Below are 53,490 nucleotides of genomic sequence, written 5' to 3'. Positions count from 1 at the left end.
ATGTGGCCGTGCAAGAGCGCATGAACTGCCCGTTGGATGCCGCAGCCTGGGCAATAGAATCCCGTCAGCCAGTACACCAGACAGCGCGGAAAGGGGTAACGCGCCGGGTCGAGGCGAAAGTAAAGGGCCGCCAGTGCCAGCCCGGCCAATAAACCTGAAGCCAACAAACCGCTTCCTTGACGCCGCGAAAGCACTTAGAAGCCTAAAGCACGCAAGACAGCTCCGCCAGCACCCAGCAGTGCTACCAACCCCAAAGGAATAACCACTTGCAGTACGGCTCCAATCAGCCCGTATTTCACCCATTTGCCCGCATTGCGCGACGCTTCCTGCGCCCCCGCATAGTCCCCGACCGACAAACGGGAATTAACATTAGCGGCATTAACAATGGCGACAATACCGAACGGCAGGCAGCAGAAGATGGTAACAAGAATAGATTCCACCAACCAATTCTTGGGCGGGATGCCCCCCGCTGGCGGCATGCCTGCGGGCGAAGTGTACGATTGTTCCATGCGGCCGAGTAGAGACTAGGATGAACTAACCAGTGAAAAATAGCAATTTCCTGCTTCAATCCCAGGTGCCGGAACAACCACCGCTATTTTTTGAAGATGAAATACACCGCAGCCACCAATAACGCAAAGCCTATCAAGTGATTCCAGGTTGGCTTGTCGGTTTTGAACACGTACACGGCGCATAGCGTGAAGACGGTAAGGGAAACCACTTCTTGAATCACCTTGAGCTGAAACAGAGTGAAGGGCCCCCCATTCTCCTTGAACCCTAGCCGATTGGCAGGTACCTGAAACACGTATTCGAAGAACGCCAATCCCCAGCTAATCAAAATAATGCCTACTAACCCTAGCCCGTGCAGCCAACTTATCTTTTTGAACTGCAAGTGCCCGTACCAGGCAAACGTCATAAACAAGTTAGAGACAACAAGCAGCAGAACAGTATAGAGGCTCTTCATCATGCGGTGTAAGGTGCGCTAGCAAACTTTTATGCGAGCTTACGGCAGGGCAGTACTTGTTGGCTAATGCAGATGCTACAGTGCTTGCACTAGGGACTGGCTACCATGCCAAAGGGTCGGTTTCTACTTTTGGTGATAAACGCGCTGACGCTCATTAGCGTGTTGTTTGCGAGCGGCCAAATGCTGCTGTGGTCCGAGCAACTAAGGAATCGTCGGGTTTCTGCGCGCCCACGAAATGGACGATGGTATGGCCGTGTTTAACCTGAACCGGCTCTATATCGCCAAGCCGTTGGCTACTCCAACGGACTAGCGGTTTCACTCGGTCGCCCCGTGGCAGGTGCGCGTGTGACATAAGTTGCTGTTAAATGATTGGTAGCGCTAGCTAAGCAATAGGGGGCATGTTCTCCCAATCTTTGGATAGAGTGTCGAATACCAAGCAGCCCTATACTTGACGACAGGTTCCAGTTATAGAAAGTAATGCTAAGAGGATCAGATACAATTGTTAGATATTGTATTTTATTGTTAAAAGTTTTAAATCAAATCAGGTCTATAGAATAGGCTAGAAAGATGCTGCTGGAAATGCTTTATATTGTAGCGGCCTCTGAAAATGGGCTCGTTTGGTCGGGAATAGGAAGTGACACCAAACGCTTTTCTTGTGCGGAGCGGTGCGTCACTTCTTGGACTTTCCCAGTTTATTCATTTAATTATTTTATTCTGTGCGACACATTCTGTTTCGTTCTATACTCGGACTTGGCGTGCTTGGCGGGGCGCTGGCAGGCTCATCCTTCACTGCTCCTGGCCGCACTGGCCAACCAAACCATATCGCCAGGGAGAGTGCACCGTTGGCAGGTCGGATTTCAACTGCCGAGCCTGCACAGAGTGCCGGAACTGGACTCACAGCCTTATACTTCAGCAATGGCACCTTGGCCGGTGCCCCTGCTCTTAAGCGTCTCGATACAGCCATTGATTTTCAGTGGGGTGCGGGTTCGCCCGGACCGGGAGTGCCAACCGATAATTTCTCGGTGCGTTGGGAAGGCCTACTCGCAGCTCCTACCACCGGCCGCTACAAATTCACGGTGGTCACGGCCGAAGGCGTACGGCTGTGGGTGAACGGCAAGAAAGTGCTTGACACGTGGGACGGCAAGAAAGCTGATATGGCGGGCGCTTCAGCCAACTTGGCGGCCGGCGAGAAAACCAGTATCAAGCTAGAATACTACGACGAAGAAGGCGACGCCCGCATTCAGTTGCAGTGGGTACCGCCGGGACAAGCGGCTCAAACCATTCCTACCGCCAATCTATATCCGCTGGGCTCTTCTAACGGGCCCGACCAACTTGAGGCAGGTAGCCCGCCGGTAGCCGCGCAGGCGCTCAAGCCTGCTCCGGTAGCCAAGGCTCCTGCCAAGGAAAAGCAGCCAACCGCCGCCAAAGTCCCAGCCGCCAAAGAGCCTGCCGCCGCGAAAGTAGCGAAAGCCTCCAAAGAATCTAAAGTGGCAACTGCGTCCGCAGCCGAAGTAACTTCGGAAGCACAGCCCACCCCAGCTTCAAAACCTGCGGCTGCGGCGTTCGTAGCTGGTGTTTATACGCTAACAGCCCGCTCCGACGGTAAGGCGCTGGAAGTGCCGGATCAGGCGCAGCCCAACGTTGCCGTAAATCCTTCGGCGGCGCTGGCTACCAATGGGTTGCCGCAATGGAGCATAGAAAGCGCCGGCAACGGCTACTACCGCATTGCGGTGCAAGGTGGGCGTAAGGTGCTGGAAGTGCTGGGCAGTGCAACCTCCAACGGTACGCCGCTGAGCTTGTGGCCTTTCTATAGCGGCAACAACCAGCTCTGGTCGGTGGAGCCCGTAGAGGAAGGCTTCTATAAAATCAGTGCCAAGCACAGCGGTAAAGTTATTACCGCCAATACGCCCGAGGAAGGAGGACTACAACAGCGCCGCTACGGCAACCGGCCCACGCAGCAGTGGAAGCTGGAGGCTGTTGCGCCAGTAACGCCGACGCCCACTGCCGGAAAAAGTAACACGCCAGGAGTGGGAGCCAACCAGCTGAGCGTATACCCTAATCCCAGCAATGGGGTGATGCAGATGGCGTATCAGCTTAACATGGAGCAGCCTATTGGTTGGGTGCTCTATAACCAGCGGGGTGTAGCCGTGCGCGTTTCCGACTATCGCCGCCAAAATGCTGGCGCCCAGCACCAAACGCTCGACTTCCGCAGCTTGCCCCCCGGCGACTACTTTCTGAACTTAACGGTAGGCACTGTTAACACCAAACACCCCGTACAGATCCGGCGCCCCACCGCCGAGGCACCTGCTCCGGTCACTGCCCCTACAGAATAGCGTATGCTTCAAGCTTACTCAACAAGCGCGCGAGACTGATAGTGCTAAGTTTGCGTGCTAGCCAAGGCCCCATAGCCAGCCTGCACTTCAGCTACGGTGCTACGCACCAACGCAGAAAATTCGGTTTTAAAGCATTACTGCTTAGGCTGTTATTCTAACTTGTTTTTCGTCAACAAGGGCGCTGACTGCATCAGCGCCCTTGTTCTATTATAGGGTCTAGAGACTCGAAACTGCTTCCGTGCGTGCTAAGCCTAATATTCAGTGAATGTTTTAGTAAGTGCACATAGCCAACTGAAGAAGCTTTCTGCACTACCCGACAAACACACTCATCTGTGTCCACAACCGCTCGAACTCCTGAACGAAGGGTTGTACTGTAGCATGGTCGTCGGTGATGAGCAGATTTTCAAGATTGTGCTCGGCGGCCGAACGGGTCCAATTATAAGAACCGGTTAGTACAGTGCGCTTGTCTGCAACGGCGAATTTATGGTGCATGTGGTATTCAGTACGGTCGATGCGCACGGGAATACCAGCCGAGAAAAGTTGGCGTACATCAGAGCCACGGTCGAGCAGCTTGTCATTGTCGGTGAGCAAGCGCACGAGCACACCCCGGTGATGAGCACTGATTAAGGCGTCAGTTAACCGGTCGTCGGCTACGGTAAACACACAGATGTCTAGTTGATGCGCCGCCTGCCCGATAAAGCGCTGAATAGCCGCTACGCACTCAGTTCCAGGGCTGAAGTACACTTCGGCGTGTGTAGGGCGGGCTGGAGGGGTAGCCGGAGGTAGTAGCAACGCGCTGGCGGCTTCCAACCATTCCACTACCGCTTTGTCTTGTAAATTGTTGAACCGACTACGGGCCAACGCAAACAACTTGTGCCGCAGCTCGTGCAATTCGGTGCCATTCTGGCCGTGTTCGGCCAAGCGCTGCCGCAATTGCCGGGCTTCTTCCACCGATAAGGTAGAATCGGCAAAAGCGCGCTTGAAATGCTGCAACAAATCAGTTGTAGCAGCCGCTAAGCGGCTTGTCCCGTGCAAGTTCTGCGGCATAAGGAAGAGGCATTAAACCGAAATAGCACAGCTTTCTATTTTGCGGAAAATAGCGTATGCGCTTGCACAGTAGGCGTAGCTGGCACTGTACTCAGTATTCAGCCCCTGTGCTTGCTGTGGTTTTCGTCTTACGGCAGACTAAGCTCGGCGGCCGGGGTTGGTTTAGCGAAAGCACGAGTCACGCGGCTTTGTGCCTCTTGCAAGGCTTTAGCATAAGGCGCATGAAGCACCCGCACTGGGGGGCCATCCGGACGAAGCACAGCATCCCATAGGCCTGAACGATGCCACTCGCGGTCCAAGAAGTCCCAGTCGGGGCGGTCGAGAATAGGATAGAGGCACACGCCCCACAGCGGCACGCCTGAGCGTAGTGCAGCGGCGCATTCCCGCCCAATCATGCGCATCCACTTGGGTCGGTCCACGCCAGGATGGCTGGTTTCGGTTAATACCACGGGGCGGTTGTAGCGCTTATGAGCAGCAGCCAACAGATGACGCAAGGGGCGCCAGCGGCGGTCGGCAGGATACTCGCCCCACGGAATGCGGGAGTGTGGGTCAAGCTCCCATTGATTATCGTAGTAGAAGTTAAAGCCCAGAATGTCTACGTATTCCGGTCGGCCCCCAAGCTCGGGGCAAATGCGGCCCGCTAAGATATCCACCGACTGAAACTGATGGTCGTGGAAATGGGCCGCACGAACCCGTTCTTCCCGGTTGGCTCCTGCCCTTGGTATAATGTTGATGAGCGGCTCCGTGGTGAGGATACGAACTCCAGGATCAACTTCGCGCATGGCTGCTACACCCTCGATATAAGCCCGCATCAGCCCGTACTTCACTTCCCAACCCTGACCTACACAGTAAGGCGCGGTACCTCGGACATCACCACCCAGCCAGCTCATAAAGCTCACCTCGTTGATGGGCGTCACAATCAGCTCACCCTCGGGCTGCTCCGACCGATAGAACTGCACAAAAGCCCGACACAAAGCTGAAAAGCGTCGCGCAAAAAGTGGGTGTAGTGGCGTCAGATCATCGGGGTAGCCGAAGTGACAGATGTCCCAGAGTTGCTGAATACCGCGGCGGCGGCCTACTTCCAGCATAGTACGCACCGTGCTCCAATCGTACTGGTAGGGCGTTTTTTCGATTTGGCTCCACCGGATTCCTTCCCGCACCGTGCCTAGATTGTACTGTTGCAGGTCCCGATAATCCTGGTCGAGCAGTTCTAGATGGCCGGTCAGATGCAAAAAATCTACGCGGTAACCGAAGCAGTTGAGCTGGTCGGTGCATTCGTAGCCAGCCATCCAGAACGATTGGAAGGGGTTGTTGCTAGTAAGAGCAAGGGGCATAGGTGCAGGGTTGGAAGAGAACGTGCTTCAGCACTAGCTTTTACCGCAAAAGCCGAAGTTGAGTTGTTGAGGTGAAAGTAAGTACGGGGCACTTATAGCTACAGCTAGCACAATTGGTTTTCAAGCAGGAACGTCAATCAATTCATTGGGCCCAGCCGTTGGTTGTGCTTGCCGTGGTTACGGGTGTCTTCTCACCGGCTCGCGATACTATATCTGCGGCGACACGGCCGCTGACGAGTCGGAGGGTAGTGGAGCACGTTGTTTACCGGCAATGGACTTGGCTTCGATAAAAATGCGCTTGAAATCCGGATACCTCGCCCGTATGGTGTCTTGTAGCCGCCGAACGGCCTGCTCCACTTCATTGGCCGAAATATGATCCTGAAAATCCACATCGAGCGCCAACACAACATCGTGCGGTCCCATATACATGGTAAGGGGCCGGCGGATAGCTTCGACGGCGTGATCTTGTCGAGCCAGGGCTTCAAGGCCGTCCAGTGTCTCATCATCCACGCCTTCGCCTATCAGCAAGCCTTTGGTCTTGTAAATCAAGAAAATAGCAACGGACACCAGCAAAATACCGATGCAGATAGAAGCGCCCCCATCGAAGGCACGGTTATTAAGCAGATGCCCGAGGTAAACGCCTGCTAGCGCAATGAGCAAACCAAGTAAAGCGGCCAAGTCTTCCATCAGGATGGCAAACACCGAGGGGTCTTTGCTGCGGCCCAAAGTTTCCCAGAAGCCGGCGTCGCCCCGTCCTTTGTTGAACTCACGGAAAGCGAGGAAGCAGGAAATACTCTCAAATACCAATGATAGGCCTAGTACCACGTAGTTCCAGGTCGGGTCGGACATCGGCCCAGAGCTATTCAAATACTCGTCGCTTAAGTGCTCGACGCCTTCGTAGAACGACATGCCACCACCCACTGAAAATACCAGGATGGCCACAATCAATGACCAGAAATACAACTCCTTGCTACGTCCAAAGGGGTGGCGGGTATCGGCTGGCTTTTCAGCCTGTTTCACGCCATACAGGATCAAAATTCCGTTGCCGCTGTCCACCAGGGAGTGAATGCCCTCCGAGAGCATAGCCGAACTGCCCGTGAAGAAAGCGGCCACAAACTTGGAAATAGCAATGGCGACATTGGCCCCAATGGCTCCGTAGATGGCAATTTTAGATGATCCAGCAGACATGAACGACGTAGTTTAGCAGCCCTAAGTAAAGCAAATAGGCTGCCTGTGGTACGAAGCTACGCAAAGCGAGGTTGACGGAGAGCCCACTTCATGAAGGCTAAGCTGAACAGTATTCGAATAGGTAGGTCAGGGACGCGTAAGCTCTTATAGAAGCGAGCAGTGAAACTTCTGCGTTGAACAATTCAATTTAATCCGACTTTTACGCCTCTATGGCTGAACCCGCTACTACCAACTCAACTGTTTCTGCTGCTCCTCTGCGTCGGCGCTTAGGGCTGATGCAGGCCACGGCGCTCAACATGATTGACATGGTGGGCATTGGTCCCTTCGTTACGCTGCCATTGGTGATGGGGTTTATGGGCCCGAATTTCCTGCTAGGATGGCTAGCCGGTGCGGTGCTGGCTTTAGTAGATGGCCTGATATGGAGTGAGTTAGGGGCCGCTTACCCCGAAGCAGGAGGTTCTTATCGGTTTCTGAAACTAGCCTACGGCGAACAGAAATGGGGCCGATTGATGTCTTTTCTTTACGTGTGGCAAACGTTGGTGCAGGCCCCACTGGTGGTAGCGTCGGGGGCCATTGGTTTCGCGCAGTACTTCAGCTATTTGGTTCCGCTCAACGACACTTGGCAGCCCAAACTGGTATCGGGAGGCGTGGTCCTGCTGCTGATTGCGCTGCTCTACCGCCGCATCGACGACATCGGGCGGCTCGGGGTCATGCTGTGGGTGGGCGTACTCGGTTTGATGGGCTGGTTGATTTTCGGCGGGCTTACCCATTCAGTGCACCCGGTAGCTTGGCTTCCTGCTGGTGGGGCCAGCGCGCTGCTGTCTTGGCAAGACGGGCAACTAACGGGGATACTGCTTTCGGCTGCGCTCGGACAGGCTGCCGTCAAAACCATCTACTCTTATTTAGGCTATTACAATGTGTGCCACTTAGGCGGCGAAATAAAAAACCCGCAGCAAGTAATTCCACGCAGCATTTTCCTGAGCATTCTGGGCATCATGGCATTGTACCTGCTGCTCAACTGGAGCGTCGGAACCGTTATTCCGTGGCAGGAAGCAAGCAAATCCCAGTTTATCGTGAGTTCCTTCGTGGAGAAGATCTACGGGGCCACTGCTGCTAAAGCTGCGACGGCACTCGTGCTGTGGGTGGCGTTTGCCTCTCTATTTGCAGTGCTGTTGGGCTACTCGCGCATTCCGTACGCCGCCGCCGCCGACGGCGAGTTTCTGCCGATTTTCGCTAAGACGCACCCTACTAAGCAGTTTCCGCACGTGTCTCTGTTGATTTTAGGGGGCGTGGGGTTTGTATTCAGTTTGCTGTTTCGATTAGGAGAAGTGATTAGTGCCATTTTGGCCATGCGGATTCTGGTGCAGTTCGTGGGACAAGCAATCGGGCTGGTGTTGTTGCGACGCCGCCGCGGCACGCAGGGCCTCCCTTTCAAAATGCCTTTGTATCCGCTGCCAGTGGTGGTAGCTGTGGTCGTGTGGCTATGGGTATTCGGGAGCATTAAGGATGGCGCTTTACTGTACGAAGACGCTAGTACGCGCATCTTTCTGCCGTTTCAGATGGCCGCATTGCTGATGATGGCGCTGGGCACTGTTGTGTTCTTGTTCTGGAGCCGCCGGCTCGGAAGGTGGCCGTTTCGGGAAGTTGCTTAGGGAAAACAGTAAGCATATAGGTGCCTGCCAAGTGGGCTACGGGGGCCACCACTTCCTCCAGCAGTTCCTCTCAGCAATTTGACCACATACTCAATGAAGTCTGCTAGCAGGTTGTTGCCTTCAACTGAGCGTTAGACAGTCGCTGGCTCACTAGGCGAAGGAGTGCGCAAAGATTGAGGGAGAAGCAAAAGTAACACCCTTCTACAAAGCTCGCACTAATGCCACGCCGGCGAATGTAGCCAGCAAGCCTAGCAGCACACTGCCAGCTACATAAAAGGCCACCAGAATATACTTCTCGGCCTCAAGTAAGGTGAGCGTCTCGTAAGAGAAGGTGGAAAATGTAGTGAAGCCGCCGCAGAAGCCAGTGGTAAGCAGCAGTCGCAGCGTCGACGAGGTCAATGTGCCTTTCTCGGCTAGCGCGTAAAACAAGCCAATCAACAGGCAGCCTAACACATTGACCAGCAGCGTGCCTAGTGGAAACGGGTGGGCGAAATACCGGGCTACGGCTATTTGCGCCAGATAGCGGCTTACACTGCCAATGGCTCCGCCCACGGCAATAACAGCGAGAAGTCGAAGCATGAGTAGTAATAAGTTACAACGAGATTTTCGGTTGATGACCGGCACAACTATGGCAAGCTCAGCCGCTAATTCCTGATGCCAACTGTCTGAAAAGTACTCACAGAATCAGCACCAGCGTACCACCAATGATAAGCGCTGCCCCCATAGCCGCTTTCAAAGTAAGCGTCTCACCCAGAAACAGCACCGACAACATAATGGCAATAGCAACGCTCAACTTGTCGACGGGTGCCACTTGCGATACTTTACCTAGCTGTAACGCCTTAAAGTAAAATATCCATGACAAACCCGTTGCCATGCCCGATAGCACAAGAAACAGCCAGTTGCGCGGCGTGAGTGCGTGGAAGTCGGCGGTATTGTCGCGGGCGAAGACAATGCCCCAAGCTACTACCAAAATCACAACGGTGCGAATGGCCGTAGCCAAGTCAGAGTTGACCCCTTTGATGCCTATTTTAGCCAGAATAGCAGTGAGAGCGGCGAAAACTGCCGACAGTAAGGCATAAGTCCACCACATGATGCGCGGGTTTAGGCGTTTGTGCTTTAAGCTAGGCAAAACACCACAGCTTAGGCTAGCTTAGCCGCTTCTCGTAGCAGAAGAAACGTAGTCCGGGCCGAAAAGCCAGTGTGATTTCGCCTGCAAACCGGTAGCCTAACTTCGGAAAAAGCCGCTGGGTAGCCACATTCTCAGAATTGGTATCGACGCGCAATACCCTTAGACCTTGCTCGGTAGCAAGTAGTTCGGCTTGCCGCAACAGTGCTGCTGCTACTCCGCGGCCTTGCGCTGAAGGATCTACGGCCAGGCGGTGTGTCACGAGGGCTGGCTCAGCAACGTCCCAATCGGCTTGGCTGTATTCCTCGTCTTGGTCATGCGTAAGTGCCCCCACGCCAGCCACTTGTTTTTCCCATTCCGCTACCCAGAGCTGTTGTTTGAGCACGTCGTTTTGAAAAACGTTTTCGTTTGGGTAATCAGTCGACCACTGAAAATTTCCGGCCTCATTCATCAGTGGCACTACGCGTCGCACTAGTGCTAGAATAGCAGGCAAGTCAGTAGTAGTGGCACGACGCACTAGCATAAGCGAGAAATAAGAAAGTGTATAACTAAACAGAAGCAGTAGTGCGGTGCAGCCAGAGCAGGGCATAATCTCCGTCCGTTACTGGTACTACTTCGTAATGCAAAAGCATAGGTTGCAGCAACTTGCCTATGTTCAGGTAGGAGTCTACACGCGTGTGGGAAAGGCCAAACAGGTTTTATTGTTTGTGTTTGCGTTGCTGCCACCTAAACAACTAATCTTGCTTGCTACAACCTACCAGCCAAGATGGATACTTGACATTATAAATCGAGTAACTAAGCGGGAATAGGTGAGAAACAAAGTTGGGCAAATCCAGCGGGGTTGACCACTGGATTTGCCCAACAAACTTGTGTTGAAACGCCGTTGGTTACCCCCGGCGCAAGACGGTAGCGGCTTCCTTGGCGAAGTAAGTAAGAACAGCATCGGCTCCGGCCCGCTTGATGCTGGTCAGAACTTCCATCATCGTTTTCTCACCGTCCAGCCAGCCGTTCTGCGCGGCCGCTTTCACCATGGCATACTCACCCGACACATTGTAGGCTGTTACGGGCAGATTGGTGTGATTCTTTACATCCATAATCACGTCAAGATAGCTTAGCGCGGGCTTTACCATCACCATGTCGGCACCCTCCTGCTCGTCCAAGACCAACTCGCGCAGTGCCTCGCGACGGTTAGCAGGATTCATTTGGTACGTTTTCTTGTCGCCCTTCTTAGGGGCCGAGTCGAGGGCATCACGGAAGGGACCGTAAAAAGCGGAGGCGTATTTGGCCGTGTAACTCATAATGCTAACGTGGTTGAAAGCATTGCTGTCGAGCACGTCCCGAATCCAAGCTACGCGGCCATCCATCATGTCAGAAGGACCGATAATATCTGCCCCGGCCCGAGCCTGAGCTAAGGCCATTTGTCCGAGTACTTCCAAAGAAGCATCGTTCAAAATTTCGCCAGATTCAGCGTCTACTACACCGTCATGGCCATCGGAACTATAAGGGTCCATGGCTACGTCGGTCATAATTACTACATCCGGAAACTGACGCTTGATGTCAGCTACGGTTTTCAGATAAAGACCCTCCGGATTGGCGCTTTCCCTGGCCAGCCGATCTTTTAGTGCATCGTTGATACTCGGAAATGGGGCAAAGCTGTTGATTCCTAGATCTACGCAGCGCCCGATTTCATCAATCAGCCGGTCAGCCGTGAAACGGTGAATACCGGGCATCGAGCCAACTTCAAGCGTTTGGTTATTTCCTTCAATAAGAAAGACCGGATAGATGAAGTCGTGCGTGGTGAGTCGAGTTTCCTGCACCATGTCGCGGATAACAGCTGATTTGCGGTTGCGGCGTGGACGGTGCGTGGGGAGCTGAGGCATACATTTGTTCAGTTGATAAGACAAAATAAAACAACTGAGATAAAGGTAAGGTTGCGTCAGCTAGTAGCGTTTGTTAGCCTTCCTAAAGCTTTGCTCGATAAACAGTGGCTACTACCAGAACTCAAGATAACAGTCAGTAACCTTAGTGGACCCACACTGTGTGTAAGGTGCGGACCACTAAGGTTACTGGCTGACAGGCATAGCAGAAGCGGTTACTTCACTAAGAGTATTTACCCGCCTATAGCCAGCCGCTACTTCTAGAATGCGCAGATAGCGGGCCGCTACCACTTCAGGCTGATGCGCGGACAAGTGGGCAGGTGCTGCCCGCCGAAGCTCCAGTTCCAGACTCGGATCTTGCAGAATACCCAAAATAGTGCTTGCCAGCGACTCTACACTACCGCGCTGAAAAACTAGCCCAGCCTTGCCAGCAGCGTCAGGTAGGCCATCGCTGTTTGAAACAATAGGTAAGCACCCACAAGCCATTCCCTCTAGCACCACGTTGCCGAAAGCTTCCCCGTACAAGGAGGGTACTAGTTGGTACCGATAACGATTTAGTTCTCTAGCCAAGGCTTTTCCTTCCAGAAAGCCAATAAAATTTACGTATGCTTTTATGTCAAGAGACGCTACTAATGCCTCTAGATTCTCTCGCTCCGGACCGTCGCCAATAATGGTTAAAGAAGGTTTTTCAGTGTAATCCTTATTTTCGCTTAGTATAGATAATACCCGATGAAAGGCTTGGATGGCCATTGCAACCCCTTTCTGGGAGACTAGCCGCCCTAGAAACACAAAGTTGTTTGTCCGGTTCACATCAGGAATCATCATAAAGTCCTTCGCCCGATACGGATTGCCAATAACTGAAGAGGCTGGCCAGTTTTGCTTGCGTACTGCCTCGCTTACCGAGATTACAGCATCAGCTCTCCTCAGCCACTTTCGCTTCAGCCAGCTTGCACTGCTTTCCCACTCAATCGCTGTGTTCAACGCAATGACAGAAGGTCGGCCAAATAAAACAGCTGGCCATGCCAGTCGAACACATGGGTTGTTTTCGAAAACAATATCTGCCCACTCGTGCTGCTGAAAAAGAGTTGAGGTACTTGGGTTGCGAATTATTTTGAACGGGAATTTGCTGTCTTCAGCAGTGACCGTACTAGACCAAGTTAGAATACGGACTTCATGTCCTGCGCCCGCAAAAGCACTAGCATAAATTTCTGAATTAACCTCTATACCCCCAATATCTGGGTGGAATTTGTGAGAGAGCAATAATATTCTGAGCGACATAAAGCGAATCTAAAGAGATTTGATAAAATGGTTGCAATTTTTGATCGATGTGCCATAATATAAGTACAGCAGATGCCGGATTACAGGATAGTATTTACGCCTTAAAGATAGAGTGCAAAGTTATTATAAAAGTGCAAAAATTAGATATGCCGGCTGTAAAAAACCTTCAATCAGAATGTTGCTAACTAGCACATGCTGATCAATAAACAATGACGCGAAGCGGTAGTCGTGCTCGGTAGTACAACCACCAGCAAGATTTCTGATTTACGGTTATGGTAGCTGTTCGGACTTGACAGCTTGACGCGCTATGCGTAAGCGACAACCTACCTATACAAGGAGAAGGCATGTATCGCCGACTTTGACCATTATCAGCCAAAAACCGTCCTTCTCCATCATTTCAATGAGCGGTAAGTACATTATACATTAGTTCAGGTAGATAGTGCGTTGGATATGACGATAGTAACTTTCGTAATTAAAAAGCGAGCCTGTATAATGAGCCTACAGCTGCCAATATTGTGCCGAAGAACAAGAAGGCTGGTTACTGCGTCATGATAGCGGTTGCCTAGTAGCAAGAGTATGGCAGCAACCAAACTTACATGGCAAAAGCCGTTGGCTACTACATTTCGCCATGCTCCTAGCGTCTTACTTTTCTTTTAATGGCAGTTGGCGGCGTAATATAGAAGCAAAGAAAACCTGCGATATTTTAAACAAAACAGGCTTGTGCCAATTAAAACTTGGAGAATTACCGTACTAGAATGGCGTTTCTTATCTTTCGGGCGGCAGTTAGAAGTAAATGGTGCAACTTACACTGCATTGTAGCTTTACCTTCTCCTAGTAATCCAGGAGATTTATAGCCCTCTAAATCAGATTAAGGACATTGTTTCACTGTAACCACATTCCTTTTTCGATAAGGCATCAGATATCGCTCATCACCTTGTGCTATATTGAGAGCCAAGTATCAACGAACGTTTCTAAACCCACTTTTTTTGAAAATCAAAAGTGAGTTTATAATCAATACGCTAATGAAGGTTTCAGTCTGCATTCCCACTTACAATCAGTCGCAGTATTTAGCGCTTGCAGTACGTAGTGCGTTCAACCAAACAGTTGTGCCAAGCGAAATCGTTATTCTAGATGATTGCAGTACCGACAACACAGCAGAAGTTTTGCAGGAATTAGCGAAAGAAATTCCTGTACTCAAAATTATTCGCCAACCAAAAAACGTAGGTATTTCTAAGAATACAGATCAATGCTTACGGACAGCAACCGGTGAATTTATAGTTCGGCTTGACTCTGACGATATATTGGCACCCTCTTATATCGAGAAGCTTTCTGGCTTGTTGGTGAATTATCCGGACGGGGCTTATGCCCATGCCGCAGTTCAAGAAATTGACCAACACGGCAATTTCCTCCGACAACGGTTGCTTATCCGCCAGTCTGGATTCCAAAAAAGTGAAGACGCTTTGCTGGCCTCTAAAAAGGGGTACAGAGTGGCCGCGAACATCATTATGTTCAGAAGAACTGCTCTGGAAGCAGTCAACTACAATACAGGGCGTCCAAACTCCGCTGAAGACTTTCATCTTTCTGCGGCACTAGCTGCTGCTGGGTTCGGCAATATCTACCTTGACGAGATTCTTGCTTGCTACCGGGTGTGGTCTGATGCTGGCAAAGTGCGCCAACGGCGTAAAATGCTGGAGATAGACGGTGTACGTAAAGTATTTGAGGAGGTCCTAGAGCCCGCGTATAAAAAACGTGGCTGGAACATATCCCAACTATACAAGGAAAGGGCAAACTTTGCGGGAGTATTATCAGATTGCTTAGGCTCCGACGTTTATACAGCACAAGAAAAATCAGAGTTAGCTGAGGCTCTAAATCAATTATCTTCTTCTAAAAGAGCCCAAATGTTTGCTTGGGCTCATATGAATGGATTTGGATCTATTTTGAGCAGTTATAGTGATTTTATGACAGGGCTGAAAACAACATTTAAAAAGTACCGGCGGGGTTTGAGGCAAAGTGATATTCCTAATCCAATTTAGAAATTCAATATCCTCGCGCTTCACGAGTAGTTAGAGCAGCAATGCAGCATAGGCTGTATCTGTTTGCTTGTAACTGCCGCTATGATTAATGACAAATAATGCTCGAATAATTCGAATCGGGGTACTTTATCAGGGCGCCTATCTAAGAACATGGGAGAGGCAAGCGCTTCGTGCTATCTCGCTGCTTGCTAATACTTCATTGGAAGTATTGATTGAAATCGATTCAATAAATGAACAGGTGGTGCGACCCGCACAAGCCGGTAGCTTGCTGTGGCGCCGTTACATAAAGTGGTTCTACCGGCCTTTGGCGCTCAAGCAAACCACTGCCGCTAGTGAATTTCTTCTTAACGTGCCAACAATTGCTTGCACTCCTCAGCAACAAGCTGTTGGAAGGCAGTTGGATAAAGCAACTATTGCTGCTATAAGTAAGTATCAACTCGACTTTATTTTAAGCTTCACCGACAAACCTATTAATAGTTTGGTTGCCAAACTGGCTCGTTGGGGTGTCTGGTACTTTCAGCTTGGAGCACAAGACAACAGGCCGGATTTGCCGATTACTTTTTGGGAGACATCCACTCATAAGATCGTAACTCCTGCGGCTCTGTGTCAACTTGCAGGTTCAGGAGAAACTACGATATTGAAGCAGGGATTCTTTCGTACGCTGTTGCATAGCCTGTCGCAGAGCGCTACTACCATTTACACGGAATGTGCCAACTGGCCTGCCGACATCTGCCGCCAGTTGCTTACCGGCAGCAAGTCAACGAACACAGCACCCCAGCCGCTGATTGGTGCCACCGACTTTCAACTACCTACTAACACAGCTGCGCTGCGCTTTCTAGCTCACTTAGCAAAGCAGAAGATTCAACATCTATACAACGTATATCTGCAGGCCGATCAATGGAATATGGGAGTTGTAGACCGGCCCATACAAGACTTCCTGCACCCCGAAACCCTGAGTGGAGCCAAGATAGATGCTCCTGTGCTTCCGAGCCGAAACGTGTTCTATGCCGACTGTTTCGCTCGGCAAGAACAGTCAGGCACTGTAATATACTTTGAAGCATACGATTATCGGGTGCGACGCGGCAACATCTCACGACTCAACTATCCGTGGCAGCAGGGCAGCGTTCCTGAGTTGGTTTTAGACTTTCCCTTTCACTTATCATATCCATTTCTTTTTGGTCCCTACTGTATTCCAGAAGCTTGGGTTACCAATTGCATCCGCATGTATGATTTGCGAGAGCCTGTTACAAACCATACTACGGGTCAGCTCCTGCTTGAAGCGCCAGCCGTTGACTCCACCTTGCTGGAGTACGATGGTCGTTACTGGCTCTTCTACACCCGCATGGATCGGGACCCCATGCTGAACCTGTACATTTCCTACGCCGAGAGCCTAGACGGTCCCTGGCACGAGCACCCTCAAAACCCAGTCAAGACCGATATTCGTAGTGCACGTCCAGCCGGTCCATTTTTCAAGGAGGGCAGTAAGCTTTACCGTCCTGCTCAGGACTGCGCCAAAGACTATGGGTACGGCATCACCATCAATGAGGTACTTACACTTACCACAACCGAGTATGCCGAACGGGAAGCGTCCGTTTTAACTTCGCCGCATCTCGCTTATCCTGATGGCCTACATACTATAACCGCGGTTGATGCGGCGCATACTATAATTGATTTTAAGCGTCGGCGCTTTATTCCTTTCGCTACTTTACTGGCTCTGTGGATCTGGTTATCAGGTTTTATTCAGTTCAAAAAGAAACCACAAATCACTAAGTCTGATCAGCCAGCACCAGAAGTGGAAATTGCCAGCTCAGCCCATTAATATAGTAACCGCAACAGTGAGGCGCCTAGGTTAGCTTATTCTTCGACCCGTAATAATGTAATGCTTGCAGAAGAAATGCTTGAAAGGATACATCTGTTGCTTTAACTCCTTCGGTAGGCTTGTTTTTAAGCGTGCCAGATAAAGCAATTGTATTGGATACACCAACAAGGCAACTGGCAAATACACTAGGTCTTTTGTATAAGAAGAAGTGTATTCTATTTTCTCAATTGCTACGCCATTTTTACGCAGAAGTCGGCAAAGCTCTTGAACAGGTACATTCTCAGTTAATTCCTCTGTGTCATCATAGATTGGTCTAAACATTCGATACCTGCCAAAAAACAAATAAGCTATCCGATCAATAATAGTAGCTGAATTATCATTTGTGACAATAAAAGTTCCACCTGGTTTCAGGCGAGATGCGCAATTACTGATAAAGGATAAAGTATTACTGAACATCATTACGCCGCTAATGGAAGTAATGAGGTCGAATTGCAACTGATTGGGTAAAGTGAAATTCTTTGTCAAGTCCATTTCAACAAAAGAGATGTCTTGGCTCTTTTTTGATGGAGGAAAGAGGTCAGCTCCCCACAAATCTGCTGCTGGAAATAATTTCCGCAAGTAAGTTAAAAACTCCAGGTTGCCACATGGAAGATCGAGCGCCTGAATAGCACCATCTTTAGGAAACCTATTTGCAAGATCGGCTAAAATAGTATAATTAACATCCTTCTGCGTTTGGCCCCGTGCTACAACAAAGTCAGCAGGGAGAGTAGCTTTTGGATTCATGATTACAAGTAAAAATTAGGTTGCTAGATACTAATAATAATACTAGCGCGAAAATATTAAACTTTACAAGGGCGAACTCCTCGCCCTTGTAAAGTTTAATATTTAAGCTAAGATAAGCATAGTACAGAGTTACGCTATTAAGAGTTTATCACAATGCTCTCAAAGTTTCGCATAACCTTTTCTATCGAGAGATAATTTTCGGCATAAGTACGGGCGTTTTTAGTGAGCCGTTGATTATCCTCATCAATGGCTTTGTACAGCCCTTCATTTAAGGCTTGCTGGTTTTCAGCTTCTACTAGTAAGCCCATCTGATATTTGTTTAGGAGTGAATATAAGCCCGATCCTTCGTTTGCAGTTACCACAGCCAAACCACCTACAGCTAATATGGTAGTCAGTTTAGATGGCATTACTAAGTCCCCAGCTGTTCCTTTCTGAATGACTAGATGGATGTCAGCCATATTCAAAAATCGGTTGAACTTTTCGAATGGTTGCAAAGGCAGGAATACAACATTCTGCAACTGTAAATTGTCCGCCATATATTGCAGCTTCTCTTTGTAGGGTCCTGAGCCACAGATTACGAATTTTACAGATTGTCTGCCTTCAAAACTCTTAGCAGCATGTAGAATATATTCTAAACCTTGCTTCTCACCAATTGCACCCGAATACAGAACGATTGTATCGTTTGCATTAAAGCCAAACTGTTCCTTTAAGCCGATCTTATTATCAATAGGAAAAAAAAGAGCATTATCAGTCCAATTCGGGAATAATAAGACCTCCTTTTGCGCTTTGGATTGTATCTTCTTTATCATATCCTCCGAAATACTGCTAATATGATCGGCTTGATTGAAGATAAATTTCTCTACTTTAAATAAAATATTGATTACACCTTTAGATCGAATCATATTTAAATCTCTTGCAGCTTCAATCTGCAAGTCTTGGATATGATAAGTGAATTTAGCTTTCGAAATCTTTTTACATGCTACTCCTAATAATCCAAATTGGAAGGAAGGAGCAACAGTAATAACTGTATCAAATTTATTGGTGATAAGTAGTTGAATAAGCTTTAGCGAAGCAGTCAAAGAAAAAGACATATCCAGTAGCATCCGCTTCAAGCCGGAAGGAACGGAAGGCACATACATCGGACACCTGTGAACTTGTAATGTTCCTCCGGAAGAAAGAGTCATAGTTTCCGTCTTGAAGCTATATCTACTATTATAATAAGAAGCATCTACCTTCCATTGAGGATAGTAAGGGTAGGCAGTAATTACATCACATTGGTAGTTGTTTTTAGCCAACCAAGCCATCATTTCTCCACTGTATTTACCGATACCTGTGGGCTCAGGAGAAAAGTTATATCCAATAAGCAATATCCTTTTCTTCATGCTGCGAGGCAAATGGTCCGAGCTAAACGTATACTTCTCAAGTGCGCTCATTTAAGTATTTCGCGCTTACGAATATAAACTGCTGGATTTCCAGCATAGATTCCCCATGCATCCAAGTTCTTAGTAGCCACAGAATGCACTGTAAGAATAGAGTGAGATTCGCAACGTACGCCAGGGCACACCACTGATTGAGCACCTATCCACACTCCATCCCCCAAGCTGATTTTGCCTAATTTATATGGAAAGCTGCTGACTTTGTAGTCATGGTTGCCAGTGAGAAGCATCGCTCCTTGTGAAAGAGTGACATTATTGCCTATCGTAACATTTTCTAAGTTATCTATCCAAACAGATTCTCCTATCCAGCAATTTTTACCAATCGTGAGGCGCCAAGGGTTCTTAATTCGCACTTTATTCTTGATTATCAACCCTTCGCCTACCTGCGCTCCAAACAATATCAGCAACGACCGTTTGAGCTTATAAGGCCACGGAAAGAAGCTATCCATGACCAAGTAGTTGAAAAAAAACCAAATCAGTACTTTAAGCTTGGGTCCGGCTACGTACCCCTTCGTATCAAATTTAGATAAATCGGTCTGCAACATACAACAACTTTATCTTGGTTGATTTTTGAGGGCAATCCATAGAATTTTGTACACATAAATTCCTATAATAACGCCGGTTACATTCAATAATATATCATCAATATCAGGGACGCCAATTTTAAGAATAAATTGAATAAATTCAATAAAAAAACTTATTAAAAAGCCAACAGCAATTATTTTCTTCTTGGTATATATACCAAAGATGTTAACTAAGAAAAAAGCTAAGGGAACAAAAATGATAATGTTGCCGAGTAAATTAGCAACATTGTTCTCTAAGCCTATTAAATCTGACCGTCTAAAAGATTGGATAGTATGTTTAATAGGAACCAGATTTACAAGCTTGTTACTCCAAACAAGAGATTGTCTTCTGCGAGAGAAAAAAACTATATAAGTTAATAATCCTGTGTAGGAAAAAAATAATATAGTTCTTATATGTTTCATTAAAGGATAAAATTTCGCAGTTTTTAATGGGAAATGGCGTAAAGACATTAAGGATACTTATTGTGATATTAAAGTTTTATAGTAGTCTGTATACTGCTTGGTAAGAAGATTTTTGTTGAAATCATGAGAGATAATAGCTGGTGCGTTTTCATGAATAAATTTGCGTTTATCCGACTCTCTATACGCCAATTCCAAATCTGCCGCTACTTGGTTAATGTCTTGTATGTTGGTTATCCAGCCTAGCTGTTTACCAGCCACATAACTAGATAAGCCTACATTCTTACCCAAGAATACAGGGGTTCCGACCGATAAAGATTCAATTACTACGACAGCGAAATTCTCGTTGTGTGATGTAAGGGCAAATAGGTCTATTTCAGAATAAAACTCCATTTTCTGAACGTTATCCTTCCAACCTACCCACTCTATCTTGTTGGCATTGCCGCATTCTAAGGCCAAGTTTTTCAAGCTGTTGACATAGTCCTCCTCGCCAGTGCCAGCTACCTGAAGCTTATAACTGAAAGATACCTTTGACAAAGCTTTAATTAATATATCTAAACCTTTTTTAGGATCTATTCTGGATATAAAGCCCACAGTGAAAACGCTGTTTGCCTCTTTTTTTTCTGGAGACTTTATATTATCAAGTTCCACCAGATTGGGTATAATGGCTCCTGCCCATTCATCTTTTAAGATAAGCTGGCTCTCATCCCACTCCATAGGTGTTGACACGTGCAGGAAAGTGTTTTTAAGCAACGACTTGCCTACTACTGTTTGTAGAATTTGCTTCTTAATTTTGTTGTTTGTGGTTAATATGTAATCGCAAAACATTCCGTGAGGTGAAAGAATAGGCTTTATACCTCGCATACGGCAAACAGCCGCCGCGGCCACGATAGCAGGGCTCCACCACGAATGAAGATGAACTACATCAAAATCTTTGACGGTTTGAAATATCTTATTCCAGAATCCTGGCGATAAATGAGAATTGCCTTTCGTGTATCTTTTAAAATAATATACTTTAACGCCATCAACTATCACCTCTTCGCCAGTCTTAACATCTAAATCTTCTTTACCATTGGCAGTGGTTGTGTACACCGTTACGTCGTGGCCGTTTCGAACTAGTGATTCAGCTAATAAATATACAACGGCCATTAGGCCTCCATATATATAGGCGGGTTTGTAAACAGGAATTATGAAAAGTATTTTCATGTTTAATGTGCTGGATCACTTATATCCGCTATTTCTTTTGTGCATGTTATATAAATTTTCTCTATTTGATCTAAGAGATTTTTAGAGTCAAATCTCTTAGCGTTGAGAATGCCTGCTTCCACCGCACGACTTCGATCTGAGGGCGAAAGGGTGAGTACTTGCTGGAGCAATTGAGCAACCTCATCGGCCCAAGGAGCAATCTTTGCCGCAGTAGTAGGTCGGCGAGGAGCCAGAAAGCCGGCGTCCCCTACCACCTCAGTCATAGGAGCTTCATTGGTTGTGATGACTAAACATCCTGAAGCCATAGCCTCGGCAATAGGCCAACCAAAGCCTTCGGCAAGTGAGGGAAAAACAAATACAGAAGCCCCTGCATACGCTAACTGCACAAATTCGTCGGGGATATTCGTGAGAAAGTGAATGTCCTTTCGGTAGGCCGACTGCTCATGCATCTGCTCTAAGGCCAATGTTGGGGACTCGCCTATCAACAGGAGTGGAAGCGTGCCGCTGCTGTTCTTGCGCCACGCATTGTAAATCTCAATAACCCCAGTTCGGTTCTTATACCACTGATTGCCGCCGATATGCAGGAGGTAGCCAGCAGTTAAGTCTATGCCTGTTTGCTTGGTTAATGATGTACGGGCTTCCACTAAATCTACGGGACTGAACTTTTGATTCAGGGCATTGTAAACCGTCTCAGATGAGATAGGAGCTGAAGGCAAGAAGTGAGCAAGGTCTTGCTGCGTCTTGCGGGAAACAGAAATGAAGTGCTTGGCTTTTGAATAGCCCTGCCGAATAAACTTCTGATATTGCCGCCCAGACCAGCCCGTTGGGTTTTCGGGAATTGCTCCCAGCGCAGACCACTGCGCTAGAAAATCATGGCAGTGGACTACATGGGGTCGATTGGCTACCAGGGGTACCCATGGCCCCAAGGCATGATCTGTGAACACGAAGAGAGTGTCAGACGCATAGGTAGGTAAGCGTTTGCGTACGGCACTAGGAAACGTGATGAATTGATCGGCGTAATGCAGCCACTTTCGAAAAGCTTTCGGAGCAGGCAAGCGCGAAACTTTTGCTTGGGGCGAGATTACTTCTACACTGTGCCCTCGATCCTTCATTCCTTCGGCCAGCATTCTTGCAAAACGAGGCATGCTTTGATGACCGAGGAAATCGGGATGTGCAAAGAAAACTATATTCACGACGCTGATTTTTGTGTAATACTAGTGCCACAATGTGGCCAGACAAGTCTAAATCAGCTTGTGCGAACCACACGCTTTTGCGGAGCGCTTCGTAAAGAGGCAATTAGCAACCCTGCTATTAAGGTGCTGAAACCTAATGCAGTTGGCTGCGCCCATTGGCCCTGCGGAATCATTAGCAGGCCATAGCTTAATAGAATCCAGGGCAGAAAGTCGCCTACACTGAGCTTTTCGTAGCAAGCAAAGGCAACTTTTACACAGAAGCCTACTCGAAGGAAAATTACAATTATACCAAACAAAGGACCCATCTCGCCAATCAAACGTGCCCACTCTTCTTCTGCTATTAGAAACTGGGTACCGCCGCTTAGTAGCATACTTCCTACATTCGTGCCCATTCCAATGCCATACCCAAAGAAGGGGGTGTTAGAGGAGCCAGTAAGAGCTGCAAACATGCCACCCAGATACCGGTTACCAATGGTGCCTTCTAGACCACCTTCGGTTTCGCTGGCGCTGGTGAAGCGTGAGAGAAAAGCTTCAGTAGCATTCTGAAAAAAGGTAGCTTGACTCAGAACAGCCAACGCTATTACCATAGCGAAACCAATCGGAATGATCTTAGATAGGTACTGAGGTTTCCTGGCAACCGCTGCTAGCGTAAATATCATGGTTACGCCTACGCCAAACAGCAATGAGCGACTTATGGACATAGGTATAGCAGCAAGCAATCCTGCTGTAGCAGCAATTAATACCAAGCGGTTCATGTTTTGTGAGTTCAACCAAAAGTAGAACACAAAGCACCCGACAAACATAAAAAACTGCGTGTTGCCAGAAGTAAATGAGAAGGTGCCAGGAGGACGGAAATAATTTAAGGCGCCGCTGTAGCCGGCGCCAGCCATATCCCCCCCTACTCCACGGTTCACCCAAGCAGATTGCGGGCTGTAAAACTGTAGGGCAATGAGCACCGTCATCGGAATAGCTATCCAAAGCGTCACCTTGCCTAGCTTCACTACATCCTCGCGGTTGAAGATGCGGCCAATCACGAATACCATGGGGAAGTGCAGCAAGAGAATACGAGCCCCATATATAGCTACTGCAACGTTGCCATGACCAACCAAGACAGCCGTGAAGGTTGATAGGATGCCAATCAGCATCATCCCGATCATGTAGGGATTAGCAGGAAGTAGGCCACGTTGCCAGGTAAGGATCAGCATCCATACAACCAACGGGTCACGAATAATAAGGAGTGGAGTTGCTAAACCTGGTAAAAACCATTTGCGCAATGCTCCCTCAAAAATTAAGAGTAGAAAGTAAGCCCAAACCCCTTGCTTGAGCAAGCGGTTTGGGTCTTTTGCTTCATTTTTTCGCCGCTCCAACACGGCCCTTGGCTCCGGGCGAACTGCTATAATGTTGGTAGTGGACACTGTGAAAATTGCTTAAATAAAACAATAACTATTGCGCCTCTAGGCTTTTCTTCTTTGAGTTTGTGCTCACCTCTTCGCCATAGCCATAGCCATATCCGTAACCGTAATTGCCGCTGTGCTCCTTCTTAGCATCATTTAGCACGATCATCGGGTGATTCAAGCGCTTGTTCTGATAGATAGAGTCTATTATCTCGATCTGCTTCTTATAGGTGAAGCCATAGCGAAGCAAGTAGATCGTCGAGTCTACTAATGGGCTCAAGCTGAACGCATCGGAAACCTGGCCTATTGGAGCGGTATCGATGATAATATGATCGAAAATGTCCTTGAGCTCATTGATAAGATGAGCGAGTTTAGCAGACATCATCAACTCAGCAGGATTGGGAGGCAGTGGTCCCGAGCTTATTACAAATAGATCCGGCGCTTTCTCCGAAGTCCGGATAATTTCGTTGATTGTAATAGTATCTGACGTTAGATAGTTGGTGATGCCCACGTTATCGTTTAAGCCTAGTCTAGAAGACAGCGTAGGCTTACGAAGATCTAGTTCAAGCAAAACCACTTTCTTCCCTGTCAGGGCTAAGCTCGCGCCGAGGTTGATGCTAAAGAAGGTCTTGCCCTCGCCACCCATACTCGAGGTAATGAGCATCACTTTATTCTCTTTGCCGATAGCTGCAAAGTGCAGGTTAGCACGCACAAGCCGGAACATCTCCACAATCGGCCTACGGCTGTCTTTGTTTACTACCACCGCATTACGAGCGCTGCGCGAGTTGTGGCAGATTTCGCCAAGGATAGGAGTAGCAGTTGCTTTCTCGACATCGAGGCGGCTCTGAACCTTGTCGTTCAGCATATTTCTGAGGAAGATACCAGCAAAGGGTATTCCTAGGCCAGCGAGTAGAGCAATCAGATAGATGTTCTGCGGATTAGGGCTGATGGGGTAGGGGGTACTTACCGCGCGGTCAATTACGCGAGTATTAGAAACTGTAGCAGCCAAAGCTAGAGCAACTTCTTCGCGCTTCTGCAAGAGGAAGAGATAAAGGTTCTGCTTTACTGCCTGCTGTCTGTTTATTTCCAGCAGTTCTCTCTCCATCAAAGGCACCCGCTTGATCTTAGACTGGAAATTCCCGGAGTTCTGCTTTAAGTTATTACTAGTAATAACTAAGCCCCGCTTGATGTTGCGCAGGTTTTCTAGAATATTCCGCCGCAAATTGGCCAATTGTTCGTTGATACCTATTACAACAGGGTTCTCGGCTGTGTTTGTACGCAACTGCTTCTCACGCTCTAGTTGCAAATCGTTGAAAGAGGTTATCAATCCCTGCAAAGTAGGATCTTGAATGCCAAGATTACTAGGTACCGTTTTGTATTCGGATGCACTAGAAGACATGTACTGCTCGATGGACTCCAACACCTCGATTTGAGTAGCCCACTCCGAAAGCTGCCTGTTATAATCGCTAGCTTGGGATAAGTAATTTGAAGCTTGCGTAGTAACATCTGCTACACCGTTCTGACTCTTGTATTGCTGCACATTCTTTTCAGCGCCAGAGAGTTCTGCCGTGATATACTTCAAGCGTTCATCCAAGAAAGCAACTGTATTGGTCGCTTTTGCATTTTTGTCTTCGACAGATTCCTTCTCGTAGACTTCAATAATCTTATTGATAATATTCTCGCCTCTCTCAGGAATGGGATCAACTATACCCATTGTGATTACGCTAGCATTTTTAGCACTAGGTTTGATCTCAACGCGCGAGAAAAATACATCAGCCATATCTTTTAGCTGATGAAATTGAACGTTGATTTTTTTATTTGGCCCTTTCGTATTTGTGTAAAATGCAGGGCCAGGTGCTACTGTAAAAGAACCATATGGCCGAGTAATTTCCTGACCTAGCTGATAAACGTTAGTTTTTCCATCTGTATCAATCAGCTTGTACGAGTTATTACCTGTCAACAAGATTGAGAAAGCTGGATTAGGATATTTGGGGTTCATTTTTTTGGTAATGATCTGGACAGGCAAACCTTTACCATAAATTTCAACGTCGCGGATTCTTCCTTCAACTACATAGCTAATTGATAAGTGGAGTTCTCTTATTACCCGCTGCATCAAGGTCTTCGACTTCAGAACTTCCACTTCATCGTCCACGTTCTTAGACGATTTAAACAAATCGGGGTCATTAATCGCCATTGCGGAAGACGTCCCAGACTCTGACCTCTCATCTTTTATCAGAATTAGGCTGCTTGTATAGTATTCAGGAACAGCGTAATACCGCAGATAGGTGTAGGCAATGCCTATAGCAATGACAGCTCCTAGTAGAAACCAATACCAGTAGCGCAGGTATTTTGAGAACATGGATTTTAAATCCATTGCCTCAGTTCTTTCCGAAGAAAGAGGGAACAACTCTTGATTATTCATATTCTTAAAGCTCAGTTTGAAGGTTATCGAGTAGCGGCTTATCTAAATACTATAAATGACAATACACTAATTAGAGAGGCTATAGTGGCAATCACTGGTAAGTAGTAATTGCTGGCGCTAGCCTGCAATCCTCTTGCTTTTTCAGCCTCAACATAAACGATATCATTCTGCTGTAAGTAGTAGTAAGGTGAGTTCAAGCTTTCTTTATTGCTTAGGTCGATTCGTGCGGTATTTCTAACACCATTCTTTTCCCGAATGATCAGTACGTTGGTTCTCTTACCATAAATCGTCATGTCACCGGCTAAGCCAAGCGCTTCAACTATATTGATTCGCTCGGTGCGAACATCAATAGTCGCGGGGTGGTTCACCTCACCAACAACAGTCACTTTGAAATTCAGAAACCTAATGTTGATAATCGGGTTCTTGACATACTGGCTGATTTTCGTCGTCAGGAGCTGAATGGCTTCTGTTTTGGTTAAACCAGCTAGTTTCAAAGTGCCTAAAACAGGGTAATTTATTGAACCTGTTCTATCTACTAGATATCCATCGTTTAATTTCTCCCCAGAGCCTGCGCTACCGCCAGGAGATTGCAACATGCCATTATTAAACAAAACATTTGATTCTGGATTCAGACTGCTTAATGTGATGTTTAATAAATCGTCTGGTTGAATTACTGGCTCTGCTTTGTTTGTAATAGTTGTTGTGTAAGTTTCTGACTCTTTTAAATTGCCAAAATACGTCAAGCTTCTACCAGCACCACAGGAACTAAAAAAGAGTAATACAATAAAATATTGAAAATTCCTTCGCATTTTTAAATCTTTGAAAAGTGTGGTCGATTTAGGTGAATATGAGTAAATCATTAGTGATTGTAAAAATCAATGATCTATATGCTTGAATTAGGTGCTAATGTACTTGATTTTGCTAAACTTATCATAGCTCAACTCATTTAAAGCCGAGCTTGGTAAGCGTCAACTAAGTTGTAAATCAATCAGTTACTGCTAATTTAGGCTCCAGAGTAGGTTGCGTTTCTGAATGCCTTTCGGCGACTTCCCAGCCCCTTGTATGTTTTAGGCAAAGCTAGATAGCATTTACGTGACTAAGTAGACTGATTATACCTACTGTCGAAGGTCATCAAATAAGATGCCTAACTCAAATGCAGAGGATGATGCCAATAGGAAGAGCGGATATACTTGGCATAGTAGCAACCGCTTAGCACTTACTTGCTGCAATCGTACAGCCTAGAAAACATGATTGTTGCTTCGAAACACTTGCAGCACAGTCATCAACACAATCTTTAAGTCGAGCCAGAACGACCAGTTTTCAAGGTAGTAGATGTCAGCATTGACGCGGTTTTCCATTGCTGCAATTTCCTTGGTTTCGCCCCGGTGCCCTGATACCTGCGCCAAGCCAGTAATACCGGGCAAGATCAAATGCCGGTCCATGAAGTTATCAATAACCTTGGAGTAGTCTTCGGTGTGCCGGAGCATATGCGGACGTGGTCCAACCACTGACATCTCGCCTTTTAATACATTAATGAACTGCGGTAGCTCATCAAGACTAGTCTTGCGCAAGAAGGCACCTAGCTTGGTGATGCGACTATCTCCTCTGAAGGCTTGCTTCAAATCGGCGTCAGCATTGGTACGCATACTTCTAAACTTCAAGCAATAGAAGGCTTTACCATTTTTCCCAGTACGAAGTTGCTTGAAAAATACTGGACCCTGCGATTCTAGCTTGATGAGCAGTGCAATTATAGGAATCAACCAGCTTAGCACTAGGATTGCTACGATTGCAGCAAACAAGTAGTCAAAGGCTCGCTTCGTAGACGAAACTTGTACAGCTAATTTGCGGGATGATTTATAAGGGGTGTGGGTTGTGGACTTCCGCGGGCCTAAGGTTGGCGCTTGGCTCCACTTAAGTTGTAAGGTCGATTGCTGTTGCATGAATCCAATATAATATGTATTAGTCACAAAATTATCATGGAAATCTCTGTTTGCAAACATTAAATCCAAATTATTTAAGGAATACTGATAAAATATAATTTTTATAGAATTTTCATGTCATCTTTAAATGAGACTATTTTATGTCATTTAAGTTAACATTGAGACCCAACCAGTTGGTCTTTGATTTAGGTAGTAAGCATTAGATCAAGTAGTAGCGTAAAAACAGGTGCTTTATGCAATCGGTTGAATAGATAATCATGGATTCAGCTAATTCCACTTACTCGTGATACTGCCTATTATCAAACTGTGTTTGCGTCTTAATACGAATCCGTAAATGTTCATAAATCAATTTTTGCTAACGAGAGCGTTAGTGGTCTCACTCATCAAAATTGCTTAATGAATAGGACCAGTTTAGCAGTAAAAAGAAGCGGACTCTCTAGTCAAGAGAGTCCGCTTCTTTCTGCTGCTAAACTGGTTGCTAGAACTCGAGAATGGCGCCCTCAATTACATCACAAGCTTCATGTAGCTGTTCTTCGTTGATAACCAAGGGTGGCGCAAACCGAATGATGTCGCCGTGGGTAGGCTTGGCGAGTACGCCACGCTCCATCAGGGTCACACAAAGGTCCCAAGCGGTACGACCATCAGCAGTAGGTTTTATCACTATGGCATTAAGTAAGCCTTTCCCACGTACCAATTCCACTACCTCAGGACGTTTGGCCTGCACCCGGCGCATACGCTCCCGGAATACTTCGCCTAGCACGCGAGCGTTCTGGATCAGCTTTTCGTCGAGAAGCACATCCAGCGCTGCCCGTAACACCACACTTGCCAGTGGGTTGCCACCGAATGTGGAGCCGTGCTGCCCAGGCTGGATGGTGAGCATAATTTCGTTGCGGGCCAGCACTGCTGACACTGGCAGCACGCCCCCGCTCAACGCTTTGCCCAGAATCAGAATATCGGCGTGTACGCCCTCGTAGCAGACGGCCAGCAACTCACCCGTACGACCTAGGCCAGTTTGTATCTCGTCGGCGATGAAAAGCACCTTATGGGCTTTGCAAATGGCAGCTGCCTTGGCTAGGTAGCCTTCCGATGGCACTACCACACCAGCCTCGCCTTGGATGGGTTCTACCAGAAAAGCACACACGTGTGGGTCTTGCACAGCTTCTTCCAGGGTCGCTAGGTCGTCGTAGGGTACTACTTGGTAGCCAGGTGTATAGGGGCCGAACCCGCCCGTAGAATCGGGGTCGGTGCTGAAGGAAATAATGCCGGTGGTACGGCCGTGGAAGTTATGTTCAGCCACTACAATGCGGGCTTGGTTGGGGGCAATACCTTTCTCTTGATACCCCCACTTACGGGCGAGCTTAAGCGCCGTTTCTACGGCTTCAGCTCCCGAGTTCATCAGCAAGGCCTTGTCGTAATTAAACAACTCGCAAAGCTGCTTCTCGGCTGCACCTAGTTGATCGTTGAAAAAGGCGCGCGACGTAAGCGTGAGCCGCTGAGCTTGCTCGGTAAGAGCCCCAATGATGCGTGGGTGGCAATGGCCCTGGTTGACAGCTGAATATGCGGACAGGAAATCGTAGTAGTGCTTGCCGTCTACGTCCCAAAGGTGGACCCCTTCGCCCCGGTTTAGCACTACGGGTAATGGGTGATAGTTGTGGGCTCCGTATTGGTCTTCCAGCGCCATAAGCTGCTGGCTGCGGCTGTGCGTATCGATGGTGGGGTGAAGAGACATAGCAAAAAGAATGGGGGATGGGGAAGGTTAAAGCACTGTAAGTCAACCCTACGTAAAAAGACCTGTCTTGATTGTAGGCCGGTGCTACAAGCTCGACTATAACAAGTTAGCTGCTGGTGCTCGTATGAACTTGCAAAATGCTGAATAGTAATTCCTTGTACGGTTGAGCTTGAAGCTAAACACACTACTCGCACCCAAGCTTAATCCTTATGGCTACTCGCTCTTATTTCCGACGTCACCCTATTGTAACCTTATTCGCGTTGGTACTACTACTCCTGGCTGGAATATTGGGGTGGGTGTATGTGAAAAACGACAAAGGCAAAGGGCTGATACCCACACTTGCTGACAAAGGCAAAGAATTGTTGCCCACGCTAGAAAACACGTCTCTTGCTGTCAGCAGCATGAAGGGTGACTCGGTGAAAGCCCAGGTGAAGCTAGATGTGCGCAACAACATGCCCATCACCTTGCGCATCGATAGTTTCCGTTATCAAACCCGTCTTGATGGGGAATTGCTAACGCAAGGAGTGAAAAACACTCCTACCGTGCTGCGCGAAGATTCTATCAGCCACCTGCAACTACCATTGGCTTTGGATCTGAGCAAGGTGAAAAACAAGCTCCAAGCCAGCCAACAGGATAGCGTGGATGTGCAGCTATCGATGGACTTGTATACCAAGCTGCCCATAGCTGGTACCAAAAAGATACCGGTCACGCTCACCAAGCGCATTTTCATGCCGAAGATGCCAACGCTGGAAAACGTTTCGTTCTCGGTGAACAACATCACTCCCGATCATGTGTACGCCCAGATGGTGACGGACATACAAAACCACATGCCCATTACGCTCCGCATAGATAGTCTAAACTATCAGACTCGCGTAGATGGTCAGCTACTGGCCAGTGGCAACAAACGTAAGCCTACAGTGCTGAAAGAGAAAGGCTTGAGTCACATGCAGATTCCAGTCACGATGGATTTAAGCAAAATAAAGAACGCCGTCAAAACCAGCCAGCAGGACTGCGTGGACGTGAAGATGGTGATGAACTTGTACGCCCGGCTGCCCATGGCAGAGGGCACGCAGAAGATTCCGGTGAACGTGACCAAGCGGGTGTACGTCCCCAAACTCCCCAAAATTGAAGTAGGTGACATAGACGTGGAGCACCTCGGCCTCAAAAACGGGGAAGCTATTGTCAACCTTGAAATCACCAACTACAATCCCTTTCCTGTTATCATCCGTCGGGTTTCGTACGATTTTCGGGTTAGCGACGACATGCAGGTGCAAGGAGTGGAAGAAAAAGACGTTTCGTTTAAAAACCGTGGCACGGAGATAATGCCAATTCGGGTGAAGTTCGAGCCGAAAGGGCTGCCGAAAGTGGGCTACAAAACCATCTTTAGGGCCAAGCAAACTCCTTACTACTTGAAAGGCTCAGTGGTGGTAGCCGCAGGTGAAAACAACCCCAAGGACATGACCATGCGCTTTAATAGCACTGGTACGCTAAAGGAGTTGAAAAACATTCCTAAGTCTAAATAGAGATTTAACTTCAAAGAAGCAGAGGTCAGTAGAGCTTAGTCCACAGGCGCGGCCAGACGAGTGTTATCTTGCCAAGCCCAAGGCAATTAGTGGTATTTTTACTTGTGTATTTAGTATACCTCTATTTCGCCCTCAGCAAACCAATTTATGGTAGTTGCTCCTATTGCCCAAGCCTTTCTGAACTCACCCTTGGGCATCATTAGCCTGCAAGGCATAGATGCCGGGCTTACTACCGTACAGTTCTTGGATGAGCCTCGGCCGGAAACTCCAGCTTCCACAGTACCCGATTGTTTGCGCGAAGCACACCGACAAGTGACAGCCTATTTCAATCGGGAGTTGCGCGATTTTCATCTGGTGTATGCTGTAACGCAGGGCACTGATTTTCAGCGCCGTGTGTGGTCCACTCTGCCTGCCATCGGGTTCGGCCGTACGGCTTCTTACTTGGACTTGGCTCGCCAGCTAGGAAACCCCGGCGCCGTGCGGGCCGTGGGCGCCGCCAATGGGCAAAATCCCTTGGGGTTGGTTTGGCCTTGTCACCGCATCATCGGAGCGAATGGGCAGCTAACGGGTTATGCCGGTGGCTTGTGGCGCAAAAAATGGCTGTTAGCATTCGAGCAGCCAACCGCGCAAGGAAGCTTATGGTAAGAGCAGGAACCGTAGTTCGCTAATTCACCGCTTTCACCAGCTTCAGTAGCTCTTGATATAGCACGTTGTCCTTCCAGTACAGCTGCAAGACCATGGGAATGTGCTTTTTGCCGGGTAGCACGGTAAATTGCGGCGGCCGGCCTAGTTCGGTTAACTTCTGTTGAAACTTGCGGCTGCTGTTGCGGATGGAGGGGTAGGTTTCACTTCCAATAAAGATAAGAAAGGGCGGCGTAGCGGCCGTGAGGTGGTACAACGCCGAAACGTCTTTCCACACCTCGGGCTGCTTGCCGTACGGAACTAGGTACTGAGCGTCGCCGGGGTATTCGAGTTTGGTGAGGTAGTCGAACATATCGAGGCCGGCGGGGTCGTCGAGGAGGGCGCCACGGACAGGATTGGTGGCGAGGCCGCGCCGCGCGAACAGGCGGTTGTCGGCGGCGAGCAGGGCGGCAAGGCCGGCACCGGCCGAGTGGCCCATCAGGAATACCCGTTGCGAGTCGCCACCGTATTCTTGGATGTGTTCGGTGGTCCAGATAACGGCGCGAGTGCAGTCGTCGGCCATGGCGGGCGCTTCCACTTTCGGGGAAAGCCGATAGTTGATAACAACGGCTACCACGCCCTGTTTGGCCAAGCGCCGCCCAATAAAAGAGTAGAAGTTCTTGTTGCCGCTGTTCCAACTGCCCCCATGAATGAAAATCACCACCGGATACGGCTTGGTGGCTTTACGCTTAGGAGCGTACACGTCTAGAAGATGCCGCTCGGCGTCATAGGCTGGGTCGGTAGCAGGCACGTAGGCTACATCCTGAGTGCGGCGGCTGGGGCGGGCGGTGGCATATTCGTTGGCCACTAACAGCAGCAGGGGCAGCAAGAATAGGGTAGGTAATGCCAGCCAGCAGCGGGGTACACGCATGGAACAGGATAAATCAATTGTCTGGAAAGAAAAACACTAGGGCGCAGCTTGTACGCGCATTGAAAGCGCCACCAGCGGGAGCGTGACACTTACGCACAGGCCACTGGTTTAGGATGGTAGCAACGGCAAAAAGTGGCGGGTGCCTTCTCATTTCGGGGGGAAGGCACGAAGGCTGTGGGAGCGTACGTTATATTTGCTGGAAGCCAGCTGGCCCCAGCCAGCTTCTTCTCCTACATTTTATTCCTTTAATACGTCAATGAAATACTTGATTTGCCTGCTCTTGGGCTTTAGTACCTTACTGGCACTGCCAGCGCAGGCCCAGCGCAAAACCAAAGTAAAAGTGAAAGGGGAAACCGCCGTTAGCGCAGCCAACCGCCTGCAACCGCTGTTTGGTGGCATCTCGCAGGCGCAGGCACAAACCCTGGTAGGAGCCGCTTTCTTGGCCGATATAGAGCGCAGCTTTTCCTCGAAGGCCGAGGCCAGCCGGTTTTTCTCGACTAAAGGTTACGAGTACCTAACCGAGGGCAAGCCCGACACCGCTATTTACCGCTTCAACCTAGCGTGGCTGCTCGACCCCAAAAACGCCGACGCATACCGCGGCTTGGGTGTAGTGGCTAGCCGCAACCCCACCCCCGACGAGTCTATCAGCTTGCTTACGCAGGGCCTGGCCCTAGCTCCTAATGATGCCCTAATGCTGGGCGATTTGGGCAGCAGCTACCTTATTCGCTACGAGCAAACCAAGAAGAAGAAAGACCTCACCACTGGCTATGAGTATCTGCAACGTGCCGTTACTGCTGACCCTAAGAATGCTGTAGCCTGGCAGCAACTGGCACGAGTGTATTACTTACAGGAAGACTATGCTAAAGCCTGGGATGCTGCTCACAAGGGCGGCGACCTGAGCATGAACAGTATCGACTTCAACTTCCTCAGTGAGCTGATGGCCAAAATGCCTGATCCGTTAGGCAAATTCAAATAAAGAGCAGTAGCTGTACTGAACAACTATTGCCGTTCGCTAGGTGCCGCCTACTAATCTTATAGCGTTATTTCCAGTAAAAGTCGTTTCATTGAAACGGTTGTTGTTCCGACGCAGGAAGCTGAGTTTAATTCTTAAACGTCTTTCCTCGGATTCCTCCTGCGTCGGAACAACAACCGTTCTAGCGGATAGAGGCGAAGAAACGCTTCCGAAACATGATGCAGTTGTTTCGTTTAGCGAATCTTCTCATCGGCTCCTTACTCGTCACTTTCCTACCAATCTAGCTCGGCTGTCCTGCGTTGCCAGTGGCTTAGCTTGTTCACTTAACCTTATTGCGTGAAGCATTTTCTGCTGATTTCCTCTTTCGCGACCGGTGTGCTGCTGGCGCATTCCGTTGCGGCCCAAGAAGGCCCAGAGCGCCGTCGCCGCCACTACAACGCACAGGCACGAGCGTATTATCGGGGGCCGGTGCGCTTCACGGTGGGCGGTGGGGTTGGCTTATACAGCGGCGACTTAGGCGGATTATCCGAAAATTTTCCGGGCGGCAGTGTTAGTCTAGGGCTACTCTACCTTCTTCGCCCACACTTGGTTATTGGGGCTGAGGGTTCCTATTTTGAAACGGGAGCCAAAGACCAATTGCCGGAACGAGGGTTAGCCTTCAAAGGGCAGAACATAAGCGGCGTTACCTTTCTGCGCTACGAACTGATACGGGATGAAAGCCAGTTTGCCAGCCCAAAACGAGGCGCAGCCCTCGTGAAGCCTTATCTGAAGGCAGGTGTGGGCCTCTTGCTTTACAATCCTAATGCGTATATCGGTACTACCCGCGCCAACCAGAACACCGTTTTCCTCGCGCCAGAGCGTAATGATTACCCCGCTTTGGCCGTAGTGGCTCCTGTTGGACTTGGTGTGGTCTTACGCCTTAGCCCGAAGCTCAATGCCACCGTTGAGGGCGCCTATTATTTCACTACCAGCGACCACCTCGACGATATCAGCCAACGCGCAAACCCCAGCCAGAAAGACGGCTACGCTTTAGCTGAACTAAAGCTAGAGTACTCTCCGTGGGGTCGCTAAATTCCTGTTAGCGTGTACGTTGTGAGCGGCGGCTATGGAACATACCATCATATCATGCTCGCTTACGCCAAGCTCTTGTTGTTCAAACAGTCCAAACAAAACCAGCAGCCAGCGCAACAAAAAAGGCCCGTCAGAATGACGGGCCTTTTTTGTTGTGACGGAACCTCCGGCCACTAGTAGTTCATCTATTGCTTGACAAAGCGCTGGTGGAACACTTTCTGCCCATCGGAAACGGTGAGCGTGTAGATACCTTTCGCCAACGACGACACGTTCAATTGACCGCCTTCTACTTGTGCGCCAATCACCTGCACGCCGCGCAAGTCGGTTACGCTCACTGCTACCGCCGCCCCGTTGCCGGGCATGGCGATGCGCAGCACGTCAGTAGCGGGGTTCGGGTACACCTCTAGGCGTTGCGCACTGCCTTGATTCATCAAGCCCATGTTGCTATCACTTTTCACGACGCCTTCTTCCACCAGAGCCGCGCCACCGGAAATTGTGATGCTGTAGTCTTCGGTTTCGCCGTAGCTATAGGTGCCGCAGCTGCTAGTAGCCGAGGCATCACTCATGACCACCCGCAGGCGGGTCTTGCCGTTCTTGGCCGTGGTAGGCACTGTGAAATTGCCGCTGAGCGTGGCAGCGCTGCTGCTGCTGCCACTCACGATGGTTTCGCCACTGTCGATGAAGTCACCGTCTTGGTTGTAATCGATATAGATTCTCCAGTACTCAGGATATGCCGTAGACGCAAAACCGGCCGAGAAGCTGATGGTCTGGGCCGAGCCGGCCGCTACGGTGGTGCCTAGGGCAGTGCCATCGTAATAGCCCGCATCTTTGCTGGAAGTGCGGTTGATGGTACCGAGGCGGACCAAGTCAATCCACTCAAAGTTGGTGTTCGAACCCTTGCTGGTGCAATACCCGGCTGTGGTAGGCGGCGGGGTGGTGCCACCGGCGGCCGCGCCTACGCCCACAGCGTACCACGCGTTGGTTACGGCCGTTACCTGCGTCGAACCGGCTCCGTAAAGGTCCGTGGCTGCTTGAATGGAGTATGTCCGAGCGGCAGCGTAATTAGACGAAGCCGTTAGGTACACGCTTTCCGTGCGGTAAGCAACCTTGGCGGCGGCATCGATGCCAATGCCCGTTACGCTGTAGGAGCTACCGATGTCGTTGGTGCCGGTTTTGCCCACGCTCAGGATGTAGAACCAGTGGTTGAGCACACCGCTGTTGGTGTGCACGCCGCCGTTGTCGCCGGTGCCAGCGTACCAGCTAGTGCCTTTGTAGGTGTCGGGTTGGCCTTCCGCATTGGGGTCGCTCATCGAACGTAGGGAAGGCCGTACTTTGTCGATGTCTTCCCCAATCAGCCAAGTTGCTTTGTTTGGCGCCTTATAGAACTCAACGGCCGCGCCCCAGATATCCGAGAAGCCCTCGTTTAGCGCGCCCGATTCGTTGGAGTACGTGAGGTTAGCGGTGCTCGAGCATACCGCGTGCCCGACTTCGTGGGCGCATACGTCCAGAGAGGTCAACGGGTCGAAGCGGGTGTAGCCGTCACCGTAGGTCATTACCGAGCCGTTCCAATAAGCGTTTTCGTAGCCTTTGCCGTCGCCGGGCGTGTCGTCGAAATGCACGTAGCTCCTGATTTTGGCGCCCGCATTGTTGTAGGAATTGCGGGCGTGCACGTTTTTCCAGTAGTCGTACACGGCCTGGGCGCCCCAGTGAGCATCGAGGGCAGCATTGTCGAAGTTGACGTTGGCGTACTCGGTCCAGTTGTTGTCGGCGTCAACAAAATCGACGGCGTTGGTGTAGCTGCTGCCCTTTTTGCAGTTGTACGTTTCGATGCCCTGGCCGCGGGTTGCCTCGCGGAGGTAGTACCCGCCAGTGGTTGTGCTGGTGGCACTGCTCTGGGTGCCAGCATATTTGGTGGCAAAAGTGCCCGTAGCAGCCGCGTGCTTGATGATGGCATCCTGCAAGACTATTTCGCCGGTCTGCGCATCCACGTAGATGTAGGCCCGACTAATGGGTGCCTTGGCGTATACATTGAACTTCCAGGCTAGCGTAGGTTTGCCATGCTGTTTTGCATTGTTGTTGCGCTCGTTGCGCACAATTACCAACTCGCCCTGGGGGCGGTAGGTGGCGGTGGGGTCGTTTTCCTGCTGTTGCAAGCCCGCTTCCTCAACGGCATCTTCCCACATGTATTGAGTGGCACCCACAAAAGCTAGTGCGTACCGCAGTGCGGCGTCGGCGTCTAGGGAGGGCGTTACTTTGAGACCCTCAATGTGCTCGACTTGCCCGCTCATGCTTTCCACCTTGCCTTGCTTGGCGTGCAACGTGTAAGCGGCGTGCTCTACTTTGACGCCCTTATAATACTGGCTGTACTTCTCGTGCACAAAACCCAAGTCGTCGGTTTCCGTGCTGCTACGCAGCATCTGGTCGTCGGAATTAAGTTGCAATTGCTCTACTAGTGCCTGCCGGGCTTGGCTCAACGCGTAGGTGGAAGCTTGCGAGCGAAACTGAATGAGAGCAGGAGTACCGTCCTCGGCTAAGAACTTTTGCGCCGCGCGGGTAGCTTCCTGGGCATACGCCGCCGAATAAGGCAATGCACCAAGCAGTAAGAGAGCAGCTACAGGGTATTTTTTGATCATAAAATTGAAAGTTGGTTGGATTAGGAAAGGAATGAAAACCTGCTGTTGGAAGGCAAGCAAGTGCCCAATTTAAAGAATTGTTAATATGGCAACGATTGCATTAAAAATATTACTAGCGAAAGAGTATATAATTTGAAATATACCAATAACATTAATTATAAAGTTTCTTGTCTAAGTATCATTAATGCGGTATTCAAGCTTAGTAAGGAGTGATTTCCTTAGTGCAAAAGCCATAGTTTTACACCATCTCCCTCACTGATCAATATGCAGCAAATTCATCCCTTATTGCAAAAACGCTGGAGCCTAGCCGGCCAACTCGCCGTAGTGACGGGTGCTTCCAAGGGCATAGGGGCCGCCGTGGCCGCCGAGCTATTAGCTTTTGGCGCGACAGTAGTGGCCGTGGCCCGGCAAGCTCCGGAACTGGAAGCGCAAGTTGCCAAGTGGCGTGCCACTGGCCTCGACGCCCACGCCGTAGCAGCCGATGTAAGCCAGGAAGTTGGTCGGCAGTTGGTGCTAGCGGCAGTTGCCCAGCTTGGGCCGGCGCTACACATTCTCGTTAATAATGTGGGCACCAACATCCGCAAGCCCACTACTGACTACATAGCCACCGAGTACCAGTATTTACTTGCTACCAACCTGGAATCAGCGTTTGGACTGTGCCAAAGCGCGTACCCGCAGTTGAAAGCGGCCGGCGGGGCCAGTGTTATCAACGTATCGTCGGTGGCGGGCCTTACGCATTTGCGCACCGGCGCTATTTACGGTATGACTAAAGCCGCACTCATTCAGCTTAGCCGCAATTTGGCTGTGGAGTGGGCGCCGGCTGGTATCCGGGTGAATGCCGTAGCGCCGTGGTATATCCAAACGCCCTTAGCCGCTACCGTCCTCGCCAACCCCGATTACCTGAAGCAGGTAGTGGACCGCACGCCGCTAGCCCGCGTTGGTGAGGCCGAAGAAGTGGCGGCCGCCGTTGCTTTTCTTTGTTTGCCCGCCGCCAGTTACATCACGGGCCAGTGCCTAAGCGTTGACGGAGGATTCACTATCAATGGCTTTTAATCACGACTTCGTCTGGAGTGAGCCTTTGCAAGAAATATAAGCCGGGTTCATATACTGCCAACACAAAAGGGCGCTCTTCAAAGCGCCCTTTTGTGTTGACGATGACTCCGTATCCCTACAATTCGAAATGTTTAGTTAAAGCCGTCATGCCGGCCGCATAGCGTGCAAATGAGTTTTCGGCAGTATCTAAGTACAGGAAAGGTTCAATAAGCTCTAGTGCCATAAGCAGAAACTCGCCATCAGTTTCCACGACATCGACGCGGGCATAGAGGCAGTTGGCGGCGAAGCGCTGCACGATGTCGTCGGCGGTGTGGCGCAGGGGAGCGGGGGCTTCTCGGGGCCCGATGCCGCCTAGGTAGTGTTGCACGCGGAAGTCGCCGGATCTGGGCGTTTTCAATACGCAGTGGCTATACCGGCCGCCTAAGTATATCAACGACCATTCGCCTTGGCTTTGAATCTGGGGTAGAAAAGGCTGGGCCAGAAAATCCTCGGTCAGTAGTAGCGTCGTCAGTTCTGAAGTGCGGCGCTGAGCTTCGGCCAAGTCAAGATCGAACGTGTTTTTGGCTCCACCACTCACTGCGGGTTTCAGTACTAGGCGGTCAGTGTTCAGCGCTTCAAACACTTGTTCGGCCTGAAAGCTAGTGCCGCGCGGGAGCCAGTGCGTAGGCACGATGCGCACCCCTTGCCGCTCCATATCGAGCAGATATTGCTTATCGGCGTTCCAGCGCACCGTCGAGACATGGTTAAGCATCCGAATTCCTTCCTGCTCCATGCGGTCCAGCCAAGCGTATAACTCCTGCACTCGGTCGAAGTAGTCCCACGGCGACTTCAATACTACCAGGTCATAGTTGGGCCAATTTACGGCCGGGTTGCTCTAGATGCGGGGCTCTACGTGGTGGCCCTGCGCCCGCAGGTAGCGCGTCAGCAGGCTGTCTTCGTCATCGATGTTGGGTGCTGCGTATTGCGCCAAGCTTTCGCAGGTAACAAGGGCTATGTTCATTGCGAGTTCCGCTGTTTTTCCGCGAAGTACAATGTTTTCAGCGGTGCAAACGCGTAGAACCCTTTTTAGGGTCTTTATAGCACAGGTTTAGGGTTGCTTTTGCATACCCAAATAGTCGGCTGCCAGCGTGGCTAGCGTTTTCACGCCCAGCGTGAAGCCACTTTCGTCGAGCGTGAAGCCAGCCGTGTGGTGGTCGGCCGTGGTGGCCGGGTTGGCACCCTTGCTCATGCCGCCCACAAACACGAACAGGCCGGGCACTTTGTTGGCGAAGAAAGAAAAATCCTCGGCCCCGGTTTTTGCTTTGATTTCCTGCACATTAGCCGCGCCACCAGCTACAGCTTGCAAGGTGGGCAGCATCTGGGCGGTTAGGGGCAGATTGTTGAACGTAACGGGTACGTAGGGCTCGATGCTGACCTCGGCCGTAGCGCCAACGCTTTCGGCAATGCCCTTAGCCGTGCGGCGGATGGCAGCCCAGAGTTGCTCTTGCGTGGTCTTGTTAAGCGCCCGAATCGTACCGCTCAACTCGACGTCGGCCGGGATGACGTTATAGCGCGTCCCACCTTTGAGCGTCCCAACGGTCACTACGGCCGCGTCGTCGGTGAGATTCACCTGGCGGCTGACGATGGTTTGCAAACCCAAGATAATCTGGGCCGCCGTCACGACCGGGTCCACGCTGTTCCAGGGAGCGGCGCCGTGCGCGCCTTTGCCTATCACTTTAATCGTGAATCGGTCGGAGCTAGCCATCTCGCCCCCCGGCCGGTAAGTGAGCGTGCCGACTTGGTTCTGAGCCCATACATGCACCCCAAAAACTGCATCTACTTTCGGGTTTTCCAGTACGCCTTCCTTCACCATAAGCTTGGCCCCGCCTTCCACACCCGGCAAGGAGCCTTCCTCGGCCGGCTGAAAAATGAACTTGACGGTCCCGGGTAAGTCTTTTTTTACTTGATTCAGTACCTCGGCCGCGCCCATCAGCATGGCCGTGTGCGAGTCATGGCCGCAGGCGTGCATTACGCCCACGGGCTGGCCCAGGTAGGTGCTTTTGACGGTGGAAGCAAAGGCCAAGCCGGGGGTTTCGGTTACGGGCAGCGCGTCCATGTCGGCGCGTAGCGCTACCACCGGGCCGGGTTTGCCGCCGCGCAGAACAGCTACCACGCCGGTGCGGGCCACGCCGGTCTTTACTTCCAGTCCCAGCTTGCGCAGATGGGCTGCTACAATACCGGCAGTACGAGTTTCCTCGTTGCCTAGCTCGGGATGCTGGTGGAAGTCGCGCCGCCAGGCAATCACCTTAGCTTCTTCGGCCTGGGCGAGCTGGGCAATGCGGGCGTTGAGGGCGGCGTCTTGGGCGGCAGCGGGCAGCACCAATGTGGCAGCAAAGGAAGTCAGCAGTAGCAAGTGTTTCATAGATGAAAATGGAGTGAGCTAGCAAATTTGAGTATACCACAAAGCTCTACGGCCCCAGCCGCCTCTGCTTTCTATCCGCAGGTTGGCACAGCTTCCCGCAAGTAGGCGCAGCTTCTCTTAGCAGTAGCGCAATAGCATGTTTTGCGACTACTACTGTTCCGTGGCCGAGCAAGCCGCCTCGTTTCAGTTTGTACGTTGTTAACTGCCCGAGCCTACTTCACTTCTTCATGCCCAGATAGTCGGCCGCCAAGGTGGCAATGGCTTGCACGCCCAGCGTAAGACCACTTTCATCGACGAAGAAGCCGGGAGTGTGGTGGGGAGCAGTTTCGGTGGGATTTTTTCCTTTGGGCATGCCGCCCACAAATACAAACAATCCGGGCACTTTCTCTTGGAAATAGGCGAAGTCTTCGGCGCCGGTTACGGCTTTCTGCAACACTACGTGGCCAGGGCCGGCCACGCGTTGCAGCGTGGGCAGCATCCGCTCGGTTAAGCGCGGATCGTTGTAGGTAATGGGAGCATAATTAACGATATCGACTTCGGCTGTAGCGCCCGCACTTTCCGCAATGTTGGTGGCCGTGCGCCGAATGGCCGCCCATATCTTCTGCTGCATATCCTTATCCAAGGTTCGGATGGTGCCGGTCAGCTCCACTTGGTCGGGAATGATGTTGTTGCGCACCCCGCCGTGGATCATGCCCACCGTTAGCACGGCGGCGTCTTCGGTTAGCTCGGTTTGGCGGCTGACAATAGTTTGCAGGCCCGTCACGATTTGGGCCGCCGTCACCACCGGGTCCACCGCCAGCCACGGGTACGCCCCGTGCGCCGACTTGCCTTTCACCTTGATGGTGAAAACATCGGCGGCGGCCATGGTGCCTTCGGGGCGGTACTTGAGCGTACCCACTTCGGTTTGGGCATTGATGTGCAGGCCGAAAATGGCGTCTACTTTCGGGTTATCGAGCACGCCTTCCTGCACCATGAGGCGGGCGCCGCCTACCACGCCGGGCAGGGAGCCTTCTTCGGCCGGCTGGAAGATAAACTTGACGGTGCCGGGTAGGTCTTTCTTTATCTGGCTTAGCACCTCGGCCGCACCGAGCAGCATAGCCACGTGCGTATCGTGGCCGCAAGCGTGCATCACGCCAACCTCTTGGCCGTTGTAAGTGGTGCGGGCTTTCGAGGCGAAGGGCAACGAGGCAGTTTCCGTAACCGGTAAGCCGTCCATATCAGCCCGCAAAGCCACCACCGGACCTGGCTTGCCACCTTTCAGGATGCCGACCACGCCCGTACGGGCTACGCCGGTTTGCACTTCCAAGCCTAGTTTCTTTAGTTGCTCGGCCACGATACCAGCCGTACGAGTTTCTTGATTACCCAACTCGGGGTGTTCATGCAGGTCACGCCGGCAGGCTATTACTTTCGCTTCTTGGGTGGCAGCTAGCTTGGCTATGCGCGTATTGAGGGCGGTGTTCTGGGCCGCAGCTGGTAGGCTCAGCATAGCTGCAAACGAAACCAGGACTAAAGAATGCTTCATGTAGGAAAAACAGATTGGGCGCAAAAGATACAGCCTCGCCAGTAAAGGAGCGCCCTCGCCGCGCAAGGTTTACTCTAGCGCATACTTCTTGAAAGCGTTAAGAAAACAATCCGCAAGCAGTACAGCATAGCTTATGAATATAACGGCATGAGTTACTTTTGTGGCTGTTGCTGTTTGTTTGCCTTATGCCTTACTTAGTTGCCGCTCCCGATTCTGTGCCTGCTACTTGGCCGGCTGCTTGGCAGCAGTCGGCTTTCCGGCATCGGCTACTGCTAACGTTGGTATTGCTGGGGTTGTTGGTAGCCAACTTGCCGCATTTTTTTGCTTGGGTGCAGGCCCGGCCCGGCAGCCAACTGCCTGACCCGCTGCTGACTTTGCTGCCCGCGCACGAGGTGTCGTGGCCAACCTTTATTGTTATTTACGTAAGTGCCGGGGTTGCCCTTACGTACGTGCTGCCTCGCCCTTATGTGCTGCTTCAACTGTTGGGGGCCTATTGGCTGATGCAGGTTTGCCGCATCATGCTCCTTGCATTGCTGCCCCTAGAGCCGCCTGTTGGCCTGCTGCCCCTCCGCGACCCAATTATCGACACGTTTATTTACGTGGCAGCCGGCCCCATCACCAAAGACCTGTTCTTTTCTGGCCACACCGCTACTGTCATGTTATTGGCTTTGGCTACAGGACCGGGCCCGCGTCGTTGGGGATTGTTGGCGGCTACTGCTCTAGTAGGCTTATTGGTGCTGGTGCAGCATGTGCACTACACGTATGATGTGGTGGCTGCCCCTGTTTTCGCCCTCGGCTGTTACTGGCTAGCTGCCCGGTGGGCGGACCCAGCTAAAGAGCCGGAGTAACGTGTAGAGAGCAAGCAGCCTCTATTTTCTTGTTGAAAGCTTGATGCAAAGCAAGTTGCTAATCAGCAGCTTGCTTGGAAGTAACGGTACTATCTTGTGGAAAATCCAGTGAGCACACGGCGCTTTACCCAGCCAATTGTCCTCCAAAAAAATACATATTTTAATGGAGTAATTCAATACTTTCTTAGATAGTTCCTCATATATTGCTTGGCCATTCAGCGTTAGCTAATGGACAGGAACTATTTATATGAAGTGGATAATTACGTTACTGGCCTTGCTGCTTAGCGGGCCTTTACTAGCGCAATATCAATACTGGGAAGCCGATTACGATGCTCTTTCGCGCACTTTGAAAGGCCAGTTGGCGGACACCACCCGCTTACGAGTGCTGGTGCAGCTAGTTGATATAGTCGATTTGTCTGAGTTGCGACGCCGGCGCCAAGTGCTGCCCCAGCTTGATGAGTTGTTGGCTCTCAACCAGCAACTCAGGAAACTAAACGATGTTCCTTACCAGCAGTTGCGGGTGGGCGTGCGGCTGTGGGCTCAGGACCCGCCCAATCCCCTAGCGTTGGCAGCCATGCAGGAAACTATCTTCTTGTTTGACGAAGCCAACAAGCCCGTGCCCCGCCTGCTAATTGCTATGGCGCCATTGTTTAATGTACTGCTTCAGGTGTCCGCTCGCGGAGTTTACTTTCGTGAGAAACTTGACTTTTACAAGCTGCGCGGAGATAAGAAGAGCATGGCGGCTTGTTATCTGGCTCTGGGCGGCTACTACCGCCACAAAGGCGACTACAACCAGTCGATAAGTCACTTGCTGCGGGCCGCCGATTTATTCCGCGAGTTTGATCGTACGCATTACCTCAACGAAATTATGGCGGCGGGTGCTGCTTACGCTGATTGGGGTAATACGCAGCGGGCTTTGCATTACTTGCGGCAAGCCATGAAGCTGGAAGACACCTACCGGATTGAAGGGGTGAAGCGCTTCTTTACTATCGAAGCAATTTCCAAGGTGCACCTCCGGCAAGGCGACTATCAGGAAGCTTTACGCTTTGCCGATATGGGTTTAAAAGCGGCCCGTAGCGATTCGGCAGTTGAGGCGGTGTATACTGCTTACGCCTTGGTGCAGAAGGGCTCGGGACTGCTGGGGATGAATCAGCCGGAGCAAGCCTTGCCATTTCTGCGCCGGGCACAGCATCTCGACGATTCGCTGCATTTGCCTATGACCGGGCGGGTGGGGGAATTTGAGCTAGAAGCTACATGGGCACAGTATTATGCCGCTCGCCACAACTATCCGCAAGCGGAAAAGCATTGGCTTCGTGCCTACCACAAAGCCACTGCGGCCCACATGGAGGTGCTGTTGCCCCGATATTTGGCGCAACTTTCTCGGTTTTATGATGCGCAGGGACGGCCGGCTGAGGCACAGCGCTACTCCCGTGCTTACCTCACCCTAGCCGATACGCTCGATGCTGCCGAAGGAGCTTTTCATACAGCACAATATGAGGGCGAACGAATAGAGCAAGCCCAGAACGCGCAGATTGCCAACCTGCGCCATGATCAGGCATTGCAAGCGCTGCGCATTAAGCAACGCAACTTGCTATTGGGCGGGTCTATGCTAGTGGTAGTCCTGCTGTCCAGTTTGGGGCTGCTGATCTACCGGCAACTTCAGCACAATCAGCGCACATTGCGGCAACTGCGGCAAGCTCAGGGCCAGTTAATACAATCCGAAAAGTGGGCTTTCGTTGGCGAGTTGTCGGCAGGTATTGCGCACGAGCTGCAAAATCCGCTCAACTTCATGAAGAATTTCGCGGAGGTCAGCACCAAGCTCATGGATGAAATGAGCAACAATGATTCGTTGAAGAAGAGCAATCTAGAGCAGGAAATACTAACGGGGCTACGCCAGAACCTGCACGAAATTAGTGAGCACGGCTTACGGGCTTCCGCCATTATCAAAAATATGCTGGAGCACTCCCGCTCTGGCACCGGCCAGCCTGTGCCTACTGACCTGAATGCGCTGGCGGCCGAAGCAGCCCAGCTAGCCTACAAGGGCTTTCGAACTCAAGATCCTACGTTTAGTACTACGCTCAAAACCGAGTATGATCTTCAGCTACGCCTCACGCCAGTAGTACCACAAGACCTGAGCCGGGTGTTGATAAATCTGTGTGCCAATGCCTTACACGCGGTGCGCCAGCGGCAGCAAACGGGGGAAGAGGGCTATAAACCCGAGATATGCATCCGTACCGTGCAGCACAGGAGCGCAGTGGAGATTCGGGTATGCGACAATGGGGTGGGGATGCCAGAGAACGTACAGCGGCAGATTTTCGAGCCCTTCTTCACCACAAAACCAGCCGGCGAGGGTACGGGCCTGGGTTTATCCCTGAGCTACGATATTGTAAAGAAAGGCCACGGGGGCAGCCTTAGTGTAAGCAGCGAAGTCGGCAAAGGCACCGAGTTCATTATTACATTGCCTTGCTAACGCGTAGATAATGCTCACGCTGGCTGGACGTTCAAAAGCGCCTGTTGATTTCTACTTCAAGTGTTTCTCGTAGATGCCCGCCGCAATCTTTTCGGTTAGGGCCTTGGGCACCAAGCCGGTGAGCTTCGAGGAAATCTTATTTAAGGCTCCCGGAATTACTTCGGCTTCGCCCGCTAGCAGGGCCACAACGCCGGCCTGCGCCACCTGGGTCGGGGTCATCGACACCTTGTTGGCGGTTTCTTGCAGCCCGGCACTCATCCCAGCCCGGTCAGCAAAATCGGTGGTGGTAGCGCCGGGGCTGAGGCAGCTAACCGATACGCCCGTCTCGCGCAACTCGTAGCGTAGGCCGCGCGAGAAACTAAGTAAAAAAGCTTTGCTAGCAGCATAGAGCGTAAGCGTAGGCACCGCCTGGTAGGCAGCAGTACTGGCCACGTTTAGAATGTAGGCCTTGGACTGCCGGTGCAAAGCGGGTAGCAGCAAGTGGGTTAGGGCCACGGGTAAGTGCATGTTTAGTTGCAGCATATTTTGCTGCTCCGCCAAGGTCAGCTCTTCAAAACGGCCCCACATGCCATAGCCAGCATTGTTGATTAGTACCGTCAGGTCCTGGGTCTGGCTGCCCACCCACTCCGCTACCTGTTCGGCGGCACCAGCGGCCGCCAAGTCACAGGGGAAAACCAGGGCTTGAATACTATGCAGTTGCCGCAACTCCGTAGCTACCGACTCTAATTGATCGGCGGAGCGAGCCACGAGCAGCAGGTCGTAGCCGCGGCGGGCTAGCTCGACGGCAAACGCCCGGCCGATTCCGCGCGAAGCGCCAGTGATGAGAGCAGTAGCCATAAGACGAAATAGCGAGCTAAAGTGTGGTAGAGAGTTTAATGCTCGAATGGGTCGTTTTGCTTGGTTAAAACAGCAAACGTACCGATCTGACTCTCCCTATTTCACCAGATGAAGAAACCGCAAATAAAACGGTGTAGGGCTGTTTTCGGTCTTGGGTTGGTACTTGCCAGCCAGAATGGGCACGTACATCACGCGCCGCCGCGAAGCCTCGCCTACCAAGGGCGACTGGGCCACCCGGTGCCACATGCGGCCATCGTGCACCGTTAAGTCGCCTGCTTCCGTTTCAACGGCAACTTCGTTGGGGTCGAAGCTAACGTCTTTGTAGTATTTCTTGCGAAAGAGCATTTCGCGCAACGGCTGGCGGTGCGTGCCCGGTATCAGGCGTAGGCCACCGTTGGTAGAAGGCGTGCCATCCAAGTGAAAGCCCACGTTGAGCATCGGGCCGATGCGCTTGCCGTAGAACACATCGCGCAGCGAGTCGGTGTGCCAGCCCATCTGCGAAAACTCACTGCCCGTCACGTTCACGTAGTGATTGATAACGAGGCCATCTTTCTCGTTGATGCCAATTCGACCACCGGGAGCCTCAAGCAACGGAAAGAGCGCCTGAAACCGTGGCTCCTCCAAAAATTCGCGCAGCTCCGTGCTATAATGATTCGCGAAGGCGAAGCGCTGCACAATCGGGGAGCCATCGACGTCCTTGCCGTACTTAATAGGCACGCCATTTACTTTCTGCACTTCCTCGGCTAGCCATTGGCGCTGTACTTGCTCGGTAGCGCGCAACAAGCGTTGCACCGTGCTGATATCAGCAAAAGCCCGAAAGTGTAGGAATCCATTTCGTTGGAAAAACGCCAGTTGTTCAGCCGTGAGGGCAGAGCCTAAGGTGAAACGGGGGTAATTCTGTAGTGAAGACATAAGGAGCGGAGGCGACCGGCAAATGCGCCTGCGGGCACAAAGATAGGAGAGTGGCACCGGACAGTGCCTTGCTAACCGTAAAATTAGGGTAACAAGGGGTGGTGGAATACTAGCATTTGCAACCTTGTAAGCGGCCGAAGCCGCCGAAATTTCAGGTTGGTAGGTGAAGAACAAGTGAATCAACCCGCAAATCAGCCACAGGTTTTGCGGGCTTGTGTACCTTCGCTTAAATGCCTGGATTCCGGTTCATTTCATTTGCGCCTTGGCGAGAGCTTCGCCTCGTGTTTTGCACCCTGGCTGTGCTAGGAGTAGTGCTGACCGACACGGCATTGCTGGCCCAAACAACTGGTTCTGGCCTCGTGCCTTTCCGCAGCAACGGCCGCTGGGGCTACGCCGACCACGCGCGCCGCTTGGTGCTGCCTCTAGCCTACGACGAAGCTGGCCCGTTTGTGAATGAAGTGGCCTGGGTGCGGCAAGGTACGCTGTATGGCTACATCGATGGCGGCGGAAACCACATCACGCCCGTGTACTACACCCGCGCTAGCAACTTCCAACAGGGGCGGGCCCACGTCGAGCTGAACGGTGAAACCTTCGATATCAATCCCAGTGGCCAGCGCCTAACCACGCCTCCCGACCCCGAGCCGGAAACCGACTACTTAGCGCAAGGCGACTTGGTGCGCCGCCAAGGGAAGGTAGGCTTCCGCTTCACGATTGGCTCCAATACGGTGGTACCCAGTGACTACGACGAAATCCAGGACCTGCACCACAATGGTTTGTTACTAGTGCGCCAAGGCACGAAGTGGGGCGTACTGAATGGCAAAGGCAAGCTGACGTTGCCTTTGGAATACGATGCCATCAGAGCTACTGCCGCCAACGCCTTTGCGTACCCTATTGTGGAGCAAGCTAGCCGCTTCGGGTATCTCGACAATAAGGGCAAATTACTGACCAAGGTGAAATATGCCTTTGCCGAACCATTCACAGAGGAAGTGGCTTGTGTAACAACCTCGGCAGGCAAGACCGGCTACATCGACAGCCGCGGCAAGGAATATTTCGAAGAGTAAGGCAGGATACACTCCAAATTGGCATATTGGCCGTTGGCTAATTCTACCAGCAAGCTTCTGTTCGACGGGCAGTTACAGCCGTAGTTCAGGGCCCAGCTTAAGTGCTATTTTTCGTCGTATATTTCAATGGCTTGATATCCGCTACTATGCTGCCGCTGCCCATTCTTAACGTCCACCTAAATGCCTGCGCCGAAGACTGGCAGCAGATGACGCCCACCGCGCAAGGCCGCTACTGCGCCCATTGCAACCGGGTAGTCATCGATTTCACCAAAAGCACTCAGGCAGAGCTAGATGCTGCTTACCAAGCTGCTGGTGGGCGCGTTTGTGGCCGGTTCCGGCAAAATCAGCTTACGCCTAAGTTGCCGCTACGCCCAAAGCTGCGGCGGTTTCTGGTGGCGCTGGTGCTGGTGTGCGGGTTGGGTTTGACAAGTGGCGAGGCGTGGGCGCAGGTGCGGAAGACGGCACCGGTTGGCTTTTCTCATAAACAAAGTAACGGACCGGCTAAAAAGCTTTCAAAGACAGCTTCCGAACTTAAGCAGGTAGAGTTTGAAACATTAGGTGAGTTAGTAGCACAACCTGTGGTATCACCTCCTGGTGCGTCGCAGGTGTATGGCTATGTAGAGCAGATGCCTGTTTACAAGAGCGGCGGCTCAGAAGGCTTAATGAAATTTGTGCAAAGTAATGTGCGCTGGCCTGCTGGTAGCGGAATGCTGGATGCAGAGGGTAAGGTATTTATCAGCTTTGTTGTTGATAAAAATGGCCAAGTAGGTAACGCAAAAGTGCTCAAAGGCATACACCCAATACTGGATGCCGAAGCCTTGCGCGTAGTACGGCTACTGGACGGGCAGTTTGAACCAGGCAAGCAGAACAACAGGCCTGTGGACGTGAGCTATACCATTCCCGTCACTTTCAAGCGCGACTGAGATGTACAAGTTACTGCTGATGTGTGGGCTATGCTTAGTGAGTGGGGAGACGTGGGCACAAGTGAGAAAATTTGCACCAAAGCCCAACGGGAGTAATATGCTGGTAGTTTCTAGACCAACAGTCAATTCATATATTGAGAATATGGCTATTACAGGGTTGTTAATTGAGCCAACGCTACCAACGAAGAGTCTAGATGAAGCTTTCCGCGTCCCGTTAATTGACAATCCTCCCCAGTTCAAGGGTGGAAAGGCTGGCTTAAAACGTTTCCTGCAAATGAACTTGCATTACCCACTCCTTCTACTCCGTTCCAATGTTGAGGGGTGGACTAAAGTATAGTTTACCGTAGATGTTGATGGGTATATCCGTAATCCTACGGTGTATAAAAGTCTTTGCCCACCCTGGGATGACGAGGTACTACGAGTTGTAAGGCTTCTCGATCAAAGATTTGAGCCAGCAACGTATAATGACGAAAAGGATGTGGCTTATTACTTTATAGACATGCCATTTTCTATAGACGTGCTGTTTTTTATAAAGTAAATAGTAGCAACCTGTATTTCCAGAAAATCAATCTGTGACGTCTTCGTGCTATCACTGAGCAGCGCCGAGCCGAGGCGGAATACGTTAGCTATTCCCCGAAAAATTCCGACTTTACTGCCTGCATCTTCCTCCCACTCTCGACCTCTGCCTCTATGATTTTCACGCCTAGCCCTATGCTGCTGAAACTGCTTTACACGCGCGGCAGCTTGCACAACACGCCCAACGGCGTCGCCTTCAGCATCAAAAACCGCCTTGATACCGTCCGCTTCACTCGGCTGGACTACGTGGAGGTGGGGGAGCAGCGCGTCGCCCCCGAAAATATTGCTTTGGACTTAGGCGACGGCGACATCCGGCCCGCCCGCGACGTGCTTAGCCGGATACCGGGCGGGCTGGAGTTTCCGGTAGGGCATAGCATCACGTTCCACCTCACAGCTACGGCGCTGCCTGAGGGTATGCACCCCATCCGGGTGCAATTTGCCGCCGACCCGTTCGGCGACCTGCTCGTGGAGGTGGAGGACGTCATTGTGCGTCACTCCGACAACCGCACCCGTATTCCGCGCCAGAGCCAAGACGACTATTCCGAGGCCGCCATTCAGGCCCGGCAGCGTTTTGCCGAGGAGTTCTCAGGGCAGGAGTTCAAGCACCTCAAGCACTACTCGTTTGATGCCCACACGCTGCAAGGCAACTGCGAGCATTTCACGGGCGTAGCCCAGGTTCCGGTTGGGCTAGCTGGCCCGCTGCATGTCGACGGTGAGTTTGCGCAAGGCGACTTTTTGGTGCCCATGGCTACCACCGAAGGTACGCTAGTGGCTAGCTACAACCGTGGCATTCAGGTGCTCAACTTGTGCGGCGGCGCGAAATGTACTGTTATCGGTGATGCCATGCAGCGGGCCCCTGTGTTCGTGTTCGATGATGCGCGTGGTGCCCGAGACTTTGGCCGCTGGGTAGCCGAGACCATCGACCAAATCCGGCCAGAAGCGGAAAGCACGTCCAGCGTGGCCAAGCTGCAATACATTGATACCTACCTCGCCAACAAGTTTGCGTATCTGCGCTTCAACTTCAGCACTGGCGACGCAGCGGGCCAGAACATGGTAGGCCGGGCCACGTTTGCCGCCTGCTCCTGGATTTTAGAGCATTACAAAGGCGCCCCCATCCGGCACTTTTACTTAGAATCAAACTTCGCTACCGATAAAAAAGCGTCCCAAATCAACGTGATGCGCACCCGTGGCAAACGGGTAGTGGCCGAGGCCGTTGTCAAGCGCGACGTGCTGCAACAGCGCATGCGCGTAACGCCCGAGCAACTGGCTTATCACGGCCAGGTCAGCAACGTGGGCGCTTTCTTATCGGGAGCTAACAACAACGGGGCGCATTCGGCCAATGGCATCACCGCCCTCTTTATTGCCACCGGCCAGGACGTGGCCAACGTGTCGGAGTCGTCGGCGGGGGTGTTGTATTCCGAGGTTACCAAGGAAGGTGACTTATACCTGAGCATTACCATTCCCTCGCTTATTGTGGCCACCCACGGTGGCGGGACGGGGTTGGCTACGCAAAACGAATGCTTGCGCATGCTGGGTTGTGTGGGTCGTGGCACGGTCAATAAGTTTGCCGAAATAGTGGCCGGTGTTGTGTTAGCTGGCGAGCTAAGTCTGGCTTCCGCCATTTCCTCCTCTGACTGGGTGAGCAGCCACGAGCAGTACGGTCGGAACCGGTAGGGCAGACTGTTGTGGGCTGCGGCATCAGTAAGGATGAGAGCCGGCGTATAAGTATAGTAATGCTGATCTAACGCGTTAGCCTTATGAGAATTGCCGCTATTTCGTTGCTCGTAGTATGCAGCGTAGCTACCAGGCTTGCGTTAGCTCAAAGTGGAATGAATGCTTATGACTTAGCTGATATTTCGAGAGGCCGACCTACTTCTACCCGCAACCTCAATCGAAGCACTAATGAGCAAGCGGCCATTGCCGGCACGCCCAGTATGGCCTACTACAATCAGGGCTGGAACGCGGGCACCGTGCAGCAACTCGACGGCCAGAGTAGCCCTGTAACCGGGCTGCGCTACAACCTCAAATTGCAGTGGCTCGAAGTGCAGGATGCTTCCGTGCTGGGTGGCATTCGGGTGTATCCGAGTGGCAGCCTCAAAAGTTTCACGTTGGTACCCGCGGCCGGACAGGCACCTCACGTGTTTCAAGAATTTAAATTTAGCTCAACCCGGGCGGGCAGCGGGCGGGGCTTCATGGAAGTACTCCATCATACCGGTGAGGTGCGTTTGCTGGTGCGCCACACCTTCGAAGAGCACAGCGGCGAAACAAACCTGGCCCTGAACACAGAAATACGTCCGGCGCAACGGCTGCACGTTAGTGCCCTGTACGTAGCACTCGTTAGCAAGCCCGACAAAGCCACTGAACTGAAGCTGGACCGCCGCAGCGTTTTGCGCTTATTCGAGCGTTATGCCAACGAACTCGACGATTACGCCACCAGCAAGTCCCTGAGCTACAATAACCTCGATGATGTGCTGAAGCTGGTGACGTACTATAATGCCTTGCTGGCTAACCCCACCGCAAAATGAACTACCAGCTACGCTTGGTGGTAGGGCCGAGGCCTTAAGTTTGCTTCTGCAACTGAATTTGCGCAGTCAGCGCATCCTGACTTTTTGGTGAGCACGCAAAACGCCCAACGAAACGGTTATTGCCCTCAACCCCAAGAATACGCAGTAATTAGTGGCCAGATGCATTGTAAAGTGGTGGTAAAGTAGCCTTCTGCGCATTTTGTAGGTTAAGACGGCTAGTACGACGACATAAAAAAGCCCCATCCGAAAAGGAACGAGGCTTTGCCGAAAAATAATTGTAAGATTTTACAGCGGGTCAGCCGTAACCTGGAAGCGAGTATCGCAACGCAGCGTGATGTCGCTGGAAATGGGCTTCGCAATTTCGGCCTCAGTGGTGAGCGTGTAGCTTTTCGCCTTGATATACTTATCAAGCACCGCCTTCGTGGGCTCCAAGGTAATGGCCTTTACGCCCTGCGGTACCTTGTCCAGCGAAGCCAGTAGAATCTTGTCGTTGCTGTCGGTGCTGATGTAAATGCGGATCAGCTTCAAAAAGTCGAAGTTCTGGCTACTGGGGTCCGTGATAGTGAGCGTGAGTTGGGTTAAGGTTACCTTCTTCACCAAGTCAGCCTGTGTGCCTTCGGTGCTGAAACGCTCTTCTGATTTTGTGGGGACGCTAAGCGGTGTTAGCGGTACTACCCGTCCTAGCGGGAATCCACCAGACACCTTGATATTTTGGGAATCCTTGATATCGAAGGTCAATAGCTTGTCAATCTTCTCGCAGCCCATGGCAAGCAGCAAGAACGCCAAGGGGAATAGTATCAGTACTTTTTTCATAGTAGTTGAATTTTGCCTCGAAAATACGGCGAAGAATAATGGTAGGATTGTCTGCTCGGTTAA

46 protein-coding genes are annotated in these 53,490 nt (G+C 50.9%); 15 read left to right on the top strand and 31 right to left on the bottom strand.

Annotated elements, in window-relative coordinates; all coding sequences use genetic code 11:
• The 3 genes from ACFE7X_RS17245 to ACFE7X_RS17235 all read right to left on the bottom strand — a co-directional run.
• A partial coding sequence (locus ACFE7X_RS17245; protein WP_375436932.1) for a DUF2752 domain-containing protein occupies positions 1-77 on the bottom strand: 77 nt, incomplete at its 3' end.
• 117 nt (positions 78-194) lie between these two features.
• Entirely contained in the window at positions 195-509 is a 315-nt protein-coding gene (locus ACFE7X_RS17240; RefSeq protein WP_375436929.1) for a CD225/dispanin family protein, read from the bottom strand.
• A gap of 83 nt (positions 510-592) precedes the next feature.
• A complete protein-coding gene (locus ACFE7X_RS17235; RefSeq protein ID WP_375436931.1) occupies positions 593-961 on the bottom strand; it encodes a DMT family protein in 369 nt (122 codons plus the stop codon).
• Between the two features lie 716 nt (positions 962-1,677).
• Here ACFE7X_RS17235 and ACFE7X_RS17230 point away from each other — a divergent pair.
• Complete coding sequence (locus ACFE7X_RS17230) at positions 1,678-3,294, top strand: PA14 domain-containing protein (protein WP_375436928.1); 1,617 nt, start codon at positions 1,678-1,680, stop codon at positions 3,292-3,294.
• 309 nt (positions 3,295-3,603) lie between these two features.
• Here the strand turns inward: ACFE7X_RS17230 and ACFE7X_RS17225 are convergent, their stop codons facing one another.
• The 3 genes from ACFE7X_RS17225 to ACFE7X_RS17215 all read right to left on the bottom strand — a co-directional run bounded on the left by ACFE7X_RS17225 (position 3,604) and on the right by ACFE7X_RS17215 (position 6,863).
• Positions 3,604-4,341, bottom strand: a complete 738-nt coding sequence (locus ACFE7X_RS17225) for a phospholipase D-like domain-containing protein (protein ID WP_375436927.1) — start codon at positions 4,339-4,341, stop codon at positions 3,604-3,606.
• Positions 4,342-4,469: 128 nt separating this feature from the next.
• On the bottom strand, positions 4,470-5,675 hold the full coding sequence (locus tag ACFE7X_RS17220) for an amine oxidase (RefSeq protein WP_375436926.1): 1,206 nt from the start codon (positions 5,673-5,675) through the stop codon (positions 4,470-4,472).
• Between the two features lie 207 nt (positions 5,676-5,882).
• On the bottom strand, positions 5,883-6,863 hold the full coding sequence (locus ACFE7X_RS17215) for a cation diffusion facilitator family transporter (RefSeq protein ID WP_375436925.1): 981 nt from the start codon (positions 6,861-6,863) through the stop codon (positions 5,883-5,885).
• A gap of 209 nt (positions 6,864-7,072) precedes the next feature.
• On the opposite strand from ACFE7X_RS17215, the gene ACFE7X_RS17210 reads away from it, so the two are divergent.
• Positions 7,073-8,515: an APC family permease gene (locus ACFE7X_RS17210; RefSeq protein WP_375436924.1), complete on the top strand. Its 1,443-nt coding sequence runs from the start codon at positions 7,073-7,075 to the stop codon at positions 8,513-8,515.
• A gap of 201 nt (positions 8,516-8,716) precedes the next feature.
• Here the strand turns inward: ACFE7X_RS17210 and crcB are convergent, their stop codons facing one another.
• The 5 genes from crcB to ACFE7X_RS17185 all read right to left on the bottom strand — a co-directional run bounded on the left by crcB (position 8,717) and on the right by ACFE7X_RS17185 (position 12,796).
• Positions 8,717-9,094 (bottom strand): fluoride efflux transporter CrcB, encoded by a 378-nt coding sequence (crcB, locus tag ACFE7X_RS17205; protein WP_375436923.1) that lies wholly within the window; start codon positions 9,092-9,094, stop codon positions 8,717-8,719.
• 97 nt (positions 9,095-9,191) lie between these two features.
• Positions 9,192-9,605 carry an EamA family transporter gene (locus ACFE7X_RS17200; protein ID WP_375436922.1) on the bottom strand — a complete coding sequence of 138 codons (414 nt, stop codon included), beginning with the start codon at positions 9,603-9,605 and terminating at the stop codon, positions 9,192-9,194.
• Between the two features lie 55 nt (positions 9,606-9,660).
• A complete protein-coding gene (locus tag ACFE7X_RS17195; protein ID WP_375436921.1) occupies positions 9,661-10,164 on the bottom strand; it encodes a GNAT family N-acetyltransferase in 504 nt (167 codons plus the stop codon).
• Positions 10,165-10,528: 364 nt separating this feature from the next.
• Positions 10,529-11,521, bottom strand: a complete 993-nt coding sequence (gene hemB, locus ACFE7X_RS17190) for a porphobilinogen synthase (RefSeq protein WP_375436920.1) — start codon at positions 11,519-11,521, stop codon at positions 10,529-10,531.
• 183 nt (positions 11,522-11,704) lie between these two features.
• Positions 11,705-12,796, bottom strand: coding sequence for a glycosyltransferase family 4 protein (locus tag ACFE7X_RS17185; protein WP_375436919.1), 1,092 nt, complete (start codon positions 12,794-12,796; stop codon positions 11,705-11,707).
• A 986-nt stretch (positions 12,797-13,782) separates the two neighbouring features.
• Here ACFE7X_RS17185 and ACFE7X_RS17180 point away from each other — a divergent pair.
• The gene (locus ACFE7X_RS17180) at positions 13,783-14,829 is read left to right on the top strand and encodes a glycosyltransferase family 2 protein (RefSeq protein WP_375436918.1); all 1,047 of its coding nucleotides are present in this window, start codon (positions 13,783-13,785) and stop codon (positions 14,827-14,829) included.
• Positions 14,830-14,917: 88 nt separating this feature from the next.
• A complete protein-coding gene (locus tag ACFE7X_RS17175) occupies positions 14,918-16,648 on the top strand; it encodes a hypothetical protein (protein WP_375436917.1) in 1,731 nt (576 codons plus the stop codon).
• 30 nt (positions 16,649-16,678) lie between these two features.
• On the opposite strand, the gene ACFE7X_RS17170 is transcribed toward ACFE7X_RS17175, so the two are convergent.
• From ACFE7X_RS17170 to rocD, 11 genes are all read right to left on the bottom strand, one after another.
• Positions 16,679-17,431 (bottom strand): class I SAM-dependent methyltransferase, encoded by a 753-nt coding sequence (locus ACFE7X_RS17170; protein WP_375436916.1) that lies wholly within the window; start codon positions 17,429-17,431, stop codon positions 16,679-16,681.
• Positions 17,432-17,568: 137 nt separating this feature from the next.
• Positions 17,569-18,813, bottom strand: a complete 1,245-nt coding sequence (locus ACFE7X_RS17165) for a WcaI family glycosyltransferase (RefSeq protein ID WP_375436915.1) — start codon at positions 18,811-18,813, stop codon at positions 17,569-17,571.
• Positions 18,814-18,860: 47 nt separating this feature from the next.
• Positions 18,861-19,412 carry a WcaF family extracellular polysaccharide biosynthesis acetyltransferase gene (locus tag ACFE7X_RS17160; RefSeq protein WP_375436914.1) on the bottom strand — a complete coding sequence of 184 codons (552 nt, stop codon included), beginning with the start codon at positions 19,410-19,412 and terminating at the stop codon, positions 18,861-18,863.
• A gap of 9 nt (positions 19,413-19,421) precedes the next feature.
• Positions 19,422-19,901 carry a VanZ family protein gene (locus ACFE7X_RS17155; RefSeq protein ID WP_375436913.1) on the bottom strand — a complete coding sequence of 160 codons (480 nt, stop codon included), beginning with the start codon at positions 19,899-19,901 and terminating at the stop codon, positions 19,422-19,424.
• Positions 19,902-19,910: 9 nt separating this feature from the next.
• Complete coding sequence (locus ACFE7X_RS17150; RefSeq protein ID WP_375436912.1) at positions 19,911-21,056, bottom strand: XrtY-associated glycosyltransferase XYAG1; 1,146 nt, start codon at positions 21,054-21,056, stop codon at positions 19,911-19,913.
• 2 nt (positions 21,057-21,058) lie between these two features.
• Positions 21,059-22,249, bottom strand: a complete 1,191-nt coding sequence (locus ACFE7X_RS17145) for a glycosyltransferase (RefSeq protein ID WP_375436911.1) — start codon at positions 22,247-22,249, stop codon at positions 21,059-21,061.
• Between the two features lie 53 nt (positions 22,250-22,302).
• The gene (locus ACFE7X_RS17140; protein ID WP_375436910.1) at positions 22,303-23,664 is read right to left on the bottom strand and encodes a hypothetical protein; all 1,362 of its coding nucleotides are present in this window, start codon (positions 23,662-23,664) and stop codon (positions 22,303-22,305) included.
• Between the two features lie 28 nt (positions 23,665-23,692).
• The gene (locus tag ACFE7X_RS17135) at positions 23,693-26,065 is read right to left on the bottom strand and encodes a GumC family protein (protein ID WP_375436909.1); all 2,373 of its coding nucleotides are present in this window, start codon (positions 26,063-26,065) and stop codon (positions 23,693-23,695) included.
• Positions 26,066-26,103: 38 nt separating this feature from the next.
• Positions 26,104-26,925, bottom strand: a complete 822-nt coding sequence (locus tag ACFE7X_RS17130; RefSeq protein WP_375436908.1) for a polysaccharide biosynthesis/export family protein — start codon at positions 26,923-26,925, stop codon at positions 26,104-26,106.
• A gap of 378 nt (positions 26,926-27,303) precedes the next feature.
• A complete protein-coding gene (locus ACFE7X_RS17125; protein ID WP_375436930.1) occupies positions 27,304-28,005 on the bottom strand; it encodes an exopolysaccharide biosynthesis polyprenyl glycosylphosphotransferase in 702 nt (233 codons plus the stop codon).
• Between the two features lie 478 nt (positions 28,006-28,483).
• On the bottom strand, positions 28,484-29,734 hold the full coding sequence (gene rocD / locus ACFE7X_RS17120) for an ornithine--oxo-acid transaminase (RefSeq protein WP_375436907.1): 1,251 nt from the start codon (positions 29,732-29,734) through the stop codon (positions 28,484-28,486).
• Positions 29,735-29,943: 209 nt separating this feature from the next.
• Here rocD and ACFE7X_RS17115 point away from each other — a divergent pair, with 209 nt between their 5' ends.
• Both ACFE7X_RS17115 and ACFE7X_RS17110 read left to right on the top strand, forming a co-directional pair.
• Complete coding sequence (locus ACFE7X_RS17115) at positions 29,944-31,257, top strand: LEA type 2 family protein (RefSeq protein WP_375436906.1); 1,314 nt, start codon at positions 29,944-29,946, stop codon at positions 31,255-31,257.
• A 147-nt stretch (positions 31,258-31,404) separates the two neighbouring features.
• Complete coding sequence (locus tag ACFE7X_RS17110) at positions 31,405-31,902, top strand: methylated-DNA--[protein]-cysteine S-methyltransferase (protein ID WP_375436905.1); 498 nt, start codon at positions 31,405-31,407, stop codon at positions 31,900-31,902.
• A gap of 19 nt (positions 31,903-31,921) precedes the next feature.
• Here the strand turns inward: ACFE7X_RS17110 and ACFE7X_RS17105 are convergent, their stop codons facing one another.
• Positions 31,922-32,809, bottom strand: coding sequence for an alpha/beta hydrolase (locus ACFE7X_RS17105; protein ID WP_375436904.1), 888 nt, complete (start codon positions 32,807-32,809; stop codon positions 31,922-31,924).
• A 256-nt stretch (positions 32,810-33,065) separates the two neighbouring features.
• Between ACFE7X_RS17105 and ACFE7X_RS17100 the strand changes: the two genes are divergently transcribed.
• Together ACFE7X_RS17100 and ACFE7X_RS17095 are read left to right on the top strand one after the other, a co-directional pair.
• A complete protein-coding gene (locus tag ACFE7X_RS17100) occupies positions 33,066-33,785 on the top strand; it encodes a tetratricopeptide repeat protein (protein ID WP_375436903.1) in 720 nt (239 codons plus the stop codon).
• A gap of 333 nt (positions 33,786-34,118) precedes the next feature.
• On the top strand, positions 34,119-34,853 hold the full coding sequence (locus tag ACFE7X_RS17095) for a hypothetical protein (protein WP_375436902.1): 735 nt from the start codon (positions 34,119-34,121) through the stop codon (positions 34,851-34,853).
• Between the two features lie 185 nt (positions 34,854-35,038).
• Here the strand turns inward: ACFE7X_RS17095 and ACFE7X_RS17090 are convergent, their stop codons facing one another.
• Positions 35,039-37,486 (bottom strand): M4 family metallopeptidase, encoded by a 2,448-nt coding sequence (locus ACFE7X_RS17090; RefSeq protein ID WP_375436901.1) that lies wholly within the window; start codon positions 37,484-37,486, stop codon positions 35,039-35,041.
• 264 nt (positions 37,487-37,750) lie between these two features.
• Between ACFE7X_RS17090 and ACFE7X_RS17085 the strand changes: the two genes are divergently transcribed.
• Positions 37,751-38,539, top strand: a complete 789-nt coding sequence (locus ACFE7X_RS17085; RefSeq protein WP_375436900.1) for an SDR family oxidoreductase — start codon at positions 37,751-37,753, stop codon at positions 38,537-38,539.
• Positions 38,540-38,654: 115 nt separating this feature from the next.
• Here ACFE7X_RS17085 and ACFE7X_RS17080 read toward each other — a convergent pair whose 3' ends face one another.
• The 4 genes from ACFE7X_RS17080 to ACFE7X_RS17065 form a co-directional block, all read right to left on the bottom strand.
• Positions 38,655-39,371 carry a RimK family alpha-L-glutamate ligase gene (locus tag ACFE7X_RS17080; protein WP_375436899.1) on the bottom strand — a complete coding sequence of 239 codons (717 nt, stop codon included), beginning with the start codon at positions 39,369-39,371 and terminating at the stop codon, positions 38,655-38,657.
• A 42-nt stretch (positions 39,372-39,413) separates the two neighbouring features.
• Entirely contained in the window at positions 39,414-39,539 is a 126-nt protein-coding gene (locus ACFE7X_RS17075; protein ID WP_375436898.1) for a hypothetical protein, read from the bottom strand.
• Between the two features lie 87 nt (positions 39,540-39,626).
• Positions 39,627-40,940 (bottom strand): amidohydrolase, encoded by a 1,314-nt coding sequence (locus ACFE7X_RS17070; RefSeq protein WP_375436897.1) that lies wholly within the window; start codon positions 40,938-40,940, stop codon positions 39,627-39,629.
• Between the two features lie 217 nt (positions 40,941-41,157).
• Entirely contained in the window at positions 41,158-42,462 is a 1,305-nt protein-coding gene (locus ACFE7X_RS17065) for an amidohydrolase (RefSeq protein WP_375436896.1), read from the bottom strand.
• 185 nt (positions 42,463-42,647) lie between these two features.
• Between ACFE7X_RS17065 and ACFE7X_RS17060 the strand changes: the two genes are divergently transcribed.
• Both ACFE7X_RS17060 and ACFE7X_RS17055 read left to right on the top strand, forming a co-directional pair.
• Positions 42,648-43,310: a phosphatase PAP2-related protein gene (locus ACFE7X_RS17060; protein ID WP_375436895.1), complete on the top strand. Its 663-nt coding sequence runs from the start codon at positions 42,648-42,650 to the stop codon at positions 43,308-43,310.
• 247 nt (positions 43,311-43,557) lie between these two features.
• Positions 43,558-45,780, top strand: a complete 2,223-nt coding sequence (locus tag ACFE7X_RS17055; RefSeq protein ID WP_375436894.1) for an ATP-binding protein — start codon at positions 43,558-43,560, stop codon at positions 45,778-45,780.
• Between the two features lie 51 nt (positions 45,781-45,831).
• On the opposite strand, the gene ACFE7X_RS17050 is transcribed toward ACFE7X_RS17055, so the two are convergent.
• Entirely contained in the window at positions 45,832-46,617 is a 786-nt protein-coding gene (locus tag ACFE7X_RS17050) for an SDR family NAD(P)-dependent oxidoreductase (RefSeq protein ID WP_375436893.1), read from the bottom strand.
• Between the two features lie 96 nt (positions 46,618-46,713).
• Positions 46,714-47,529, bottom strand: a complete 816-nt coding sequence (locus ACFE7X_RS17045) for a phytanoyl-CoA dioxygenase family protein (protein ID WP_375436892.1) — start codon at positions 47,527-47,529, stop codon at positions 46,714-46,716.
• A 230-nt stretch (positions 47,530-47,759) separates the two neighbouring features.
• Between ACFE7X_RS17045 and ACFE7X_RS17040 the strand changes: the two genes are divergently transcribed.
• The 4 genes from ACFE7X_RS17040 (at position 47,760) to ACFE7X_RS17025 (ending at position 52,614) form a co-directional block, all read left to right on the top strand.
• Positions 47,760-48,590: a WG repeat-containing protein gene (locus ACFE7X_RS17040; RefSeq protein ID WP_375436891.1), complete on the top strand. Its 831-nt coding sequence runs from the start codon at positions 47,760-47,762 to the stop codon at positions 48,588-48,590.
• 146 nt (positions 48,591-48,736) lie between these two features.
• The gene (locus ACFE7X_RS17035; RefSeq protein WP_375436890.1) at positions 48,737-49,513 is read left to right on the top strand and encodes an energy transducer TonB; all 777 of its coding nucleotides are present in this window, start codon (positions 48,737-48,739) and stop codon (positions 49,511-49,513) included.
• A gap of 690 nt (positions 49,514-50,203) precedes the next feature.
• Positions 50,204-51,763, top strand: coding sequence for a hydroxymethylglutaryl-CoA reductase (locus tag ACFE7X_RS17030; protein ID WP_375436889.1), 1,560 nt, complete (start codon positions 50,204-50,206; stop codon positions 51,761-51,763).
• Positions 51,764-51,918: 155 nt separating this feature from the next.
• Positions 51,919-52,614, top strand: coding sequence for a hypothetical protein (locus ACFE7X_RS17025; protein WP_375436888.1), 696 nt, complete (start codon positions 51,919-51,921; stop codon positions 52,612-52,614).
• A 285-nt stretch (positions 52,615-52,899) separates the two neighbouring features.
• Here the strand turns inward: ACFE7X_RS17025 and ACFE7X_RS17020 are convergent, their stop codons facing one another.
• Positions 52,900-53,427, bottom strand: a complete 528-nt coding sequence (locus ACFE7X_RS17020; RefSeq protein WP_375436887.1) for a hypothetical protein — start codon at positions 53,425-53,427, stop codon at positions 52,900-52,902.
• Positions 53,428-53,490: the final 63 nt, after the last annotated feature.

The organism is uncultured Hymenobacter sp. (assembly GCF_964242765.1).
Classification (GTDB): Bacteria; Bacteroidota; Bacteroidia; order Cytophagales; family Hymenobacteraceae; genus Hymenobacter.
The sequence above is the reverse complement of the archived record's forward strand: the minus strand, read 5'-3'. Positions and strand labels throughout refer to the sequence as shown.

Bases quoted from the DNA above. Each gene is read 5' to 3' on its own strand.
- ACFE7X_RS17240 (WP_375436929.1), bottom strand. From the start codon at position 509: ATGGAACAATCGTACACTTCGCCCGCAGGCATGCCGCCAGCGGGGGGC.
- ACFE7X_RS17235 (WP_375436931.1), bottom strand. From the start codon at position 961: ATGAAGAGCCTCTATACTGTTCTGCTGCTTGTTGTCTCTAACTTGTTT.
- ACFE7X_RS17225 (WP_375436927.1), bottom strand. From the start codon at position 4,341: ATGCCGCAGAACTTGCACGGGACAAGCCGCTTAGCGGCTGCTACAACT.
- ACFE7X_RS17220 (WP_375436926.1), bottom strand. From the start codon at position 5,675: ATGCCCCTTGCTCTTACTAGCAACAACCCCTTCCAATCGTTCTGGATG.
- ACFE7X_RS17215 (WP_375436925.1), bottom strand. From the start codon at position 6,863: ATGTCTGCTGGATCATCTAAAATTGCCATCTACGGAGCCATTGGGGCC.
- ACFE7X_RS17210 (WP_375436924.1), top strand. From the start codon at position 7,073: ATGGCTGAACCCGCTACTACCAACTCAACTGTTTCTGCTGCTCCTCTG.
- crcB (WP_375436923.1), bottom strand. From the start codon at position 9,094: ATGCTTCGACTTCTCGCTGTTATTGCCGTGGGCGGAGCCATTGGCAGT.
- ACFE7X_RS17200 (WP_375436922.1), bottom strand. From the start codon at position 9,605: ATGTGGTGGACTTATGCCTTACTGTCGGCAGTTTTCGCCGCTCTCACT.
- ACFE7X_RS17195 (WP_375436921.1), bottom strand. From the start codon at position 10,164: ATGCTAGTGCGTCGTGCCACTACTACTGACTTGCCTGCTATTCTAGCA.
- hemB (WP_375436920.1), bottom strand. From the start codon at position 11,521: ATGCCTCAGCTCCCCACGCACCGTCCACGCCGCAACCGCAAATCAGCT.
- ACFE7X_RS17185 (WP_375436919.1), bottom strand. From the start codon at position 12,796: ATGTCGCTCAGAATATTATTGCTCTCTCACAAATTCCACCCAGATATT.
- ACFE7X_RS17175 (WP_375436917.1), top strand. From the start codon at position 14,918: ATGACAAATAATGCTCGAATAATTCGAATCGGGGTACTTTATCAGGGC.
- ACFE7X_RS17170 (WP_375436916.1), bottom strand. From the start codon at position 17,431: ATGAATCCAAAAGCTACTCTCCCTGCTGACTTTGTTGTAGCACGGGGC.
- ACFE7X_RS17165 (WP_375436915.1), bottom strand. From the start codon at position 18,813: ATGAAGAAAAGGATATTGCTTATTGGATATAACTTTTCTCCTGAGCCC.
- ACFE7X_RS17160 (WP_375436914.1), bottom strand. From the start codon at position 19,412: ATGTTGCAGACCGATTTATCTAAATTTGATACGAAGGGGTACGTAGCC.
- ACFE7X_RS17155 (WP_375436913.1), bottom strand. From the start codon at position 19,901: ATGTCTTTACGCCATTTCCCATTAAAAACTGCGAAATTTTATCCTTTA.
- ACFE7X_RS17150 (WP_375436912.1), bottom strand. From the start codon at position 21,056: ATGAAAATACTTTTCATAATTCCTGTTTACAAACCCGCCTATATATAT.
- ACFE7X_RS17135 (WP_375436909.1), bottom strand. From the start codon at position 26,065: ATGAATAATCAAGAGTTGTTCCCTCTTTCTTCGGAAAGAACTGAGGCA.
- ACFE7X_RS17130 (WP_375436908.1), bottom strand. From the start codon at position 26,925: ATGATTTACTCATATTCACCTAAATCGACCACACTTTTCAAAGATTTA.
- ACFE7X_RS17125 (WP_375436930.1), bottom strand. From the start codon at position 28,005: ATGCAACAGCAATCGACCTTACAACTTAAGTGGAGCCAAGCGCCAACC.
- rocD (WP_375436907.1), bottom strand. From the start codon at position 29,734: ATGTCTCTTCACCCCACCATCGATACGCACAGCCGCAGCCAGCAGCTT.
- ACFE7X_RS17115 (WP_375436906.1), top strand. From the start codon at position 29,944: ATGGCTACTCGCTCTTATTTCCGACGTCACCCTATTGTAACCTTATTC.
- ACFE7X_RS17110 (WP_375436905.1), top strand. From the start codon at position 31,405: ATGGTAGTTGCTCCTATTGCCCAAGCCTTTCTGAACTCACCCTTGGGC.
- ACFE7X_RS17105 (WP_375436904.1), bottom strand. From the start codon at position 32,809: ATGCGTGTACCCCGCTGCTGGCTGGCATTACCTACCCTATTCTTGCTG.
- ACFE7X_RS17100 (WP_375436903.1), top strand. From the start codon at position 33,066: ATGAAATACTTGATTTGCCTGCTCTTGGGCTTTAGTACCTTACTGGCA.
- ACFE7X_RS17090 (WP_375436901.1), bottom strand. From the start codon at position 37,486: ATGATCAAAAAATACCCTGTAGCTGCTCTCTTACTGCTTGGTGCATTG.
- ACFE7X_RS17085 (WP_375436900.1), top strand. From the start codon at position 37,751: ATGCAGCAAATTCATCCCTTATTGCAAAAACGCTGGAGCCTAGCCGGC.
- ACFE7X_RS17075 (WP_375436898.1), bottom strand. From the start codon at position 39,539: ATGAACATAGCCCTTGTTACCTGCGAAAGCTTGGCGCAATACGCAGCA.
- ACFE7X_RS17070 (WP_375436897.1), bottom strand. From the start codon at position 40,940: ATGAAACACTTGCTACTGCTGACTTCCTTTGCTGCCACATTGGTGCTG.
- ACFE7X_RS17065 (WP_375436896.1), bottom strand. From the start codon at position 42,462: ATGAAGCATTCTTTAGTCCTGGTTTCGTTTGCAGCTATGCTGAGCCTA.
- ACFE7X_RS17060 (WP_375436895.1), top strand. From the start codon at position 42,648: ATGCCTTACTTAGTTGCCGCTCCCGATTCTGTGCCTGCTACTTGGCCG.
- ACFE7X_RS17055 (WP_375436894.1), top strand. From the start codon at position 43,558: ATGAAGTGGATAATTACGTTACTGGCCTTGCTGCTTAGCGGGCCTTTA.
- ACFE7X_RS17050 (WP_375436893.1), bottom strand. From the start codon at position 46,617: ATGGCTACTGCTCTCATCACTGGCGCTTCGCGCGGAATCGGCCGGGCG.
- ACFE7X_RS17045 (WP_375436892.1), bottom strand. From the start codon at position 47,529: ATGTCTTCACTACAGAATTACCCCCGTTTCACCTTAGGCTCTGCCCTC.
- ACFE7X_RS17040 (WP_375436891.1), top strand. From the start codon at position 47,760: ATGCCTGGATTCCGGTTCATTTCATTTGCGCCTTGGCGAGAGCTTCGC.
- ACFE7X_RS17035 (WP_375436890.1), top strand. From the start codon at position 48,737: ATGCTGCCGCTGCCCATTCTTAACGTCCACCTAAATGCCTGCGCCGAA.
- ACFE7X_RS17030 (WP_375436889.1), top strand. From the start codon at position 50,204: ATGATTTTCACGCCTAGCCCTATGCTGCTGAAACTGCTTTACACGCGC.
- ACFE7X_RS17025 (WP_375436888.1), top strand. From the start codon at position 51,919: ATGAATGCTTATGACTTAGCTGATATTTCGAGAGGCCGACCTACTTCT.
- ACFE7X_RS17020 (WP_375436887.1), bottom strand. From the start codon at position 53,427: ATGAAAAAAGTACTGATACTATTCCCCTTGGCGTTCTTGCTGCTTGCC.